Annotated in this window: 46 protein-coding genes and 1 pseudogene; 44 read left to right on the top strand and 3 right to left on the bottom strand. The window is 52.6% G+C overall.

Translation table 11 applies throughout. The features are described 5' to 3' along the window. Nucleotides 1-234: 234 nt before the first annotated feature. Together FBQ85_02230 and FBQ85_02225 are read right to left on the bottom strand one after the other, a co-directional pair. Nucleotides 235-1725, bottom strand: a complete 1491-nt coding sequence (locus tag FBQ85_02230) for a GAF domain-containing protein (GenBank protein ID MDL1873982.1) — start codon at nucleotides 1723-1725, stop codon at nucleotides 235-237. A gap of 186 nt (nucleotides 1726-1911) precedes the next feature. Then, nucleotides 1912-3099 carry a D-alanine--D-alanine ligase gene (locus FBQ85_02225; GenBank protein MDL1873981.1) on the bottom strand — a complete coding sequence of 396 codons (1188 nt, stop codon included), beginning with the start codon at nucleotides 3097-3099 and terminating at the stop codon, nucleotides 1912-1914. Nucleotides 3100-3297: 198 nt separating this feature from the next. Here FBQ85_02225 and FBQ85_02220 point away from each other — a divergent pair, with 198 nt between their 5' ends. The 44 genes and pseudogenes from FBQ85_02220 (at nucleotide 3298) to FBQ85_02005 (ending at nucleotide 42370) form a co-directional block, all read left to right on the top strand. Continuing rightward, nucleotides 3298-3630 (top strand): DUF4160 domain-containing protein, encoded by a 333-nt coding sequence (locus FBQ85_02220; GenBank protein MDL1873980.1) that lies wholly within the window; start codon nucleotides 3298-3300, stop codon nucleotides 3628-3630. Beyond that, complete coding sequence (locus FBQ85_02215) at nucleotides 3590-3898, top strand: DUF2442 domain-containing protein (GenBank protein MDL1873979.1); 309 nt, start codon at nucleotides 3590-3592, stop codon at nucleotides 3896-3898. The genes FBQ85_02220 and FBQ85_02215 overlap by 41 nt, the downstream gene beginning before the upstream one ends. Before the next feature lie 51 nt (nucleotides 3899-3949). Then, nucleotides 3950-5653, top strand: a complete 1704-nt coding sequence (recJ, locus tag FBQ85_02210) for a single-stranded-DNA-specific exonuclease RecJ (GenBank protein MDL1873978.1) — start codon at nucleotides 3950-3952, stop codon at nucleotides 5651-5653. A 29-nt stretch (nucleotides 5654-5682) separates the two neighbouring features. Beyond that, complete coding sequence (locus FBQ85_02205) at nucleotides 5683-5901, top strand: hypothetical protein (GenBank protein MDL1873977.1); 219 nt, start codon at nucleotides 5683-5685, stop codon at nucleotides 5899-5901. A 5-nt stretch (nucleotides 5902-5906) separates the two neighbouring features. Beyond that, complete coding sequence (locus FBQ85_02200; GenBank protein MDL1873976.1) at nucleotides 5907-6176, top strand: hypothetical protein; 270 nt, start codon at nucleotides 5907-5909, stop codon at nucleotides 6174-6176. Continuing rightward, nucleotides 6163-6558, top strand: a complete 396-nt coding sequence (locus FBQ85_02195) for a hypothetical protein (protein ID MDL1873975.1) — start codon at nucleotides 6163-6165, stop codon at nucleotides 6556-6558. Before FBQ85_02200 ends, FBQ85_02195 begins: the two co-directional genes overlap by 14 nt. Before the next feature lie 51 nt (nucleotides 6559-6609). Further along, nucleotides 6610-8274 (top strand): acyl-CoA carboxylase subunit beta, encoded by a 1665-nt coding sequence (locus tag FBQ85_02190; GenBank protein ID MDL1873974.1) that lies wholly within the window; start codon nucleotides 6610-6612, stop codon nucleotides 8272-8274. A gap of 433 nt (nucleotides 8275-8707) precedes the next feature. Then, entirely contained in the window at nucleotides 8708-8998 is a 291-nt protein-coding gene (locus tag FBQ85_02185; protein ID MDL1873973.1) for a coiled coil domain-containing protein, read from the top strand. A 130-nt stretch (nucleotides 8999-9128) separates the two neighbouring features. Next, complete coding sequence (locus FBQ85_02180) at nucleotides 9129-9299, top strand: DUF1446 domain-containing protein (GenBank protein MDL1873972.1); 171 nt, start codon at nucleotides 9129-9131, stop codon at nucleotides 9297-9299. Further along, nucleotides 9296-9604: a hypothetical protein gene (locus FBQ85_02175; GenBank protein MDL1873971.1), complete on the top strand. Its 309-nt coding sequence runs from the start codon at nucleotides 9296-9298 to the stop codon at nucleotides 9602-9604. The genes FBQ85_02180 and FBQ85_02175 overlap by 4 nt, the downstream gene beginning before the upstream one ends. Next, on the top strand, nucleotides 9601-10059 hold the full coding sequence (locus FBQ85_02170) for a type II toxin-antitoxin system VapC family toxin (protein MDL1873970.1): 459 nt from the start codon (nucleotides 9601-9603) through the stop codon (nucleotides 10057-10059). Before FBQ85_02175 ends, FBQ85_02170 begins: the two co-directional genes overlap by 4 nt. A 39-nt stretch (nucleotides 10060-10098) precedes the next feature. Further along, nucleotides 10099-11466: a DUF1446 domain-containing protein gene (locus FBQ85_02165; GenBank protein ID MDL1873969.1), complete on the top strand. Its 1368-nt coding sequence runs from the start codon at nucleotides 10099-10101 to the stop codon at nucleotides 11464-11466. Between the two features lie 66 nt (nucleotides 11467-11532). After that, nucleotides 11533-13044, top strand: a complete 1512-nt coding sequence (locus FBQ85_02160) for a multidrug transporter (protein ID MDL1873968.1) — start codon at nucleotides 11533-11535, stop codon at nucleotides 13042-13044. Nucleotides 13045-13106: 62 nt separating this feature from the next. Next, complete coding sequence (locus FBQ85_02155) at nucleotides 13107-13439, top strand: hypothetical protein (protein ID MDL1873967.1); 333 nt, start codon at nucleotides 13107-13109, stop codon at nucleotides 13437-13439. Between the two features lie 226 nt (nucleotides 13440-13665). Beyond that, a complete protein-coding gene (locus FBQ85_02150) occupies nucleotides 13666-14424 on the top strand; it encodes an enoyl-CoA hydratase (protein ID MDL1873966.1) in 759 nt (252 codons plus the stop codon). 163 nt (nucleotides 14425-14587) lie between these two features. Beyond that, on the top strand, nucleotides 14588-14794 hold the full coding sequence (locus tag FBQ85_02145) for a hypothetical protein (GenBank protein MDL1873965.1): 207 nt from the start codon (nucleotides 14588-14590) through the stop codon (nucleotides 14792-14794). Nucleotides 14795-14865: 71 nt separating this feature from the next. Further along, nucleotides 14866-16011, top strand: a complete 1146-nt coding sequence (locus FBQ85_02140; GenBank protein MDL1873964.1) for an acyl-CoA dehydrogenase — start codon at nucleotides 14866-14868, stop codon at nucleotides 16009-16011. A gap of 13 nt (nucleotides 16012-16024) precedes the next feature. After that, nucleotides 16025-17311: an ATP-binding protein gene (locus FBQ85_02135; GenBank protein ID MDL1873963.1), complete on the top strand. Its 1287-nt coding sequence runs from the start codon at nucleotides 16025-16027 to the stop codon at nucleotides 17309-17311. Then, complete coding sequence (locus tag FBQ85_02130) at nucleotides 17308-17934, top strand: hypothetical protein (GenBank protein ID MDL1873962.1); 627 nt, start codon at nucleotides 17308-17310, stop codon at nucleotides 17932-17934. The genes FBQ85_02135 and FBQ85_02130 overlap by 4 nt, the downstream gene beginning before the upstream one ends. Further along, nucleotides 17931-18776 carry an MBL fold metallo-hydrolase gene (locus tag FBQ85_02125; protein ID MDL1873961.1) on the top strand — a complete coding sequence of 282 codons (846 nt, stop codon included), beginning with the start codon at nucleotides 17931-17933 and terminating at the stop codon, nucleotides 18774-18776. Before FBQ85_02130 ends, FBQ85_02125 begins: the two co-directional genes overlap by 4 nt. Nucleotides 18777-18899: 123 nt before the next feature. After that, nucleotides 18900-20105: a thiolase family protein gene (locus FBQ85_02120; protein MDL1873960.1), complete on the top strand. Its 1206-nt coding sequence runs from the start codon at nucleotides 18900-18902 to the stop codon at nucleotides 20103-20105. Then, on the top strand, nucleotides 20102-20563 hold the full coding sequence (locus tag FBQ85_02115) for a hypothetical protein (GenBank protein MDL1873959.1): 462 nt from the start codon (nucleotides 20102-20104) through the stop codon (nucleotides 20561-20563). Before FBQ85_02120 ends, FBQ85_02115 begins: the two co-directional genes overlap by 4 nt. Nucleotides 20564-20565: 2 nt before the next feature. Then, nucleotides 20566-21003, top strand: coding sequence for a hypothetical protein (locus FBQ85_02110; GenBank protein ID MDL1873958.1), 438 nt, complete (start codon nucleotides 20566-20568; stop codon nucleotides 21001-21003). 11 nt (nucleotides 21004-21014) lie between these two features. Further along, on the top strand, nucleotides 21015-21863 hold the full coding sequence (locus FBQ85_02105; GenBank protein ID MDL1873957.1) for a 3-hydroxybutyryl-CoA dehydrogenase: 849 nt from the start codon (nucleotides 21015-21017) through the stop codon (nucleotides 21861-21863). A 111-nt stretch (nucleotides 21864-21974) separates the two neighbouring features. Next, nucleotides 21975-23114: an acyl-CoA dehydrogenase gene (locus FBQ85_02100; GenBank protein MDL1873956.1), complete on the top strand. Its 1140-nt coding sequence runs from the start codon at nucleotides 21975-21977 to the stop codon at nucleotides 23112-23114. Nucleotides 23115-23233: 119 nt separating this feature from the next. Then, entirely contained in the window at nucleotides 23234-23698 is a 465-nt protein-coding gene (gene nusB, locus FBQ85_02095; protein ID MDL1873955.1) for a transcription antitermination factor NusB, read from the top strand. Between the two features lie 58 nt (nucleotides 23699-23756). Next, entirely contained in the window at nucleotides 23757-24152 is a 396-nt protein-coding gene (locus tag FBQ85_02090; GenBank protein MDL1873954.1) for a hypothetical protein, read from the top strand. Beyond that, nucleotides 24149-24565 (top strand): annotated as a pseudogene (locus FBQ85_02085) (HNH endonuclease). Before FBQ85_02090 ends, FBQ85_02085 begins: the two are co-directional and overlap by 4 nt. After that, the gene (locus tag FBQ85_02080) at nucleotides 24522-24749 is read left to right on the top strand and encodes a hypothetical protein (protein ID MDL1873953.1); all 228 of its coding nucleotides are present in this window, start codon (nucleotides 24522-24524) and stop codon (nucleotides 24747-24749) included. Before FBQ85_02085 ends, FBQ85_02080 begins: the two are co-directional and overlap by 44 nt. A 143-nt stretch (nucleotides 24750-24892) precedes the next feature. Then, entirely contained in the window at nucleotides 24893-28090 is a 3198-nt protein-coding gene (gene secA, locus FBQ85_02075; GenBank protein ID MDL1873952.1) for a preprotein translocase subunit SecA, read from the top strand. 259 nt (nucleotides 28091-28349) lie between these two features. Then, nucleotides 28350-28817, top strand: a complete 468-nt coding sequence (locus FBQ85_02070; protein ID MDL1873951.1) for a DUF494 domain-containing protein — start codon at nucleotides 28350-28352, stop codon at nucleotides 28815-28817. 238 nt (nucleotides 28818-29055) lie between these two features. Next, the gene (gene topA / locus FBQ85_02065; GenBank protein MDL1873950.1) at nucleotides 29056-31311 is read left to right on the top strand and encodes a type I DNA topoisomerase; all 2256 of its coding nucleotides are present in this window, start codon (nucleotides 29056-29058) and stop codon (nucleotides 31309-31311) included. Next, entirely contained in the window at nucleotides 31259-32290 is a 1032-nt protein-coding gene (locus FBQ85_02060) for a tyrosine recombinase XerC (GenBank protein MDL1873949.1), read from the top strand. The genes topA and FBQ85_02060 overlap by 53 nt, the downstream gene beginning before the upstream one ends. A gap of 56 nt (nucleotides 32291-32346) precedes the next feature. After that, the gene (gene raiA, locus FBQ85_02055) at nucleotides 32347-32796 is read left to right on the top strand and encodes a ribosome-associated translation inhibitor RaiA (GenBank protein ID MDL1873948.1); all 450 of its coding nucleotides are present in this window, start codon (nucleotides 32347-32349) and stop codon (nucleotides 32794-32796) included. A 137-nt stretch (nucleotides 32797-32933) separates the two neighbouring features. Further along, on the top strand, nucleotides 32934-33914 hold the full coding sequence (locus FBQ85_02050) for an HPr kinase/phosphorylase (protein MDL1873947.1): 981 nt from the start codon (nucleotides 32934-32936) through the stop codon (nucleotides 33912-33914). 429 nt (nucleotides 33915-34343) lie between these two features. After that, on the top strand, nucleotides 34344-34949 hold the full coding sequence (locus FBQ85_02045; GenBank protein MDL1873946.1) for a DUF4398 domain-containing protein: 606 nt from the start codon (nucleotides 34344-34346) through the stop codon (nucleotides 34947-34949). A gap of 118 nt (nucleotides 34950-35067) precedes the next feature. Beyond that, nucleotides 35068-36468 carry a hypothetical protein gene (locus tag FBQ85_02040; GenBank protein MDL1873945.1) on the top strand — a complete coding sequence of 467 codons (1401 nt, stop codon included), beginning with the start codon at nucleotides 35068-35070 and terminating at the stop codon, nucleotides 36466-36468. Between the two features lie 140 nt (nucleotides 36469-36608). Further along, entirely contained in the window at nucleotides 36609-37412 is an 804-nt protein-coding gene (locus FBQ85_02035) for a L,D-transpeptidase (protein MDL1873944.1), read from the top strand. Nucleotides 37413-37483: 71 nt separating this feature from the next. After that, nucleotides 37484-38308: a hypothetical protein gene (locus tag FBQ85_02030; protein MDL1873943.1), complete on the top strand. Its 825-nt coding sequence runs from the start codon at nucleotides 37484-37486 to the stop codon at nucleotides 38306-38308. 318 nt (nucleotides 38309-38626) lie between these two features. Continuing rightward, complete coding sequence (locus FBQ85_02025) at nucleotides 38627-39211, top strand: DUF4159 domain-containing protein (GenBank protein MDL1873942.1); 585 nt, start codon at nucleotides 38627-38629, stop codon at nucleotides 39209-39211. 21 nt (nucleotides 39212-39232) lie between these two features. After that, nucleotides 39233-40006: a ZIP family metal transporter gene (locus tag FBQ85_02020; GenBank protein MDL1873941.1), complete on the top strand. Its 774-nt coding sequence runs from the start codon at nucleotides 39233-39235 to the stop codon at nucleotides 40004-40006. Between the two features lie 431 nt (nucleotides 40007-40437). Further along, nucleotides 40438-40956: a hypothetical protein gene (locus FBQ85_02015; GenBank protein MDL1873940.1), complete on the top strand. Its 519-nt coding sequence runs from the start codon at nucleotides 40438-40440 to the stop codon at nucleotides 40954-40956. Between the two features lie 42 nt (nucleotides 40957-40998). Further along, on the top strand, nucleotides 40999-41754 hold the full coding sequence (locus FBQ85_02010) for a hypothetical protein (protein ID MDL1873939.1): 756 nt from the start codon (nucleotides 40999-41001) through the stop codon (nucleotides 41752-41754). Between the two features lie 64 nt (nucleotides 41755-41818). Beyond that, complete coding sequence (locus FBQ85_02005; GenBank protein ID MDL1873938.1) at nucleotides 41819-42370, top strand: hypothetical protein; 552 nt, start codon at nucleotides 41819-41821, stop codon at nucleotides 42368-42370. A gap of 56 nt (nucleotides 42371-42426) precedes the next feature. Here FBQ85_02005 and FBQ85_02000 read toward each other — a convergent pair. Continuing rightward, nucleotides 42427-44155, bottom strand: a 1729-nt coding sequence (locus FBQ85_02000; protein MDL1873937.1) for a glycoside hydrolase family 13 protein, incomplete at its 5' end; no start/stop codon positions are given.

Raw genomic sequence — 44155 nt, 5'->3', positions numbered from 1 at the left:
CTTGGTCTCTTCGGCTTTGTAGACCACGCCGATGCCGCCTTCGCCGAGTTTTTCTGTGATTTTGTGGTGAAGAATTGTTTGGCCAATCATGATTTATCTTTCCGGTTTCTTCAGTCTCGTGTGGCGTGAAACTGTTGCTTTCCGTTCGTTGAGGCGCCAGCACGACCGCGAATGAAGGCCGGCGTTTTGAATTGTTGCGCTGGCGCCGGCCATGAATATTTCACGCCTCCTGCGTTAGCTTTGAACGCTGCGATCTTTCGGCAGCCGCACTACAAATTCCGTGAACTTCCCCGGCTCCGTTTCCACCTCAATCTCCCCTTTGTGCTGCTGCACGATAATATCATGGCTGATCGACAATCCCAAACCTGCGCCTTGCCCGGCCGGTTTTGTCGTAAAAAATGGGTTGAAAATTTTGTCGCGAATATCTTGCGAAATGCCGTTGCCGTTGTCGCGAATGCGGATTTCGATTTGGCTGCCCAGGTTCTTGGTAAAAACCGAGATCACGGGGTCGAAGCCGGCGGGATGCAGTTTCTTCTTCTCATGCGCCGCATAGCAGGCATTGTTGAAGAGGTTGAGAAACACGCGGCTCAAATCCTGCGGAATGACACTCAATGGCCCGATGGTGCTGTCGAACTTTTTTTCAATCGTGACATTGAACGAGGCATCATTGGCGCGCAGTCCGTGATAGGTGAGATTTACCGCTTCCTCCAGCAACTGATTGATATCCGCCAACTCGCGCTGGCCGGAAGAGCCGCGCGCGTGCTGCATCATGCTCTTCACGATGCTGTCCGCGCGCCTGCCGTGATGATTGATCTTCTCCGCGTTTTGTTCCAGCGTTGAGAGAATCTCTTCAATATCCGTAAAATCATCCTCATTTATGTTTTTCGCCTTACGTCTTACAATCTCCTCCCTCAGTTCCTTCGCCAACTCGATCGACAACACCGCAAAATTATTCACAAAATTCAACGGATTTTTGATCTCATGCGCGATGCCGGCGGTGAGCTGGCCGAGCGAGGCGAGCTTTTCCTGGGTGACGAGCTGGTTCTGCGTTTCGCGCAAGCGTTGCAGCGTTTGCGTCAGCTCGAGGTTTTTATCCTGCAGCTCGGCGGTGCGTTGTTGCACCTTCTCTTCCAGCGTGCGATTGTATTGTTCGAGTTGCTTATACAACCGCGCGTTCTCCATCACCTGCGCCGATTGCGCGGCGATGATGCCCAGCAAGCGTTGATCTTCCGCGGTGAATTCTTGCCCGCTTTTCTTGTTGTAGAGCGTGAGAATGCCCTTCAATTCCGACTTGATGAGCAGCGGCGCGCAGAGCAGCGAGCGAATGGATTGTTCCCACGCCACCCCGTGAAAGCGTTCGTCATTCGCCGGATCGTTGATCAGCAATGGCTTTTTGTGCAGCAGCATCCAGCCTTGTAGACTTTGTTCGAGATGAAACGCCTGCTGCCCGCCGGAACTGACGCGCGTGCGCACCAGGGTTTTCATCGGCGTCGAAGCGTGCTGGTCGATCAATGTAATCACGCCCTGCTCGGCATCGACAGCGCGCAACGAGCGCCGGATGATGGTTTGCATGATCTCTTCTGAATTGAGCGAAGCGCCGATCTCACGGGCAAGATCGTTCAACAGCGCCAGTTCGCCCACCGCGCGCTGCAAACCCTGATTTTCTTCTTGCAACGCTTTGAGAGCGGCCTCACGGCGGGATGATTGTGATTCGGATTGGATCACAGTGAACCTCTCCGTGCAATGTTGGATCTGCTGAAAAATTTCTTAAACACAATGCGGTTTGTTGTGTTTCTCTTTCGATTGTCAAAAAATCAGCGCGGCCGCTTGCCGGCTTTTCTCCAATAGCGGCCAAGCGACGAGTTTTGTAATGCAAGGGACTTCATCAGGTATGATGAATCTCGAAGATCATCATTTGAACCAATCCTGTTTGGGCTGATAGGAAGTGGCAAGCTTGCTTTTGGCATGATGCCGGGCGAAGGCGAGTTGAATCAGTTCATCGAGCAGTTGTGCGTACGGCACACCGCTCGCCTCCCACAATTTGGGGTACATGCTGATTTGGGTAAAACCCGGAATGGTGTTGAGCTCGTTCAGATAAAACGTATCCGAATCGCGTTCGAGCAGGAAATCAACGCGCGCCAGACCCTGGCAATCGCAGGCGAGAAAACCCATGATCGCGGTGTCGCGGATTTTCTGCGAGAGCGCCGGGGGGAGATCGGCGGGAATGTACAGCGTGGAGGCGCCGTCAACATACTTGGCATTATAGTCATAAAATTCATTCGAGGGCACGATCTCGCCGCACACCGAGGCCTTGGGGTGTAAATTGCCGAGCACGCTCACTTCGATTTCGCGCGGGCTGGCAATGGCGGCTTCAATCAAAATTTTATGATCATACTGCGCCGCCTCTTCGATCGCGGCAACCAGTTGCGCGCGATCCCGCGCTTTGTTGATGCCCACGCTCGAACCCATGTTGGCGGGTTTCACAAACGCCGGCAAGCCGAGCGTGTCCTCGATGGTTTGCAGAATTTCGTTTTGGTTCTTGCCGCTCAGGCGCTGCGAATGCGCGACCTGCGGCACGGTTTCAAATTTTTCGCTATGCCAATCAACGGCGTGCAACCAAAGATAATCCACCACCGGAATGCCGGCTTGCAGGCAAAGCGCCTTTTGCACGATTTTATCCATGCACACCGCGGAGCCCAGCACGCCGCTGCCGACATAGGGCAAATTGGCCAGTTCCAGCAAGCCTTGCATGGTTCCGTCTTCCCCGAGCGGCCCATGCAAAACCGGTATCACAACATCGATTTTTTCCTCAGACATCATTCCCGCGCTGTCCAGGTCGGCGGGTGCCGTTGCAACCAGGCGATGCTCGTTGGGATCCGGCGCCACCATGGCGAGCGAGTGACTCGCTTCCGCGCCGCTTTTCAGCAGCGCCAGGGCATTGTTGCCGCCAATCCAGCGCCCGGACTTGGTAATGCCGACCGGAATAACTTCGTACTTGTTTTTATCTAATGCTTCGATTACCGAGGTGGCGGACACCAGAGAGACTTCATGCTCGCCCGAGCGCCCGCCAAAGATGACGCAAACACGGATTTTTTTCATGGAATGATCCGTTGGTTATACAGTTTGTGTGGCACACCGGCCGGCTGCATGACAAGCGCTGGCATGCCTTCTCAGCGCGGTTGCTCCGTCATAGCTCCGCCTGCAAACAGACACGGCAATATAAAATTTCGTTTTTGAATAGCAAACATGAAGTTTGTTCGAGATTTTCGCTTGAAATTAGGAGATTAAATTTTTACTATGGTCGGGTTCATAACGGCGAGCGGCCACAATACAAGGGGATTGCAAGTACCAAGAATCTCTCATTTTTTCGGTATTTCGATTTATATGTTCCATAACGATCATCCCACACCGCACATTCACGTTTACTATGGTGAATATGGTGCGACCATGAACATTCAACCACTCGAAGTCATGGAAGGGAAATTGTCGGCGCGGACCTTACGCCTTGTCCGAGAATGGGCTGTGCTTCATCGCGACGAGCTGATAAGGAATTGGAATCGGGCTAGAAAAAGGCGAAACGTTATTGAAGATCGAACCGCCGGAGCAATACAATGCCACATTATATTTTAAAGATGGCACGCCCCTCGAAAATTTTTGTCCAAAAGTCGCTTTTCGCAACGGCGAGATCAGGGTATTTGACGTAATGCCGTATCTGAACGGTCCGATCTTCGAGCCGCTTCATGACCCGAAGTATTTCAGTCTGGTTGCTGTGGATGATATTTCTGGTTCGATTTTTGGGCTCAATGGCGCTGATTTTTGTCCTGACTTCGTTTATTCATTGCCGGATGTCAGCATAAAAGAAGCCGCGACCGTGAAAATAGCAACGGAATTAGCTTAGCGGGGCGCCGTTTTCGAATTCTTCTCTTTTTTCATACCTAGCCGCAAAGGCATGATCATGACGTTACAATGGCAATTCATCGAGGCAACACCGCACGAATCGGTTTTGCGCCTGGCGCAGGAGTTGAGCGTGCCGCCGATTATCGCGCGGGTTTTGCTCAATCGCGGCATTGATTCCGCCGCCTATGCGCGCAATTTCTTTCGCACCGATCTCGAGCGCCTTCATGACCCGTTTTTAATGGCGGACATGAAGCCTGCCGTGCGACGCATCGCCTCGGCGCTGGAACAGAACGAGAAAATGCTGATCTACGGCGACTACGACGTCGACGGCGTTACCAGCACGGCGCTGCTCAAACTTGCTTTTCGCAGTCTGGGTTATGAGGTGCCACACTATATTCCTGAACGGCTGCGCGAGGGCTACGGCCTTTCCCTCACAGGCATTGAGAAAGCGGCGGCGCAAGCCATTACGTTAATTGTTGCAGTTGATTGCGGCGTTTCGGCGGTGGAAGAGATTCGCTACGCCCGCCAACTTGGCATTGATGTGATCGTGTGCGATCATCATCAACCCGGGCCGCAATTGCCAGCGGCAGTTGCGTTGCTCGATCCCAAGCGCAGCGATTGCCCGTATCCGTTTAAAGAGCTAGCCGGCGTCGGCGTTTCGTTCAAGCTGATGCAGGCGTTGTTCAGCCATTTGCAGCAAGATCACAGCAAGCTGTTGCGCCATGTCGATCTTGTGGCCATCGGCAGCGCGGCGGACATCGTGCCGTTGGCAGATGAAAATCGCGTGCTGGTGAAAGCGGGCGTCGAGCGGTTGAATGCTACGGAGAACATCGGTCTGAAAGCGCTGATCAACGTGTGCAGCTTGCAAGGTAGTGATCTCGGCACCGGACACATCGTTTTCATTCTGGCGCCGCGCATCAATGCCGTGGGCCGCATGGGCGATGCCAATCGCGCAGTGGCGTTGTTGACCTCGAACGACACCGACGAAGCGCAAAGCATAGCCTGCGTGCTGGATGCGGAGAATCGCGAGCGCCGCAACATCGATGACAGCACGTTTCGCGAAGCGCTGGATTTGATTTCCACGCAATGCGATCCGGTTAAAGATTCCGTCATTGTTTTGAATCGCGAGGCCTGGCATACCGGCGTGATCGGCATTGTGGCGTCGCGCCTGGTTGAAAAATTTTACCGGCCCACGGTTTTGATTTCCACGGACAATGGCGTTGGCAAAGGCTCGGCGCGCAGCATTCCGGGATTCGATATTCACGCGGCGCTGACGCAATGCCAGGATTTGATGCTGGCCTACGGCGGCCACAAATACGCCGCGGGCTTGAGCATTCGCACCGAAAACATTGCGGAGCTGCGCGCAAAACTGCAGCAAGTCGCGGCCGGCGTTATTAAAGAAGATATGCTGAAGCCGCGCTTGCTCATCGACGGCGAAATCGAATTTTCGGACATCAACGAGCGCTTCATGAAATTCCTGAAAGTCATGGCGCCTTACGGTCCCCAAAATATGCGGCCGGTGTTCGTCTCGCGCGGCCTGCGGGTGATCGGCAATCCGCAGATCGTCGGCAACAACCATTTGCGCTTCAACGTCATGCAGGGCAACAAGCGCCTGGATTGCATCGGTTTCAATCTGGGCGATTTGCGCGCGCGGCTCACTGAGGGCCGCAGCGACGTCGATCTTGCCTATCTCGTCGAAGAAAACACCTGGCAGGGCCGCACGACGATTCAATTGCGGGTGAAGGATATTCGGTAGAGTTTGATTTCAAACGTGAAGGAGAAAAAATGGCAACCACCGTTTCTCAAATGACAAAGGACGAGCTGCAAGATATGCTGGGAAGGCTCATCGAACAAAAATTGCTGGAATTGTTAGGCGATCCCGACGAAGGTTTGAGCGTGCGCAAATCGGTGCGTGACCGGTTACTCACTCAAAAGAAGGCGGTTGGTCGTGGTGAGCGCGGCGAGGGTTTGGAAGAAATTGCACGGCGTCTTAACCTGGAATAAAAGAGATGAATGGTTGGCTGCAAAGCGCCATCATTTCGATGATGAAAGCGAGGTGCACGATGAAAGTATTGGCTTATGAAGGAATTGTTGACAACGGTTTGATCCGGCTGGTAGAGGGCGTTCGGTTACCGGAGAAGGCCAGGGTGTACGTCATCTTTCCGGAATTGGATCCGAAACGTGTCGCGCATGTATACAGCCCGCGGTTGGCGCATCCGGAACAGGCTAAAGATTTCGTCAAGGAAGTGATTGAAGGGCCTTCTGATGCCAACGTATGATAGTATGTGGTTCAATCCGCCCGCGCCATTGGCGCGAGTCACATTACGGAATCCAAACAGCGGCGGCCTCTTGCCTGGTATTCCCATGCTGCTTGATTCGGGCTCTGATGTGACGTTGTTGCCTCGCGCCTCCGTCAATCAACTCGGAATGGCTGCGGTCTCTGAAGAAATCTACGAATTGGAAGGTTTCGATGGCCGTACAAGCTTCGCTTCTGCCGCACAATTGGAGTTGCTCTTTCTCGAACGGACATTCAGAGGGAAGTACTTACTGATCGATCAAGAATGGGGGGTTCTGGGACGGGATATTCTAAATCTATTGTCCCTGTTATTCGATGGCCCGCGCCTCAGTTGGAGTGATCAACGTCCGATCGTGAAGAAGTAACCCGCGCCGGTACGCAACGCGAAGAAATCGCTTTCCCTTGACGGAGCCTGCATGAAACTCTTCCCTTCCCAACTCGACACCAAATCCGAAGAATACAAGAAACGCCGCAGTAATTTTTTAAGATTACTCAGCGAGTTGAATCTGCGGGAAAAAGAAATCCGCGAACCCTCTGCTGAAGCCGTAAAGAAACTCGCCAAGCGCGGTAAATATCCGGCGCGAGAAAAAATCCGGCGCATTCTCGACCCGGGAAGTGAGCCGCTCGAAATCGGCTTGTTTGCCGCGTGGAACATGTATCAAGACATTCCCGGCGGTTATCCTTCCGCCGGCACCATCGTGCAGATCGGCCGCGTCTCCGGCAAGCTCGCGGTGATCGTCGCCAACGATCCGTTGGTGAAAAGCGGCGCGTGGGTGGAGATTACCTGCAAAAAAAATCTGCGCGCGCAGGAAATCGCGATGGAAAACCATCTGCCTATCATTTATATGGTTGATTCCGCCGGCGTGAATCTCGAACGCCAGGCCGAAATTTTTCCCGATCGCGAGCATTTCGGCCGCATCTTCCGCAACAACGCGAAAATGGCGGCCCTAGGCATTCCGCAAATAGCGGTGGTGTTCGGGTTCTGCGTGGCCGGCGGCGCGTATCTGCCCGGCATGTCGAGCGAACTCGCGATGATCACCGAACATTCGAGCATGTATCTCGCCGGGCCGTTTTTGGTGAAAGCCGCCGTGGGACAAGTCGTCGACTCCGAAACGCTCGGCGGCGCGAGCATGCACAACGCCATTTCCGGAGTGGCGGACTATCGCTTCGACACAGAAGATGAAGCGTTCGCGTTTATTCGCGATCAAATGGCTTTGTTGAATTATTCGCGGCCTTCGCCGTTCGAACGCATTGCAACCGAGGCACCGGCTTACGATCCCGAAGAATTGCTCGGGATTCTGCCGGAAAATGCCACGAGAACATATGACATGCGCGAGATCATCGCGCGCTTTGTTGACGGCAGCCGTTTTGAAGAATTCAAACCGGAATACGGCAAAACCATCGTCACCGCTTTTGCCCGCATTGGCGGTTTTTCCGCCGGCATCGTGGCCAATCAAGGCATGCCGGTGAAGCGGCAAATGCCGCCGGACCATCTTGGCCGGCCGCAGCCGCCGCAGATGCAGATGGGAAATGTGATTTACTCCGACTCGGCGAACAAAGCGACGCATTTTATCATGCTGTGCAACGAGCGACGTATTCCGCTGTTCTTTTTGCATGACGTCACCGGCTTCATGGTCGGCAAGCAAGCGGAAAGCGGCGGCATTATTCAAGACGGCGCGCAATTCGTCAATGCGCAGGCCAATGCCGTGGTGCCGAAATTCTCGGTAATTGTGCGCAACAGTTTTGGCGCGGGCAACTATGCCATGTGCGGTAAGGCTTATGACCCGGCCTTGATTTTCGCGTGGCCAACGGCTAAATTAGCGGTGATGGATGGCGGCATTGCGGCGGACACGGTTTTGCTCACGAAGAAAGAACTTTCGCCTGAAGAAAAAAGTGCATTCCGCAAACGCCTGGTGGCAAAATACAATGAAGAAGCTTCGCCTTATTTCACCTCTGCGCGCCTGATGGTCGATGGCATTCTCGATCCGCGGGAAATGCGACAGACGCTGATTACAGGGTTGGAAATGGCGGCGCTTCGGCCGGAGGTGGGCGAGTATCGCACCGGCGTGATGCGGATGTGATGCAGATCGCAAACCGGTTAGTGAAGGTTGAATGAAAAACGCGATGAAACATGAATAGAAAAAACGGGAATATAAAGCCGCTTGATTTGCATGTTTTAATCGAAAAGGAGGGCTGGCTTTATTCTGCCTTGTGCCTGGAGCTTGACGTAGCTTCGCAAGGCCGCACTTTATCTCAGGCCAAAAAAATATTGCTGAGGCTATTCAACTCTATCTTGAGAGCGTTCGCGCCGCAGGAGATGAAAAAGAGTTTATCCCTCGTCCGGCGCCGTTGCTAGAGTGGCTGAAATATTTTCAAGCCCTGGCGCGGCAGATGAATAAAATTTTTCGGCTGGCGACTAAACCTCAGTCATTGCGTCTCCAATTCTGCATCTGATTCAAAACGTTTGCCCAAAAGAGCGGGCCAATATCACCATTAAACGAAAGGAACCCTGTCATGGAAGAAAAAAAATCGTATCTGCAGAAGCTGGCAGCGCAACTGCAAGATTGGGACGTCGAGCTTGATCAATTGAAGGTCAAGGCCGATCAAGCCAAAGCCGGCGCCAAGGCCGAGATTGAGGAACAAATCACCGAGCTGCGCGCCAAGAAAGATGCGGCCATGGTGAAATTCAATCAATTGCAGGAAGCCAGTGATGAAGCCTGGGACGACATCAAAGCTGGCGCCGAAAAAAGTTGGACCGAGCTGAAAGGCGCGTTCAAAAGCGCTTTTTCGAAATTCAACAAGTAGGTAAACCCTTTTTGTGAAATCGCAAGAAGCACGCGCCGAAGCCGGGCTTGCGCAAAGTGATCTCGCTTTTGGGGAGATTCTTCCAGCGAATGCCCGGTTTCGCGTGTCAGGCAAATTATGAGCGTGGCCGATGGCCGTCGTTGAGCAAAACATTTTCGGCATCACCGAGGAACTGCTTCAGGAGATCACCGCGCGGATCGTGCGCGAAGGGCCGCTGCATTATCTCACGCTCGATGAGCTCGCCGAGGTGACGATGAGCATTATGCATGCTTGCAAACAAAATTCGGAGCCTTGTTCATGAAAAAAATATTATCAAAGCCGCGCAAACGCGCGCAGAGCCAACGCGCGCAAAATGACGTTGACCTCTTTGCGCAAGAGCTGCGCTTGCTGCGTAAGCTAAAAAGCAGCTCGCGGCCAACGTATGAAGCGCTCGTGCACGTCATCTATCATTTGGTCGAATTGCCGCCGCAGACCACACCAAAGATTTCAAAAAAAGATTACTTGAACGACCCCTTATGGAAGTTGGTGGGGAAGGCCGCTTCGGGCAGAAAAAACGACGACAGCGCGATTGAGCACGACCGCTATTTGTACGGAGGCAAGGCGTGAGAAGCAGAGTGTTTGTCGATACGAGCGCGTGGAAAGCGTTGTACGATAAAGACGATCCCTTTCACAAAATCGCAAAGCGCACATTGGCCGATCTCAAACGAAAAGGGAGCTTTATTTTTACTTCGAATTATGTAGTTGACGAAACGCTCACGCTCTTGCGCATCAGAGTCGATCACCTGAGCGCGATAGAATTTGGCGAGTACGTGCGCGCGAGCAAGGTCACCTCAACTCTTGCGGTGGACAACGCCATCGAGAATGAAGCTTGGGCGATTTTCAAAAAATATCGGGATAAAACTTTCAGCTTTACGGATTGCACGAGTTTCGCTCTCATGCGCAAGTTGTCGCTTGATTCCGCCTTCACGCTTGATGAGCACTTTCGCCAGTTCGGTTTGATAAGCGTGCCGAATCGCCGCAATATTCAAAACGCACTGCGCGGTAGAAGATTTGACGAATGATATGAAAACCATTGAAGCAGCATAATGCAGAAAACTCACATGAACGCAACCTCTCCTCTCCTCATCGCCAACGGCCAGGGCTTTTGGGGCGATTCGATTCTCGGGCCGGTGCGGCTGGTGCGCGAAGGGCCGCTGCACTATCTCACGCTCGATTACCTCGCCGAGGTGACGATGAGCATCATGCAGAAGCTCAAGAGCCGGAATCCCGAAGCAGGGTATGCCACGGACTTCATTCAAATGCTTGAACGCATCCTGCCAGAATGCCACGAGAAGGGCATCAAGATCATCGCGAGCGCCGGCGGGGTGAATTCCGCGGCGTGCGCGCGCGCGACCGGGCAGGTGATCAAAAAACTCGGGCTGAGCAATCTCAAGGTCGCCACCGTTACCGGCGATGATATTCTCGACCGGATCGATGAGCTGCAGGCTGCCGGCGAAGTTTTCAAGAACCTCGATGACGGACGTTCGCTTAACGAGATTAAAGACAAAATTTCTTCGGCCAATGCTTATCTCGGCGCGTTTCCCATTGCCGAAGCCCTGGCGCAAGGCGCGCATATCGTCATCTGCGGCCGCGTCACGGATCCTTCACTCGTGCTCGGCCCAATGATCTATGAATTCGGCTGGCAGCCCGAGGACTATGACAAACTCGCGGCGGGCACAGTTGCCGGGCACATTGTGGAATGCGGCGCGCAATGCACCGGCGCGAATTACAGCAATTGGCGCGAGATTGCAGACTATGCTCGCATCGGCTATCCTGTCATCGAAGCACATGCCTCCGGAGAATTTTTTATCACCAAGCATGCCCAAACCGGCGGCAAAGTGAGTATTGAAACAGTCGCGTCTCAGCTCGTTTATGAAATGGGTGATCCGCGGCGTTATCTCACGCCGGACGTTGTCGCGGATTTTACCACGATCAAGCTCGAGCAAGCAGGGGCCGATCGTGTGCGCGTGTATGGCATCAAAGGCAGCGCGCCCACGGAAAGCTTGAAAGTGAGTTTCAGTTATCACAACGGCTACAAAGCCGTTGGCCAACTCGTGATCTCCGGCCCGGAAGCGCTGGCCAAAGCCCGGCTTTGTGCCGAGATGATTTGGGAACGGCTTGCGCTTGATGATTGTACGTTTACCGAAGACGAACGGTTGGTGGAATTTCTAGGCAGCGGCGTTTGTCATGCTGGCATTGTCGCGCCGGTTGATCCTGCGGAAATCGTTTTGCGCGTGGGCGTCAAAAGTCATGACAAAGCCAGGGTCGATCGCTTCGGTATGGAAATCGTTCCACTCGTCACCAGCGGCCCGCCGGGCGTGACCGGCTTTGCCGGCGGCCGCCCGAAAGCGACGGACATTATTAGTTATTGGCCGGCGTTAGTGGGTAAAGGTAAAATTCGACCGCAAGTGGAGGTTATGGCATTTTGAAAATATTTGATTCATGATTTTGCCTGATTACAACCAAAGAACACACAACTTGAGGAAGGCTTGACTATGAAGGACCAGGACTGGGAATTGCACGTGAAATTGCAGGAATTATCGTCTCCGATCGATGCACAAGGCCTGAACGTTGCCATGATTTTGGCCGCCGGCCATGGCAAGCGTATTAAATCGGAAAAATCCAAGATGCTGCACATGATTTGGGGCGTGCCCACGGTCACACGTGTTGCCAACGCGGCGCGCGAAGGCTTGGAAACGGCAAATCAAATCATCGTCGTCGGCATCAAGGCGCTTGATGTTGCGCAAGCGCTGGGCGCGGCGCCGCATCGGGTGTTTGTGTTGCAATCGGAGCAGCGCGGCACGGGCGATGCCGTGCGCGTGGGCTTGCAAGGTTTGATCACGGAGCATTTCAACGGCGCGATATACGTTTTTCCCGGCGACATGGGATTGCTGAACAGCCGCGCCATTCGCGATTTGCGCCATGATTTCGAGCGCAACGTTTGCGACATGATGGTGTTGACCGCGGATTACCAGGGCAAACCCGAGGAAAATTATTACGGCCGCATCATTCGCGTCCCGCAAAAGGACGCGCAGGGCAAATCCGCGGGCGGCGATTATGACAAAGTCATCGCGATCATGGAGCATCGCGACATTCTCGCGCTCAAGCCGGATCAGCCGCATCGCATCACTTACAATAATCGCGTATACGAGTTCTCGCGTGAACAATTGCTCAATATACCCGAGTTCAACACGGGCGTGTATGCTTTTAAATTTTCGCTCTTGGCGAAATACATCGAAACGTTGCAAACCAACAATGCCCAGGGCGAACTTTACATTACCGATTTGATTGCCATTTTCAACCAACACGGCCTCTCCGTCAAAGCCTCGCGCGCCAGCGACTACTCCACCGTCATGGGTTTCAACAATAAAAGCGTGTTGAAGGAGATGGAGAAAATCGCGCGCGACAAGGCATATGATCGCCTGAAAGACATTATCACCATCGATGACAAAGATGATTTTTTCATTGCGGATGAAGTGATCGAGCAGATCATCGGCATGGACATCGCGCGCGCGCCGCTGGACATCGTCGTCGGCAAAGGCGTGCATATCGGCCCGCACGTCAGCCTGAACAAGGGCGTTGTGATCAAAAGCCGCGCCACCCTCGAGGGCAACATCGAGCTGGGGGAGAATGTTGTGATTCATGAAAATGTCTTTCTCAGCTCGTATGCGCATCAAAAGCTGGTTATCGGCCGAAACTCTGCCATTTTTCAAGGCAACATCATTAAAGGTAATTTGATCATCGGCGAGAATTGCCAGATCGAATCCGGCGTCAACATGACCGGCTCGGATGAGTATCCCACCCGCATCGGCAACAATGTGCTCATCAAGGGCACCAGTTATATTTTTGGCACCATTATCGATGACGATGTCTGGGTCGAGCGTTCCGTGTTGAAGTACAAATATGTCGAGCGGCTGGTGCGCAAAGACGGCACGGTGCAACCGGTGCGCTGGGTGTTGCCGTTGCCGGAGGGGCTGGATTCGTTGCATTCGCTGGAGAAGAAATGAAGCAAGATGCTCGTTGCTCGCTCCAGCAACGAGTGACCAGCAACAAGCAACCAAGAACGATTATGAAACTAATTCATCTCTCCCAAATCGCCTATGCGCGCAGCGGCGACAAAGGCGACGCCAGCAATGTCGGCATCGTCGCATATGATCGCGCCGGCTATGAGTTGCTTAAAAAAACGCTTACACCGGACAAGGTAAAAAGCCACTTTCGTGAGATTTGCCGGGGCGAGGTCGAACGCTACGAAGTGGACGGCATCATGGCGCTGAATTTCATTTTGCATGATTCGCTGGGCGGCGGCGGTTCGGAAAGCCTGAAGAGCGATGCGCAGGGCAAGACGCATGGCCTGGGCTTGTTGCAGATGGAGATTGAAGCGCCGGATGAACTCATTCTATAGTGACTTCTTGTGAAACTTGATAATCAGAATCGGTAACCCCGGTTTGATCGGCCACGGCTTGGCCGTGGCATTTACTGTGGTCAAGCCACGGCCAAGCCGTGGCTGAACATTACCGAGCTTGAATGGCAAAACTCATCAGGAGCGTTGGCATCCCAAGAAGTGACAACACAGACTCCAGGCTACAAAAAGGTACATTGTGTCTGAACTTGAATTTGTAAAATACGAAATCAAGGATCGTGTTGGATGTCTCACAATTGATCGTCCTCCGGTAAACGCGCTGGGCCGCCGGCTTGTGAGCGAGATTGCTGTCGCGGCGCAACATGCGAATCAGGATATTCTTGACAAAAAACTCCGGGTTTTGATTGTGCGCGGCGAAGGCAAACATTTTTGCGCCGGCGCTGATCTCAAAGAGCGCAAAGAGATTCCGGAGAGTCAGGTCGAGATTGTGGTGCAGGGCATTCGCGGCGCTGTGCAGGCGATCGCAGAAATTAATGTGCCTACGATTGCGGCGGTGCACGGTTCGGCGCTGGGCGGCGGCATGGAACTCGCGCTCGCCGCAGACATGCGCGTGCTCAGTGAAAATGCGACCATGGGCTTGCGCGAAACCGCGCTGGCGATCATACCCGGCGCCGGCGGCACGCAACGGCTGATGCGGCTGATCGGCTATGCCCGCGCCATGGAATGGATTGCCACCGCAAGATTGTTTAGTGCAAGGGAGTGTTTGGAACAAGGTCTCGCAAATCGTGTCGTGCCGGAGGCAGATTTGCTGGACACGGTAATGCAACTGGCGGAGAAGATCGCAGCAAACGGCCCGCTCGCCGTGCAGGCTGCGAAGGAGGCCATGCGCCGCGGCCTGGAATTGTCATTAACCGAGGGGCTGGCCTATGAGCTGGAATGCTATCGCCGCATCATTCCGACGAACGACCGGCGTGAAGCGCTGGCGGCCTTTGGCGAAAAGCGACAGCCGGTTTTTAGAAGTGAATGAATATTTTTTCGAATCATGACGGCGCTGCGCGAAACCAAACAACGCATCGAAGCCGATCCGTCGAACTGGGCCGTTGCCTTGATGGATTTTGTTGATGACTTTCGCTATTACAAAGACCCTTCAGCCATTACACAGCCTTATGAATTGAGCAGTGAGAGATACGATGCTTTGTTGGCCGCGACTGCTCATTAATTTGTGTGATGAGCTGCACCTCGATACGCCGCGCTGGATTCTGGAAATCCCGGCCTGCAAAGAACCCTGGTTTGTCTCCGGCATGGAGAGTATGAAAGCCATCACCCTGGTGGCAAGCCCGCTGCAGTTTCGCTTGCGGAAAATTTTCGTTGTGGAGAATTTTTTGCAGAGAGTTTAGGCCTCCCTGCGGCGTTGTGTTTTTTTTCTCGATTGCTGAATTCTTTTAAACACCTAATGTGAGAGAACCTCATGCTGAATTTTACCGATGAGCAGCTCATGATTCGCGACACGGTGCGCGAGTTTGCCAAAAATGAAATCGAACCCAAGGCCGCCGAAATCGATCAAACCATGGAATTCCCCGCGGAAAATTTGCGCAAGATGGGGGAATTGGGTTTTCTCGGCATTCCCTTTTCCTCAAAATACGGCGGCGGCGATCTCGACACGGTTTCATTCGTGTTGATGATCGAGGAACTGGCGCGGGTTTGCGGCGCCACCACGCTATCCGTCGCGGCGCATTGCTCGCTGTGCGCCACACCCATTTACCTGTTTGGCAACGAAACTCAGAAACAGAAATATCTGCCCGATTTGCTGACCGGCAAAAAGTTTGGCTCGTTCTGCCTGACCGAGCCCCACAGCGGCTCCGATGCCGCCGCGCTCTCCACCACCGCGACGCGCCAGGGTGATCATTACATTTTGAACGGCAGCAAAATGTACGTGACCAACGGCGGGTATGCCGGCACCTATGTCGTATTCGCCAAAACCAATGCGCAAGTCTCCAAAACCCGCGGCATCAGCGCCTTTATTGTCGAGCGCGAGTTCCCCGGCGTAATCATCGGCAAGAAAGAAAACAAACTCGGCTTGCGCGCGAGCGATACGCGGCAGGTTTCGTTTGATAATTGCAAAGTACCGGCGGCAAATTTGCTCGGCGAGGAAAACGAAGGTTTTAAGTACGCCATGCAAATTCTCGACGGCGGCCGCATTGGCATTGGCGCGATGGCTGTGGGTCTGGCGCAGGCGGCATTGGACAAAGGTTCTGCTTACTCGATGGAACGTAAGGCCTTCGGCAAGCCGATCGCAGATTTTCAAGCCATCCGCTGGTTCGTGGCGGACATGGCCACGGAGATTCATGCCGCGCGCTTGATGGTGCATCATGCTGCGCAACTGCGCGACGCCGGCAAGAATTTCGTCAAAGAAGCGGCTATGGCCAAGCTCTTTGCCAGCGAAATGGCGATGCGCGCCTGCAGCAAAGCCATTCAGATATTCGGCGGCTACGGCTATCTCATGGATTATCCGGTCGAACGTTACTGGCGCGATGCCAAGCTCATGGAGATTGGCGAGGGCACCAGCGAAGTGCTGCGGATTATTATTTCCCGGGAAGTGTTGAAGGAAATATAGGTGACGACACAATATGATTTGCCTAATTGAAGCTCTCAATTATCGCTCGCTGCGCTGTTTGAGCCAAAAAATTTCTCCTTTCAACATATTGATCGGACCAAATGCGAGTGGCAAAACAACATTTTTAGATGCTGTTGCCTTCGTCGGTGACATGTTGAAATTTGGACCGGAGGAAAGTATTCGCCGGCGTGCGCGTTCGATTGAAGAAATGACCTGGAATCGGCTCGGTAATCGCTTTGAGTTGGCAATTGAATTTGCATTACCCGAACGTTTGTATGGCTTGAAGAACAATGGCGCTTACACACAATGCCGTTACGAGATAGCTTTGGGTTATTCATCTGAAAATGAAGCCGCACTCTTAAATGAAGTTTTTTGGTTAAAGTCAGATGAGGGGAAGAAATCCTATCGACGTCAACCTGAGAGTCAGGCACCCCAAATAGAACTGTCTCTTGGTTTTCCACGTGAAAATCCTGTCGTAGATTCAATTTTGGTTGCACCACGCAAGCATTCTCCGATGGGCTGGCGGAAGGTTGTTAATAAAATCAGCGAATCGGGGAATGATTGGTTCAAAGCCGAGTCAGGTGATTGGAATAATTTATTCAGACTAGGGCCACGGAAATCGTCGCTGGCAAATCTACCTGAAGATGAGCAAAAATTTCCCGTTTCGACGTGGGCAAAAAGGCTTCTTATGGAAGGCATTCAGGTTTTAGCGTTGAACAGTTTAGCTATGCGCCAACCCTGTTCGCCTTTAACGCCAAAACGTTTTGTTCCAGATGGTTCGAATTTACCCTTGGCTATACGCGAACTGCAAAAAGATTCAAACCGTTATCAACAATGGCTTGCACATGTACAAACAGCCTTGCCTGATATTCAAGCAATTGAGGTTCAGGAGCGGCAAGAGGATCGGCATTTATTTCTCGAGGTTATCTATCAAACGGGAACCCGTGTACCGTCATGGTTGGTTTCAGATGGAACGTTGAGACTGTTAGCATTGACGTTAATTGCCTATTTGCCTTCAGAAGGATCAATCTATTTAATTGAAGAGCCCGAAAATGGATTGCACCCAAGAGCCGTTGAAGCAGTTTATGAATCGCTTTCTTCGGTGTATGATAATCAAATTTTAGTGGCAAGCCATTCACCGATTTTTCTTAGTTTGGCGAGGTTAGAGCAAATTCTCTGTTTCGGTAAAACGCTGACTGGGGCGACAGATGTTATTGTCGGAACGGAACATCCAAAACTAAAGGACTGGAGGGGTGAAGTTAATCTCAGTGTTCTTTTTGCCTCTGGAGTTCTGGGATGAAGGATTTGATTATTCTGGCTGCAGACAGTCAGATGCGAGCCGCGACTGAAAAATTGTTAATGCGTGAACCAGCTCTCGGTATACTAACGCCCTCATTTGAAATTTTTGTTCATCCAGAAAGAGATGCTGGCGTTTTTGGCAAATGCCAAGATTTCTTGCGGCCATTCCAGCGGCTTTATCGTTTTGCCCTGGTAATGTTTGATCGTGATGGATGTGGCTCAAAAGAATCAGCACGACAAATCCAGCAGATTGTAAAAGAGCGCCTTGATCAAGCAGGCTGGAATGAAAGAAATCAAGTCGTGGTTTTAGACCCAGAGTTGGAAATCTGGGTTTGGGCTGACTCTCCCAATGTTTCGAGATCTTTGGGATTGTCGGAAAAGCAGCTCAAGGAAATACTCTCGCACTATGAACGAGATGAAAATTTGAAACCGAAAGATCCAAAGGCAGCCATGGAAGATGCTCTTAAAAAATCACATCTGCGCCGCTCCGCGGCTATATATGCAAATTTGGCATCTACAGTCACTTTGAAAAATTGCAGAGACAGAAGCTTCTCTGATTTTAAATCTGCTTTGGTGAAATGGTTCGGACGCCCCCCAATGTCTTTGATTGAACAGTCCAAATGAAATTCGGCGACGTTGACATCTTCCTGCTCTCCGACGGCACGTTTCGCCTCGACGGCGGCGCGATGTTCGGTGTGGTGCCGCGTGTGCTGTGGGAGCGTCACGATCCACCGGATGAGAAGAACCGCATTCTGCTGGGATTGAATTCGCTGCTCGTTCTCCGCGGCGAAGAGAAAATTCTCATTGATTGCGGTATCGGCGATAAATTTGACCGGAAATTTGCCGGCATCTATGCGGTGCAGCGCGAGCATACCATGTTGGATGAGCTTGCCCGGCATGGCCTCCAGCCCGAAGAAATCACCCACGTCATTCTTTCACATCTGCACTTCGACCACATCGGCTGGAGCACGCGCCGCAATGCAGACGGAGAGTTGGAGCCGACGTTTCAGCATGCCCAATATTTCTGCCAGCGCGGCAACTACGAATACGGCCTGCACCCCGACCCGCGCAGCCGTGCGAGTTATCTGCAGGAGAATTTTGTGCCGCTGCATCAGCACGGCGTTTTAAGATTTTTGGAAGGCACGGGGGAAGTTATGCCCGGAATCGAAAGCATTGTCACTGGCGGGCATACGCAGGATCATGCCATCATCAAAATCAAAACCGCCGGTCGCACGATTTGTTTCCTGGCGGATTTGGTGCCGACGGTTTCTCATCTCAGAACCGTCTATGTGATGGGATATGATGTGTTCCCGGCGCAGACGATGCAGGTTAAACCAAGAGTGTTACAGCAAGCATTCGAAGAACAATGGTTGTTGATTTTCGAGCACGGCGCGCGCATCAAAGCGGGATATTTGCAGCGGGTAGAGGGGAATTGGAAGATTGAGCCGGTGAATATTGACTCTTGATGCTGGTTGCTTGTTGCTCGTTGCTGGTTGCTTGTTCCTGGTTGTTTGTCGCTTGTTTGAGGCTTAACAAGTTATCATTGCACAAAATGCTGTTGCATAGTTTTTTGGAAAGGAGAATTCCTCATGCCAACGCCGTTTCGTGAAGTCATTATCGCCGGTGCATGCCGCACGCCGATAGGCGCGTTTCAAGGCGCATTGGCGCCGTTCTCTGCCACTGAATTGGGCGCGCTGGTGGTGAAAGAAGCGGTGCGGCGAGCCGGACTCGATCCCAAGAATGTTGATGAAGTCATCATGGGCTGCGTGCTGCCAGCCGGCGTGGGACAGGCCCCGGCGCGGCAAGCGGCAATCAAAGCAGGCTTGCCGGTCGAGGTGACGTGCATGACGATCAACAAAGTCTGCGGCTCCGGTTTGAAAGCGGTGATGCTCGCGGCGCAAGCCATCATGGCTGGCGATGCCGATATTGTCGTGGCCGGCGGTATGGAAAGCATGTCCAATTCACCATATCTGTTGAGCAAAGCGCGCGACGGCTATCGCCTCGGCCACGGCGAGCTGGTTGACAGCATGATCAAAGACGGTTTATGGGATGTCTACAACGATTTTCACATGGGCAATGCGGCAGAACTGTGCGCAGCCGAATGCAACATCCCGCGCGGCAGGCAAGATGAATTCGCGATAACGAGCTACAAACGCGCGCAAGCGGCGCAGGCAAACGGTTTATTCCAAAAAGAAATCGTGGGCGTACCCCTGCCGCAGAAAAAAGGCGATCCCATTTTGATTGCCGATGATGAAGAACCAAAGAAGGCCAACTTCGAAAAAATGGCGGCGTTGCGTCCGGCATTTGACAAAGAAGGTACAATCACCGCTGCGAATGCCTCCAAAATAAATGATGGCGCTGCCGCGGTGGTGGTGATGGCCAGAGAGATTGCCGAGAAGTTGGGCGTCAAGGCGCAGGCAAAACTCGTCGGTCAAGCTTCTGCTGCGAAAAAGCCGGAGTGGTTTACGATGGCTCCGATCGATGCGATTGACAAGATTCTCAAGAAATCGGCATTTTCATTGGATAAAATCGATATTTTTGAAATCAACGAAGCCTTTGCCGTGGTTGCGCTCGCGGCGCAGCAGCAACTCGGCATTCCCCTGGAAAAACTGAATGTGCACGGCGGCGCCGTGGCGCTGGGTCATCCCATTGGCGCGAGCGGGTGCCGCATTCTCGTCACCTTGATTCATGTGCTGCAAGAATACAAAAAGAAATACGGCATGGCGGCGATTTGCATCGGCGGCGGCGAAGCCTCGACGGTGATTGTGGAAAATGCGGGCTACTCGAGGATATGAACATGCAGCGACCAAAACCGCAGCCGCCAGAAGATGAACCCGTTTCTTATCAACGGGAAACGACGCCTCCAGCAAACCAAGTGGCAGAGCCGATGGCTGCCTATCATGTTCAGCGGCAGCCTCCGGCTGAAAAAAAATCCGCGCTTCCGGCTCGTCAAATTGGCGGTTATCAAGTTTCCAGGGAAGTTTGGCAGTTCGCTGTCGTCAATGATTTGCTCCCACACTTGGAAACAGCCGTTCGATTGGTGTACGATTGTTTTGCCGCAGTGAAGAAAATCGAGTTTGTATACGTCATTGATCCGGAGCTGGAAAACAACAGTTGGATCACGATTGAAGCCGCCGTTTCTGGAACCGTCGAGGAAGTGCTGGCTCAGACGAATCAATTCGACAGAGAAATGATCAAACAAGTTCCCATTGAAAAAGGCGCGATGATTTGTCTCGTAGCCGGGGGATTTTGAGAATGCGCGGCGACGACTTTTTGCAAATTGCTCAGCAATTGCTCAAAGCGCCCTCTGAAGCGGCTTATCGCACTGCGACCAATCGTGCTTATTACGCGGTCTTTCATCGTTGTGTCGCCTTTCTGTCCGGTTTGGGATTTGAGGCGTCGATTGGCCCACAAGCGCATGGTCAGTTGCAAGGTCGTATCAATAATTCAGGCGTGATCGAAGGCCAGCAGCTTTACCGGATATTGCATCGCCTTTACGATCGTCGCCGTGTCGCGGATTATGATTTGCATTCCCAGGAGTTTCATTCGCAAGCAACAGCGGCGCTGTTGGTGGCATCGGCAGGCCAGGCGATCACAATGATTGCTGATTGCGAAAAATCACAAGACCTGTGCCGTCGTATCCGCGAGGGCATTCACACATACGAAAATAAGCTGAAGACTCCAAAGAGGTGAGGCGAAAGCGCATGCAAAGCATCGGCGTCATTGGCGGCGGCACCATGGGCAACGGCATTGCTCATGTGTTTGCGCAATCCGGCTGCGCGGTTACGTTGGTGGATATCAAGCAGGAGTTCCTTGATCGCGCGCTGGCTGCCATTAAAAACAATCTTGCGCGGCAAATCAAGAAAGGGGAGATTACCAATGACGACATGGCCGGGATTCTTGCTCGCATCGCCGCTTCCACCGATTTGCAAAGCCTGAATACCTGCGAACTTGTCGTCGAAGCGGCAACGGAGGATGCCGGCCTGAAAAAGAAAATCTTTGCGGAGATCGATACGCTCTGCCCGCCTAAAACCATTTTGGCGAGCAACACGTCTTCCATTTCAATCACGGAGCTGGCGGCCGCGACGCAGCGACCGGAAAAAGTTATCGGCATGCACTTTTTCAATCCCGTGCCAGTGATGAAGTTGGTAGAAGTGATTCGCGGTTTGGCGACAAGCGACGAGACGTTTGCGAGCATCATGCAATTGGCTGAGAAGCTCGGCAAAATCGCGGTGGCGGTGAATGATTATCCCGGATTCGTTTCCAATCGCGTGCTCATGCCGATGATCAACGAAGCGATTTATTGCGTGATGGAGGGCGTCGCCGAGCCTAAAGCCATTGATCGCGTGATGCAGCTCGGCATGAATCATCCCATGGGCCCGCTGACGCTGGCGGATTTTATCGGCCTGGACGTCTGTCTGCACATCATGAACGTTTTGCACACGCAAATCGGCGACGATAAATATCGCCCGTGCCCGTTGCTGCGCAAAATGGTGGCTGCCGGGCATCTCGGGCGCAAGGCAGGCAAAGGTTTTTATGAGTATGCCAAATAGTATCACCGCCCCGCGATTTGCATTGAATGCCCCGACAATTCTTTGACGTGCACAAGTTGTTTAGCTGATCGCCCGGGCGGTAAATTTTGAAATGAAAGAGAGAGTGGAGACATGGATTTCAATTTGACCGACGAACAAAAGCATATTCGCGAGGAGATTCGCCGTTTTGCCGAAAACGAACTGGCCCCGGACGCCGCCGAGCGCGACGCCCAGGAAAAATTTCCACACCGCCAGGTGAAAGAATTGGGGCGTCTCGGCTATCTCGGCATCAACACTCCAGTCGAATACGGCGGGCAGGGCGCGGATATGGTGTCATATGCCATCGTGATTGAAGAACTCTCGCGCGTCGACGCCTCCACGGGGGCTATCGTTTCTGTCAATAACTCCCTGGTCTGTTATGGCCTGGAATTATTCGGATCGGATTATTTAAAGCAAACACATTTGATTCCACTGGCCCAAGGCGAATTGCTCGGCGCGTATTGTCTTTCGGAACCGGGTTCCGGGAGCGATGCCAGCAACATGCAAACCACAGTGCGGCGTGAAGGCGATTCGTATGTGATCAATGGGACAAAAAATTTCATCACCAACGGCGTGAATGCCGATCGTTTCATCGTGTTTGCCACCATTGATAAAGCCGCCGGGCATAGAGGGGTTTGCGCATTCCTTGTCGAGAAGAACAGTCCGGGCTTTTCTGTTGGCAAAAAAGAAAAGAAACTCGGCATTCGCAGCAGCGATACCGCAATGTTGAATTTTGACGATGTCAAAGTGCCGGCGGAAAATTTGCTGGGGCAGGAACGCAAAGGGTTTAATATCGCCATGAAGATTTTGGATTGCGGCCGGATCGGTATTGCCGCACAGGCGCTGGGCATTGCGCAGAGCGCGCTTGATGCTGCGCTAAAATACGCCAAAGAGCGCGTGCAATTTGACAAACCGATCGCCGAGTTTCAAGCGATTCAATTCATGCTTGCGGATATGGCGACGCACATCGACGCGGCGCGTTTGCTGGTGTATCGCGCGGCTGCGACAAAAGATGAAGGCCGGGATTATGCGACGGCGGCAGCGCAGGCCAAATTGTATGCCTCACAAGTTGCGGTGGATTGTGCCGTGAAAGCGGTGCAGATCTACGGCGGCGCCGGCTATTTGAAGGATTATCCCGTGGAACGCATCATGCGCGATGCCCGAATTACGGAAATTTACGAAGGCACTTCGGAAATTCAGAAGCTTGTCATTGCGCGCAGTTTATTGAAATAAAAGTTTGCTCTAAAGCGAGACTTCATTATATTAGACCGGTTTTCGAGCGTTCGAATTATAATTGTGCTTTAGGGATCGTTTGATCTGTAACTTTATTCTTTGTCATACATATGTCACCCTTGAGTGATCGGCGTCGGGCGCGAGAGTTGGCGTTGCAGGCTTGTTATGCGCACGAGTTGTCGGAAAACGAGCCGGACGCGATTGTCGCGGATGTGATTCTCAGCCAAGAAGAGCTTGCGCCGGTTTTAAAATTTGCGGAAGATCTGTTTCGCCAGACCGTCGCACATCGTGAAGAGTACGACCATCTCATCAAACAGAAAGCGGTGAATTGGGAGTTCAGCCGTATCGCGATTTTGGACAAACTCATCCTGCGCATGGCGATCTGCGAGTTTTTGTACTTCGAAGACATCCCTCCCAAAGTGTCCATCGACGAGGCGATCGAGATCGCCAAAAAATTCAGCACGGAAAAGAGCGGGCGTTTTGTTAACGGCATTCTCGATGCCGCTTTGATCGATTTGCGTAAAGCCGGCCAGATTCGCAAGAAGGGGCGCGGCTTGAGCGAGGGCGGCCGAAAAGAGAAGTAACCGCGCAGCTCGCAAAGAATGCAACACAAAATTTTATTTTTTAATAAGGCGGTGCACCATGACAATCGAAGTGACTCTTACATTGCCGGAGAATTTGGTCGAGCATGCAAAGCGCTTTGGGTCAATGACGCGCCGGGATGTTAATACGGTATTGGCTGATGCTTTGGAAATGATGTGGCCGGCATTGGGCCATTTGCCGGAAAACGGCGATTATCCGCCGATTTCAAGCTTGACCGATGCGGACGTTTTGCATTTGGCCGATATGAAAATGGAACCGGCGCAACACCGGCGCCTCACTGAATTGCAGGCCAGGGGAAAGCAGGAAGAGTTGGCGGCGGACGAACGCTATGAGTTGTTGGCGTTGATGCAAATTTATCAACTAAAACAACTGCGCAAATCAGAAGCTTTATCTGAGGCGGTGCAACGAGGTTTGCGAAAACCCGCGCCGGCATGACTAAGCTTTCTGAAAGCACCCGCCAAAACGTGCAGCAACGGGCCGGCAATCGTTGTGAATATTATCACAGCCCGCAGAGTTATGTGTTCGGGTAGTTGCAGATCGATCATATTTTGCCCGTCGCGAAAGGCGGGAGTGATGATGAAGGAAATCTCTGTCTCGCTTGTGAATTCTGCAATCAATATAAATGGACGCAAACGGAAGGTATAGATTATCAAACCGGCGAACAAGTCCCATTATTCAATCCACGCCAACAGCGTTGGGAAGATCATTTCTCTTGGAGTGTGGATGGCGTTGAGATCATTGGCATAACTGCCATTGGGCGCGCCACCGTGTTGGCATTGCGATTGAATAACGACCTGGCTTTGATTGTTAGAAAAAATTGGATCCGGGCCGGCTGGCAGCCGCAATGAAATTGCAGAGTTGCGAATCATCCGTGCAGCGATTGAGATCGCCAAAAAATTCAGCACGGAAAAAAGCGGGCGTTTTGTTAACGGCATTCTCGACGCCGCCCTGATCGATTTGCGCAAAGCCGGCCAGATTCGCAAGAAAGGCCGGGGCTTGAGCGACGGGCCAAAGCGGGACGTGCCGCGATGATGGGCTTTCGCAAAACGAAAATAGAAGTAGCAGCAGTCATAAAATTTGAAACCGAAGGGTTGGGTTAATCCCGGCCAACGATTAAACCTGCACCAAGAATGGTGGATTTGATTTAGGACAAACGAATCAGCGAGTCGAGTTTCATGAATCTGATAGCAAAACTGTTTGGCAATAAGCACGAACGCGACATCAAACGCATTCTACCGATCGTCGAAGAGATCAATCGCATTTATCCGACGTTGCGCGATTTCAGCGATGACGAACTGCGCGCCCGCTCGGAGGGATTGCGTCAAAAAATCAAAGAAGCGACAGGGGAGGTCGTCGCAGCGATCGCGCAATTGAATTTACTGTTGCGCCGCGAAGAGGTAACAGCTTCCGACAACGGCCGCGACATTGCTGGGGAAGAAGCGATCGAAACGTTCGACAACATGTCGATGGAGCAAATTCGCAACCGCCTGGCAGAAGCCGAGGAAGAAGAGCGCCGGGCCATCAAAGAAATGATGGACGAGATTTTGCCCGAAGCCTTCGCCTTGGTGAAGGAAGCATGCCGGAGGTTGTGCGGCAAACGCTGGAAAGTCGTTGGGCAGGAAATTGAATGGAACATGGTGCCGTTCGATGTCCAGCTCATCGGCGCGGTTGTGTTGCACCAGGGTAAAATCGCGGAGATGGCAACGGGCGAAGGCAAGACCTTGGTGGCAACGATGCCGCTCTATCTCAATGCGCTGGCCGGCAAAGGCGCCCACCTTGTCACGGTGAACGACTATCTCGCGCAACGTGACTGCGAATGGATGGGAGAAATTTTTAAATTTCTCGGCCTGCGCCCGGCTTTCATTACCAATCAGATGAATCCGCCGCAGCGCCAGGAAGCCTATCGCGCCGACATCACCTACGGCACCAACAACGAATTCGGCTTTGATTATTTGCGCGACAACATGGCGATCCGGCCGGAAGATCAAGTGCAGCGCGGCCATTACTTTGCCATCGTCGACGAAGTCGATTCGGTGTTGATCGACGAAGCGCGCACGCCGCTCATCATCTCCGGCCAGGTGGAGCACGCCGGCAACGATCAATACGCCGCCATGAAACCGCGCGTCGAACGAATCGTGCAAGCGCAAAATCAACTCGTCACGCAACTCGTCAATGAAGCGGAAAAGCTGCTCGCGAGCGGGGATAAGGATCAGGAATATGAGGCCGGCATCAAGTTGTTGCGCGCCGAGCGCGGCGCGCCCAAGAACAAACGCTTCATGAAAGCGTTGCAGGAAGCCGGCACGAAAAAACTCATCCGTCACGTGGAAAGCGATTTTCTGCGCGACAAGCGCATGCCGGAGATTGATGATGAGCTTTATTTTGCCATCGATGAAAAACATCACACCATCGATCTCACGGAAAAGGGCCGTGAATTTCTTTCTCCCAACGAGCCGGAAATGTTTACCCTGCCGGACCTGGGCGAGAAAATTCATGAGATCAATCAGGACGACGAATTGACCGTGCCGCAAAAGGAAGAGCTAAAGGCCAAGCTGCAACAGGAATATGCCGACAAAAGCGATCGCGTGCACAGCATTTCGCAGCTTTTACGCGCTTATTCGCTTTATGAGCGCGATGTCGAGTATGTGGTGAACGAGGGCAAGGTGTTGATCGTCGACGAATTCACCGGCCGTTTGATGCCGGGGCGGCGCTATTCCGACGGTTTGCATCAAGCAATTGAAGCCAAGGAAAATGTGCGCGTTGGTGAAGAGACCCAAACGCTGGCCACGATCACGCTGCAAAACTATTTTCGCATGTATCACAAGCTGGCGGGCATGACGGGCACGGCGGAAACGGAAGCGATGGAGTTCGGCGATATTTATAAGCTGGACGTTGTCGTGATTCCGACCAACGAAAAAATTCGGCGCATCGATCATGAAGATCAAATCTATAAAACACGGCGCGAGAAGTATAACGCGGTGATTGAAGAAATCACGGAGCTGCACGCGAAAAAGCGCCCGGTGCTGGTGGGAACCATCAGCGTGGAAGTTTCAGAAACTCTATCGCGCATGCTCAAGCGCAAGGGCGTGCCGCATCAAGTGCTGAATGCGAAGTACCATCAACAGGAAGCGGAAATCATTTCGCGCGCGGGCGAGCCGGGCGCCGTGACGATTGCCACCAACATGGCCGGTCGCGGCACGGATATCAAGCTGGGCCGGGGCGTTGTGGTTCACCCGAATTGTGCGTTAGTGCAGGCGAAGCCGAATCAAGAGGCCTGTCCGCATCTGCAAGAATACAAATGTTATGACAATGTGCCATGCGGTTTGCACATTATCGGCACGGAGCGGCACGAATCGCGGCGCATTGACCGGCAATTGCGCGGCCGCGCCGGCCGCCAGGGCGATCCCGGGTCCTCGCGTTTTTATCTCTCGCTGGAAGATGATTTGATGCGGCTCTTCGGCACGGATCGCATCGCCTCGGTGATGGACCGACTTGGCGTAGAAGATGGCGAAGTTATCACCCATCGCATGGTCACCCGCTCGATCGAGCGTGCCCAGAAGCGGGTCGAAGGCCACAATTTTTCGATTCGCAAGCATTTGCTCGAATACGACGATGTCATGAATCAGCAACGCGAAGTCGTCTATGATCGCCGCGGCAATGCGCTGCGCGGTGAAAACCTGCGCGATGAAATCCTTGCCATCATTTCGAATTATGTCAGCGAGAGGGTGAATCTCTATGCCTCCGGAGATCATCCAGACGAGTGGGATTGGGAGAGTTTACAAAATGCTTTTCAAAAGGCGTTCCTGATGGTGATTCCCAACGAATTGCGCAGCAAGCCGGGAGTGGAGCGCTCCGAGTTACAGGACGAATTGACGCGTCTGGCAACAGAGGTTTATGAACGCAAAGAAAAGCAGCTTACTCCGAAATTAATGCGCCAACTGGAACGTTACGCCATGTTGCGCGCAATTGATGAAAAGTGGCGCGAGCATCTCTACGAAATGGATCAAATGAAAGAAGGCATTGGCTTGCGCGCCTACGGCCAAAAAGACCCGCTGATCGAATACAAAGGCGAGGGCTTTCGTATGTTCAAAGAGATGCTCGGCCAGATCGATGAGCAAGTGCTCGAGCTTGTCATTAAAGCGCAGTTGGCGGAACCACCGCCCATGCGCCGGCGTACACCTCCACAGATGACGACGGTGCATCAACCGTCCGCCGGCATGGGGTTCACTGCACGAAGCGGCGGCGCCATGCCGGCGCAAGCGCAGCCTGCCGGCAAGCCGCAGCCGGTTGTGCTCGATCAAAAAATCGGGCGCAACGATCCCTGTCCGTGCGGCAGCGGCAAAAAGTACAAGAAATGTCATGGCGCCGAAGCCTGATTACGGTCATTCACGTTTTATCGTCGTTCTCTGAAAAGTGTTGAACTATGTTTGTGATGAATCGAGAATGACACATGCCAAGAAAATTTCTGAGCATGACAGTTTTGAAATTTTTTGAGGCATGGTTCTGCCGCGGCTAGAAGCCGCAATAATTTAATATTCGCTAAAAATCGGTAAAACCTCTTGCTTTTCGAAATTTTTTTCGTAGATTGCCGCCAACTTGAACGGAGAAGTCAGGGGGTTTTGGAGGAATATATTAATGAATGAGCGCGTCGTCGAGATTTTGGTCTATATCATGGCCGAAATCCGCGGCAAAAAATCCAATCCCGAGCGTCTCGAGTTGATCTCCCGCGATCTCCTCCAGCGCGGTTACTCGCAGACGGAAATCAGCTTCGCCTTTTCCTGGTTGTTCGAGCGCTACGAAAACGAATCCGAAGAATTGTTGTACAGCGCCGGCTCGACAAGGCCAGGCTCCTTTCGCATTCTCCACGACGCCGAACGCGCGATTATTTCCTCGGAAGCCTACGGTTACCTGCTGCAACTCAAACAATTGCGCCTGCTCAATGATCTTGAGATGGAGCATGTGATCGAGCGCGCCATGATGGCGGGCGTGTCCAGCATTTCGCTGGCGGACATCAAGACCCTCGTGGCTCATCACTGGTTCAACGCTGAGGGCTCGCATGAGAAAGCCTTTGTGTGGTTTGAAGACAAGCATGTTATTCATTGAGTCAAATTGCCGGATCGGCGCGCGCCGATCGTTCCTTTCCATCGGGCACGCCTCTTTGCCAACGCAAACTACCGTTGCGTTCTTGTTGAAACGCAGGCCCTCGCCATTCTCACGCACCCTATCAAGTAATCTTTTGTTTTAATCAAAGTCGTACGGGTCTTTTCTGGATGCGCATGCGTCCGGAGATCGTTGGATGTTTATTTCACCTAAATCGAACAAGATCGTTGCAAGGTTAGACATGGCAAAAGCACTAGTTATAGTAGAATCGGTTGCAAAAACGAAAACGATTGGAAAATTTTTAGGCAAGGATTTTACCGTCAAATCGTCGGTTGGCCATATCAAGGATTTACCCAAACAGCGGTTGGCGGTGGCGGTTGACGATGGTTTCGAGCCGGAATACATCACCATTCGCGGCAAGGGCAAGGTTTTGACCGAATTGCGCAAGGTCGCTTCCGATGTTGATAAAGTTTTTATCGCCACCGACCCGGACCGTGAAGGCGAAGCTATTGCGCGCCATCTCGCGGATGAGATCGCAACGCGCAACGAGAATATTTTTCGCGTGCGCTTCAACGAGATCACCGAAAAGGCCGTGAAAGAAGCGCTGCATGCGCCCATGCCGATCGATGATAATCTCGTGGACGCCCAAAAAGCGCGTCGCGTCGTGGATCGCCTGGTCGGCTATCAAGTCAGCCCGCTGTTGTGGCGTACGATTTTTCGCGGGTTGAGTGCGGGCCGCGTGCAGTCGGTTGCGCTGCGCCTCATTTGCGAGCGCGAAGCTTTGATTGACGCCTTCGTGCCCGAAGAATATTGGACGATTGCCGCCGAGTTGAAAGGCAAGAAAACCTCGCCGTTTCTCGCGAACCTCGTCAAAATCGATGATAAAAAACCGGAATTGCGCAGCGAGAGTGAGGCGCAAACGATTGCCGGCGAGTTGCGCAATCAAGAGTTCAAAGTAGCCGAGATTAAAAAGAAAAAAGTGAACCGGCAGCCGGCCCCGCCGTTCACCACCAGCACGATGCAGCAAGAGGCCTCAAAACGCCTGGGCTTCTCCGCGAAACGCATCATGATCATCGCGCAGCAACTGTACGAAGGCATCGAGCTGGGCGAAGAGGGCAGCGTCGGCTTGATTACGTACATGCGTACGGACTCGATTCGCGTCGCCGAGGAAGCCGTGCAAGCCGTGCGCGAGTTGATCGCGCGCGATTACGGCATGGAATATTTGCCCAAAACCCCGCCCAAATATAAAGCCAAAGCCGGCGCCCAGGATGCGCACGAGGCCATACGCCCGACCGTGATGAAACATTCACCCAAGGCGATCAAGAAATTTCTCACCGAGGAACAATTCAAACTTTATGAATTGATTTGGCAACGTTTCTTAGCCAGCCAGATGGAAGCCGCGGTTTATGATCAAACCTCGATCGACATCACAGCAGGCCGGTTTTTATTGCGTGTATCAGGCTCGGTGATTGTCTTTCGCGGTTTTTTGCAAGCTTATGACGATTTCCGCGATAAAGATGAAGACGAAGAGAACGGCGAAAACTCGAACGTGCCGACCGCGCTCACCGTCGGCGAGATTCTAGCGCTGCTCGATCTTCACCCGGAGCAGCATTTTACCAAGCCGCCGGCGCGATACAGCGAAAGCAGCTTGATCAAGGAACTCGATGCTTTGGGCATCGGCCGCCCGAGCACGTATGCCATGATTATCAGCACGCTGACCGCGCGAAAATACGTGGACAAGCAAGGCCGCCAGCTCGCGCCGACCGAGTTGGGCAAAACCGTCAACAAGATCCTCATCCGGCAATTCCCGAAAATTTTCAATGTCGAGTTCACTGCATTCATGGAAGATGAACTGGATAAAATTGAAACCGGGAAAAAAGATTTTAGCGAAGTCGTGCAGGAGTTTTATCAGCCGTTCAATCGCGCGGTAACAGAAGCAGAAGCGCGCAAAGACGACATCAAAGATGAACTGCAAGAGACGACGGATGAACTTTGCCCAAAATGCAACAATCCTTTGATCATTCGGTGGGGCCGCAATGGCCGCTTTATGGCGTGCAGCAGTTATCCCGAATGCAAATTCACGCGCCCGCTTGATGTGCAAGAGGTCGCGACCGGCGAGATTTGCGAAAACTGCGGCAAAGAGATGGTGGTCAAAGTCGGTCGTTACGGCCGTTTCATCGCGTGCAGCGGTTATCCTGACTGCAAAACGGCGAAACCGTACCCGATCGGGATGGCCTGCCCGAAAGATGGTGGTATTGGGCAAATTGTGGAACGCCGCTCGAAACGCGGCAAAACATTTTATGGGTGCAGCCGCTATCCGGACTGCGATTTTGTGACGTGGAATAAGCCGCTAAAAATGCCATGTCCGGAGTGCGGCAATTCCTACACGGAAGAACGCTATACGCAAGCCAAAGGCCTGCACATTCGCTGCCCCAAGTGCAAACATGAGCTTGAATCCGCGCCCAATGAAGACTACTTCGAACCTGCCGCCGGCTGATCATTTCCGGCAGCAGGTGGATAACTTTTTGCTCTTTCTCCGTTCCGAACGCCGCGCTGCGCCGCGCACGCTTGAAACACGTGAAGGTGATTTGGCTCATTTCGGAGAGTTCCTGGGTGAAGAGCCTGATATTGCCAAAATTTCACGCGCTGTGGTCAGGCGATATTTAAGTTCGCTTTCACAAGCCGGACTGGCGCCGGCAACGATCAATCGCAAGCTTGTAAGTGTGAGGATTTTTTTTGCTTTTTTGGTGCGCGAAGGCCTGATGTCGAACAATCCGGCGGCGAATCTTGTTTCATTAAAGGAGCCAAAGCGCTTGCCGAAATTTCTGCCGGCAGATGCCCTGCTCAAAGCGTTGCGCCTGCCGAATCTCACACAAGCAGAAGGCGTGCGCGATCGCGCAATTTTGGAGTTGTTTTATGGCGCGGGTTTGCGCCGGCAGGAATTGGTCGAGCTTAATATCGAAGCGCTTGATTTCTCAAATTTGCAGATACGTGTGTTGGGCAAACGCGGGAAAGAACGAATTGCGCCGATGGGCCGCGCTGTAAGACTGGCGTTGCTCGAATGGCTGCGGGTGCGGGAGTCCATAAAACAAGCAGCGGATGAAAAAGCGCTTTTTCTCAATCAGCACGGTGAGCGCATGTCCGCAATGCAAGTTTATCAAGCCGTGCGGCGCTATCTTACACAAGTTGCCGATAGCGACAAGGCGCACCCACACGTGTTGCGGCACAGCTTTGCGACGCATTTGCTCGACGAAGGCGCGGATTTGATGGCGGTGAAAGAATTGTTGGGGCACAGCAGTCTGAGCACGACGCAAGTGTACACCCACGTCACAGCAGAACGCTTAAAAAAAGTTTATCAATTGGCGCATCCGCGCGCGCAGGCGGGAAGAGCAGCGGGGGCGCCTGCAGCCGCGCAGCAGCAAACCACAACAAGCCGGAGCAGCGGCAAAACTCTTTCCAAAGAAAAGTCGTCTTAACCTGTGGCACAGCGAAACACACAAAATAATCAAGGAGGCTTATCGGAATTCTTGAAATGTGCTGTTTTTGCCTGCACTCACCCTTCAACAGGATGACAGGACAGATCAATCAATCCATGCTTGGAGGTCTGTATTCTCCTCGAACCCCTATTTTTAAGGAGGCAGCAATGAAACTCCACATCACGGCCCGCCATTTTACCGCGCCTGAACCTCTGAAAGCATTTGCCCGGCAAGAGGTCGCCCGATTGGAGAAGTATTACGATGGCATCATCGAAGGAGAAGTGATTCTTTCGTGGGAGAAACAAACGCAGGTGGCGGAAGTATTGCTGAAAGTGTATGGTCAACGATTGGCGGCCACGGAGAAGAGCGAGAATATCCGAAAATCGATTACCCTTGCGGTTGACAAGCTTGAACGGCAGGTGAAGAAATATAAAGAACGCCTGCACAAGCGCGGCAATGGCAAAGCAGAACGAGAATTTGACACGCGCAGAGTCGCGGCGATGTAAAACCGATTGTGACATGAAAGCTGCTCGATCTTCGAGCAGCTTTCATGTTTTGCACGAGTAGAGAACGACTTTCTTGAAGAAACCCGCGAAGAGCATATCTCTTTTCAATCACCTGATTTCGGCGCAGGAGTAGATCGATGGAAAATCTCACCGTCGGTACCCTTTACAACGAAACACACACACGGTTATTGCTCGAGATTGTCAACGGTACGTACAGTTTTCGGCGTGTCGTCAAAGACGCCGATTTGCACCGCCCCGGACTGGCGCTTTCCGGTTTCACCAAAGTTTTTACCTATGATCGCGTGCAAATTCTCGGCAATACGGAGTTGCGCTATTTGGACGAGATGACGCCGCACGAACGGATGAAGACTCTCAAGCCCGTGTTGAATTTCGATATCCCGTGTCTCATCGTTACCGATGATAACCGCCCGCCTCACGAGATGGTGGAATTGGCGAACAAGCGCGGCATTACGATTTTTCGCACCTCGCTCAAGACCACCAAGCTGACGCATTTGCTGGGCGAATATCTTGATGAAAAGTTCGCGCCCAAAATTACAGTGCATGGCTCGCTCGTTGACGTCTATGGCATCGGCGTGCTCTTCACGGGACGCAGCGGCATCGGCAAAAGCGAAATTGCGCTGGATCTTGTTGAACGCGGCCATCGTCTGGTCGCAGATGACGTCGTGCAAATCAGCCGCAAAGCCGCCGGCATTCTGATTGGGCAGGGCACGGAACTGCTGCAGCATCACATGGAAATCCGCGGCCTTGGCATTATCGACGTGCGCAGCATTTTCGGCATTCGCTCGATCCGAGCACAGAAGCGTATCGAGGTCGAAGTGCATCTGGAAGAGTGGGATAGCAAAGAAGATTATGAGCGCATCGGCATTGATGAACAAAAAACTACCATTTTGGAAGTTGAAATGCCGTATGTCAAATTGCCGATTTTTCCCGGAAAGAACATCACAGTTATTGCGGAAGTCATCGCGCTCAATCAATTGCTCAAAATCGCCGGTCATCATATGGCGCGCGAGTTCAACGAAAAGCTTGTGCGCAAAATTCAGGAGCGGTCGGAAGATCACATTGAATTGGAAAAATATCTGCAGCGCGATTTTGAGTAAAAATTATCTCACTTGCTTTTTAGGCTTTGTTTATTTAGATTCTCGGTCAATTTGAAAGGCCGCCAAGCTGAATTGCCCGGAGTCAAGAGGAAAAAGCGTAGAAGAGTTTGCGCATTGCACTTCAATCTCCCCCGTTTTGCTGGTCGCTTCTCTACAAGCGATAACTCTTCAAAAGGATAGTCGTTATCCCTGGCATCACCTCGCTCGATAAGAATATCTTTCAGCTTGCAGCACGAACGCCCCGGTTGCAGTTTTCGAACAATTGATTCGGCTACCGATTGTTTGTGTGGCAAGCCGGTGTGCTATGCCGTGCGGCTTAACCCTAAAATTAGGGCGCCGTACCTCGGTTTGAGAAAATATACTTGCACTTGGTGCAAGTCAAAATGTGAGGCACTTTTCACACATATTAACTTTTAGGAGGTAATTTTTATGAAGGCCAAGACTCTTTTGAGTTCTCTCGGCATCGTGATGTTGCTGTTTGTGATGGGCTGCAAAGAACCGCCCACGCAGCTATTGGCAGACGCAGATGCGGCGATGCAAGCGGCGCAAACCGCTGAGGCGAATCGCTACGCCGCGGATTTATTCAACGCCGCGAAAGACTCCTTGAGTGCCGCGCAAGCTGAGGTGGAACAACAGAATTCCAAGTTTGCGCTGATGCGCAACTATGATCGCGCTGCCGCCTTGTTGAACTCGGCTGTTGCCGCATTCAACTCAGCCAAAGATGCCGCTGCCACCAACAAGGAAACCGTGAAAGCGGAAGCGGAAGCCTTGATTGCCCAAGTTACGACCAAAATCGAAGACGCCAAAAAATTGATGGCCAAGGCGCCCAAGGGCAAAGAGGGCAAAGCTGCTCTGGAATTGATTCAGGGCGACATCAATGCCGTGGAATCCGGTTTGAGTGAAGCGCAAACGGCGCTGACCGGCGGTGATTTTCTGACGGCCCGCGACAAAGTGCAAGCCGCGGCGAGCAAAATCGACTCCGTGATCGGCGAATTGGAAAGCGCAATCGGTAAAAAAATGGGTGCACGTAGCTAACGGATTATCTCTGTCAATTCCCCATTTCTGCCTCGACCGGCGATTGTATTTGACCTCAAACAGGTAAAACATTTGATCGCCGGCCGAGGTTTTCTATTTGTAAAGCGTATCCTCCCGTATGACTTTCCGAATCATTCACCGCTCTCTTTCCGAGAAACTCAGGATGAGAAACCGTAACGCGTTACGGCGAATGAGCCTGTTGCTCAACGGCATCAAGCCGGTGTTGGGGCGCACCATCGAAACCCTGCGAGCCGGGAGCCGAAAGCGGTTGAGCGCTTTCAAGGTTCATCTGAAAGAAACCTACCCGGTGCTGAAACATTGGTTCGAAACGCTTCGGCGCAAAAGCCGTGAAGCGTGGCATTTTCTCAACACGTTCATACAGCCGATCCGGCTGCACTTGGGACGTAAACGGATTCTGGCCGGAATACTCGCCGCGATGTTCCTGATGGCGGTCGGCGTCGCAATTGTTCGTTTAAAGTCGCCCGTGCCCACGGAAATTTATGAACAAGCGCGCCTGGCCGTGAGTGAAGCGCGGCATCGCGAAGCCGCGAGCTATGCGCCAGAAGTGATGCAGCAAGCGGAGTATTACCTGGAGCAGGCGCGTGCCGCCTGGCAAAATGAAAATCGCAAATGGTTTTGGAATCGTGATTTTCAAGCGACGCATCAGTTTGCGGAAAGCGCGCAGATCTGCGCCCGCATCGCGGGCACGCTTGCCGTGGCGCGGCGCGACTCGCTGGAACTGCTCACCACCTTCGGCATTGCACGCTTGCAGCAAACCGTGGAAGACTTCCGTAACCAGGCCAAGCGCATTCCCGTCAACAAAGCGCTTTGGCAAAAATTTGTTGCCAGCGAGTTGATTGTTATTGAAAGCAAGTTTGCGCATTGGCGCCGGGATTTTCTCACGGCGAAAGCAAAATTGCAGACCGCCGAGCCGCTGGTGAACGGCGCATGGAGCACCACGAAAGCAACGCTGGAAGCTTATCTGCGCCAGGTGCCGGTATGGCAACGCTGGGTGAATGAAACCATTGCGTGGTCGGCTGCAACCGACAGCACCGCGATTATCGTCGATAAAATGGCGCATCGCTGCTTTGTTTATGCCGATGGCCAATTGCGCGCGGAATATCCCGTTGAGCTTGGCCCAGGGTGGCTCGGTCACAAACGTCAGCGCGGCGATAATGCAACCCCCGAGGGGCGCTATCGCGTGATTAAGAAAAAAGCCGACAAACAAACGATTTACTATAAAGCCTTGCAGATCGATTATCCCAATCACGAAGATCGCCAACGCTTTGGTGAGGCTCAGAAAAGAGGGGAATTGTCGCGTTTCGCCTCGATCGGTGGATTGATTGAAGTTCATGGAGAAGGCGGCAAAGGCGTGAATTGGACGGCCGGGTGCGTCGCATTGGAAAATCGCCATATGGATGAGATTTATGAGTGGTCGGCGGTGGGAACGCCGGTCACCATCGTGGGATCGCTGAAAGGGTTGCCCGCCAATGGTCACAGGTCTACGAGCGGAGATTGACGCGAATCGATGAAGTAGCGGGTATGAAATACCCTTGCATGTGAAAACTGCTGTATTATTTTCTAGCTCAGTTTGCAATATCTTTGTGCACTATCTGCGATCAGGACGATCATTCAAGCTGAATGTAATTGCCAACAGCCATGATAACGTCTAAGCACACTTCGCAGAACGCTGCTGAAGAAAAAAACAGCCGCCCAAGCCTTCACGCCGATTTGGCGCCAACCGATGAGGGCGTGTCTCCATTGGTTGCTGCGGCCTCGCCGCCTGCCGCGCCAGCTTCTACGTTGCGCGTGATTCTTTATGGCTTCCTCACCGGGCTTGTGCTCTCGATCATCATTCTTTTCACGGCGCCAACGTTGCGTGAATGGGTCTTCGCCATCCTGCCGGAGTCGCAATTTTCGCTGGAAACGCGCACGATGGATATTGCAAGACTCAAACGAGAAATTCAGCAAGCGGAAAGACGGCTCAGCAGTTTGCAGAGAAAAATGAATGCGCTGATTCCGCGCCAGCCGTATCTCATTGTCAACTCTTCCGGCAATCGCATTTATGTGATGTCCGGAAACAAATTGATTCACGAAGGCCTGTGCTCCACCGGCAGCTATGTCTTGCTGAAAGCGCAAGACGATCGCCAGTGGATTTTCTCGACCCCGCGTGGCATGTTTCGCATTCAAGGCAAGATTAAAAACCCGGTCTGGCGTATGCCGGATTGGGCCTTTATTGAGGAAGGCCGGCCCGTGCCTCCGCCCAACTCACCGGAGCGCTTTGAAGCGGGCGTGCTCGGCGATTACGCGCTATCTTTTGGCAACGGTTATTTGGTGCATGGCACACTTTATCAGCGCCTGCTCGGTATGCCGGTCACCCATGGCTGCGTGCGTTTAGGCGACGAAGATCTGCGCATTGTCTATCAAAATTTGGAACTGGGATCGAAAGTTTTTATCTACTGAATTTCGGAGAATAGCGCAGCCCTGTGAGCAGCTTTTTGAAAAAAATTGGTAACGTTCTTGCCAAGCCCTTTATGCCTTTTGTACGATTGCTGGCGGGTAATCGCAAACGGCAAATGCTCTTTTTCCTTTTTTTGCTTCCCCTGCCGCTCACACTGTTTGTTCTTGCCGTCGCACTGCCGGTTCGGCAGCACACCTTTGAAGAACCGCCGCCCGCCGCGATGATCGCTGATACGACTCACCATGTCAGACTCAAAGAACCGGAGGACGAGGCAGAAAAACAGGCGCTGGCACAACGGCGCTTAACGCTCGATATCGAAGAGGCATATTGGAAAGCCCGGCAGCAAATGAGCCGGGGCGATTCCATCGGGCTTGTGATTAATTTGACCGATAGTCTAGCCGCGTTGGAAGTCAAAGGTGTGCCGATGCGGCAGTGTAAGATCATTCGATACGAAATGAGCCGCGCATTGGATCACCTCCGCGCCAAAGGCCGCCTCCGCTTTTGGCTCGCCAGCCCTTTTGTTTTACAACGCGAGCTGGCCACGCTTCCGAAAGCGCCGATTCGTGTGATTGAAGCGCCGAAAGACACCATTGAAGCGGAGCAACGCAAGACTGAAATCTCGCTGGAGGATCGCGACGTACATTTCACCTGGGAATTCGACCGTAATCTCACCATTGTTGTGGAGCAGGAGCAAACGCCCTCGTGGGAGGGGCGGGTGCAAAAACTGTGGTATGACACACAACGCACGTGGAACACGGCGCGCGCTGCGGCGGATTCGTTGTCACAAAAAAAGCTGCCGCAACACCGGTTTTGGATTGCGCTGGAACTGCACCGCGACGACGCAAAGGCCATTTATCGCGCACTGCCTCAAAAGGCGAAGTTAGCGCTGCATTTGTGAAAGCAAATCCCTTTGGCGCCCGTCTCAAGTCATCGCCCCGCCGTTATCCCAAGGCAAAAAAGAGTCGCCCGGCTTCCGTCAATCAGTTTTTGGATCGGGTAGAAGTTTTGCAATACGATCAAATCAATATTGTCCCGCGTCCTTTTTTTGCTATCTTGTGACCATGCAGGAAACGGCACGAGCTTGGTTTTGAATAGCCGCAGGATCACGAAAACATTGAACCAGTAACGTGGATGCAACGTGACGCAAGCATCGAATTTCACCCCGCGCAATTTGGAACTCCGCCGCCCGGATTTTTTCTTCACGCGTTTGCAATACATGTCCGGGGATTGGGATGTTGATCAACGCATGCCCTCCAATCTGCTCAACTCGTTGATTGAGTACACCACCGTCGAGGTTGATCCCCACGAAAAAATCGTTTCGCTCGCCGATCCGGAAATGCTGTACGCGCCTTTTTGTTATCTCTCCGGTCACAAACTCGTGCAATTTGCGCAACGGGAGGCGGATCATTTTGAGAAATATGTGCGTCACGGCGGCTTTGTTTTCGTCGATGACTGCAATCATGACATTGACGGATTATTTGCGCAATCCTTTGAAACCCAAATGGCGGAGATTTTTGGCAAGGAGGCGCTGCAAAAAATACCGAATGATCATGAACTCTATCATGCGTTTTTTGATTTTAATAATGGCCCGCCAACCACCTCGTTCGAGTTGAACGGCTGGGGCGATGATCTTGTGCATGACTATCTCAAAGCCATCATCATCGACAACAGGATTGCTGTGTTGTACAGCAATAAAGATTACGGCTGTGAATGGGATTATGATTTTCGCAACAAGCGTTGGCTGGCGGAGGACAATACGAAATTCGGCGTGAATATTGTGATGTATGCGATGGCTGCTTGAGGTTCTTATGGCGAACGATGTATGCCGCTTGAAATTCTAGTCAAAAGCCTCATTGCCGGCCTGTTGGCGAGCCTGGCCTGCGGCTTGGGCGCGTTGCCCTTGTTGCTCAAGCATTTTGACTTGCAGAAGCACACCGGCCTCGGCTACGGCTTTGCCGGCGGTTTGATGCTTGCCGCTTCGGTTTATAATCTCATTCTGCCGGGCTTGCAAATGGCGCAGCCGGAGATGAGCCTCTCAAGGGTTGCGCCCGTGCTCGCCGGCATCCTGCTCGGGTCGGTATTTTTGTGGAGTTCGAATCGTTATTTGAGTGAAGAACGCCTGAGCCAGGCTTCGTGGAAACGCTGGGGCGGGCGCACGGAAATTCTCATCTTTCTCGCGATGAGTATACACAGCATTCCTGAAGGGGTTGCCGTGGGTGTGGGGTATGCTTCGGAAGAACTTTACTCGACTCATCTGGGTTCCTACATCGCGCTTGCCATTGGCATTCACAATATTCCAGAAGGCCTGGCCGTGGCATTGCCCATGCGCGCCACGGGCGCAAGCATTATGCGTTGTTTCTGGGCTGCGGTGCTCACGAGCCTGCCGCAACCGATGGCGGCGCTGCCGGCCGCCATGGCTTCCTGGTTTTTTCAGCCGCTGATGCCCGTGCTCATGGGGTTCGCTGCGGGCGCCATGATGTTTCTCATACTGCTTGAAATTATTCCTGACGCTCTGCACGATGAAAAGCCCGCAAAAATTGCCTGGGCGTTTACATATGGGTTTTGCTTGATGCTGCTTGTGCAAGTTTTGTTGTAACTCGCCCAGAGTTTACACCTCAAATCCCAACCGCAAATTTTTTCCTGCCTCCAGCCCTCCTCCGCGATGGCCAAAAATTTGCATCCGTGAAGCCGGGTTATTTGGGATCAGTCCCGGGCATGTTGGCCCGCCTGCTTATCGCTTAGGTTAATTTACAAGTTGTGTTTCTGCAGGCCTTGCTCGCGAAAATGATTTGACTGCCCCGCCTGACACTCAATTTCATTTTTGCATTTAGCTGCTCCAGGTCAATACGATTGATCACAGCCGCTTACAGCTCGACCCGGAAAAATCGTCTGCGTGTCCAACCTGAATCGAAGCGTGAAATGTATTTTCGTGCAATTGCTGTGAGCCTTCTTTGGCTTTGCCCATCTGTTTCCGTGCTCGCCCAACATAATCAGGCACAATTTCCATGGTTTGTAACGGCTCAGGTTTTGGCCGCTCGTTTTCATGCAGATCTGGGTTATGAAGCAGGAGAAGGCGTGGCCGTCGCTGTGGGGCGTTCGCTTGTCGGCACTCGGCTGGCCGTTGTTTTTGGCTTTTCCCATGCGCGCACAACAAAGTCTTTGGAGCTGATCGATGGCGAACATGAAACCGGTGCAGCCGCATATCAAGTTTTTGTGGCCACGCGTGCGGCGCTGCAACCGACAAAGGTTTTGCCTGTGGAGGTTTTTGTTGATCTCCAAACTGGCTGGCTGCATTTAAGCCCACGCGCCTTTCGTTTTACGGCAGGCGCTTTGGGTGAAATCACCCTGCAGTCGCCGCATGAAAACAAATTCGCACCGGCTTGGGGGGCGGGTTTGCGCTGGCGTTTGAGCTCACGCTTCTCTGCGTTGGCGGAGGTGAAACAACATTTCGTCAGAGGCGCGATTGCTGAATTGGAGCGCAATTCGACGCGCCCGGCCTGGCGGCCTTTTTATCAATGGGGTGCGGGGTTTTCCGCGGCATTTTGAATACATGACTATTGATCGCAACACGACGGTGCTTGAGTATCCATGAATCGGTTTTGCCGCACACAAGAATTGTTAAAGCGTGGCGTATATTGCGCTGTGCTCATAATGTTGGGATGCAATTTTACAGCGCAGGCGCAAATCGCTGTGTTGAAAGATAAAGAAACGCCATTATATGAAATGCCGAGCACGACGAGTCGCAAACTCGCCATACTTGCAGCGGGCGATACGGTGCGTGTTCTGCAGAATCGCGGTTTGTGGATTCAACTTGCGAGTCGTGATGAGCGCAAAGGCTGGATTTATTTGGGGAAGAATCCGGAGCTGAATCGCAAACCGAAGCGCCCGGCCACGTTGTGGACGCCGGAGCCGTTGCCGCCCGGCGGCATCTCGTTCCACCTTGGCGCTTTCAGCAGTGCGTTTACTTATGTGGGAAAAATTTCGTATCGCAATCTGCCGCGGATGGATATTGAAACCACATTGCAATACGCCACCAGCAAGGTCGCTTCATTTTATCTTTTGTATGGGAATGTGCGATATCTCAGGCCGCTCAAGCTGCGCTACGATGGATGGTTGACGGCGGGCGCCGGCGTGATCAACACCGTGCCCCTGAGCGCGGCGAACAATGACGCGCGTTCGAATATGGTTATCAACTATGGTCTGGGAGTGCAACGCCATTTGCGCGGCAACAATTGGCTGCGCGCAGATTTGCGCCAATTTAACGCCTTCGCCAATCAGGGTTTGGTTAATTTTGTGGAATTCACGGTGGGCATCACCATCGGCGTTGATTGGTCAAAGATCTAAGCCTGTTGAAGCCAACCTCAAGCCTGGCCGATGCGGATAATTTGTTGAATCGTAAGGACAACGGATGAACGGAAGAAGAAATCTTAAACTCTGTGTGGTACTGGCAATGATGTTCTTGGGCATGAATGCGAGTTTCAGTCAGACGCCTTCAGCGGCCGTACATGAAATCGCGCCTTATATCGGCTTCTATGCCCCCGATCGTTTTGAAACATCGTTTAATGTAGGATTGCGCTATTTTTACAGTATTGATCGCCGTTTTGGCGTGGGGGCCGTTTTGGGATTCGCCCGCGCCCAACAGGAATTCCTCAAGCGGCAATTGGACGGCGCCGCCTTGGTGGCCGGTTCAGATCGTGTAGTATTTCATGGCGCGCGCGCCGTTCAATATTTTCCCAGCGGCAAAGTCGAACCGTACCTTGCCTTTCATCTCGGATTGACGCGATTCTATGGCGAGAACAGCCTCACCTATGGATTTGGCGCGGGCACGAAAGTCGCCATCAATCAAAAAATTTCTTTCCGGTATGAATTTTTTAACTACATCTTCAGCAATGGACGCGACGCCGCGGCGTGGACCAACAAGAACATCGAAGTCGCGTTCATGCTCGGTTACCGCTTGTGATGAAGTAAATGAGTTCAGCCACGGCCTCGCCGTGGCTGAATGGGGCATCATAAAACTCACCCCCGCCGAATTAATATCCTGCCTGATTTTGCTTTCAAGTCGACTTCGAGCTGCTCACTATTCGAGGCGAACCGATGATTATCTTCGAGGAGATCACCATAAACGCTGTTTTGAAGCGCCGGCACAATGACGCGCTGATCTGCGCCGCTGTTGTTGACGACCACAACCATATTTTCATTTTCATGTGATCGTGAAAAAGCCAGCAGATCGCGCGCATCATCCGCGAGCAGTGTATGATAATTGCCGACCTGCAGCGCCGGATGGGTGTTGCGCACACGAATGAGCTTGCGATAATGCTCAAAAAGATCCTGATCGAATGCAACCGTTTCGGGATGTGCGCGCTGTTCGCCGTTTGGCAAGTAGCCGGCCTCGGCGTAGTCCAGATCCTCCCACACCATCGGCTTGCGGCAACTGGGATCATTCGCGCCCCACATGCCGGCTTCCGTGCCATAATAAATCATCGGCGCGCCGAGGTACGTCATTTGAAACAGCGCGAGCAGCTTTTGCACTTGGCGTTCTGCCGCATTCGGCTTGCGCCCGTCATAGTCGGCGCCGTTGCCGCATGACCATTTGTAATAGTCCATCCAGTCACGCATCGATCTCTTGTCGCGGTTGATAATGCGTGAGACAAAACGATCGGTATCATGGCTGTCGAGCAGATTTTGCATGACAAAAGCCACGTCGCGCGGAAACGCCTCGCGCAACTCGCGCAAGCGCCGGTCGAATTCGCCTGCCGGTATGCGCGTGCGTTCATTCATAAAATATTCTGAACAGGCAAATGTGAAGTTGTAATTCATCACGGCGTCGAATTCATCGCCTTGCAGGTAGGGCTGCAATTCAGCAATCGGATCGATCAATTCACCCGTGAGATAAGCCTCCGGATTGATGCTCTTCACGTGCTCGCGCCAGCGTTTCCAAAACTGATGATGCACACACGCGGCAACATCGAGCCGCCAGCCGTCAATGCCGTCGCCGGGATCGCCGTCGTTGTTGGGATCCATCCAGCGCTTGGTGATAGCGAAAATATAGTCGCGCGGCCCGGTAACGATGCCGTTTTCATCCTGCCGCCATTCCGGCAACTCTTTCAATGACCACCAGCCTTGATACTGGAAACTCTCGCCGGTTTTGGCGTTCTGCCATGAGAGTATTTTGAACCAATCGCGATAACGGGAAGCCTGCTGGCGCTGCGCCACATCGCGAAATGCCCAATGATTCAAGCCAATGTGATTAAACACGCCGTCGAAAATGATGCGCATGCCGCGGCGATGCACTTCGTTGATCAGATGCAGCATCAAGCGGTCCGCGGACGTCCATTTCCAGGTCGTCGGGTCATGGCCGGTTTCGCTTGCAATGATCTTGCGGTCCCATTCCGGAGCCGGGCCAAAATTCGGATCAATGTGATGATACGTGGCGGCGTCGTATTTGTGCATGGAAGGCGATTCAAAGACCGGCGTTAAATAGATCGCATTGATGCCGAGCTTCTGCAAGTAATCGAGTTTATCCAGTATGCCCTGCAAATCGCCGCCGTAACGCCGGCGCTGTAAATTGAACCAAATATCTTTTCCATTTTTGCGTTCATACGGTTGCAGCTCATACCAATCCGCGGCCCAGGGATGAATTTGCCACGGCGAAGAGGTGTCATGCGGATATGCGCCTTCAATATCGTTTATGGTTGGATCATTCTTGGGATCGCCATTGCGAAACCGTTCGGGAAAAATTTTATAC

Source organism: Cytophagia bacterium CHB2 (assembly GCA_030263535.1).
In the GTDB taxonomy this organism is placed as follows: Bacteria; Zhuqueibacterota; Zhuqueibacteria; order Zhuqueibacterales; family Zhuqueibacteraceae; genus Coneutiohabitans.
Note: the sequence above shows the minus strand (reverse complement) of the source record. Positions and strands in the feature narration are given on the sequence as shown.

What these genes read in the sequence shown, in the direction of transcription:
- FBQ85_02130 (MDL1873962.1), top strand. Translation starts at nt 17,308, where the DNA reads ATGAAGGATTTGATTATTCTGGCTGCAGACAGTCAGATGCGAGCCGCG.
- FBQ85_02105 (MDL1873957.1), top strand. Translation starts at nt 21,015, where the DNA reads ATGCAAAGCATCGGCGTCATTGGCGGCGGCACCATGGGCAACGGCATT.
- FBQ85_02025 (MDL1873942.1), top strand. Translation starts at nt 38,627, where the DNA reads ATGTCCGGGGATTGGGATGTTGATCAACGCATGCCCTCCAATCTGCTC.
- FBQ85_02175 (MDL1873971.1), top strand. Translation starts at nt 9,296, where the DNA reads ATGAAAAAAATATTATCAAAGCCGCGCAAACGCGCGCAGAGCCAACGC.
- FBQ85_02010 (MDL1873939.1), top strand. Translation starts at nt 40,999, where the DNA reads ATGAATCGGTTTTGCCGCACACAAGAATTGTTAAAGCGTGGCGTATAT.
- FBQ85_02120 (MDL1873960.1), top strand. Translation starts at nt 18,900, where the DNA reads ATGCCAACGCCGTTTCGTGAAGTCATTATCGCCGGTGCATGCCGCACG.
- FBQ85_02195 (MDL1873975.1), top strand. Translation starts at nt 6,163, where the DNA reads ATGCCAACGTATGATAGTATGTGGTTCAATCCGCCCGCGCCATTGGCG.
- FBQ85_02160 (MDL1873968.1), top strand. Translation starts at nt 11,533, where the DNA reads ATGAAGGACCAGGACTGGGAATTGCACGTGAAATTGCAGGAATTATCG.
- topA (MDL1873950.1), top strand. Translation starts at nt 29,056, where the DNA reads ATGGCAAAAGCACTAGTTATAGTAGAATCGGTTGCAAAAACGAAAACG.
- FBQ85_02040 (MDL1873945.1), top strand. Translation starts at nt 35,068, where the DNA reads ATGACTTTCCGAATCATTCACCGCTCTCTTTCCGAGAAACTCAGGATG.
- FBQ85_02090 (MDL1873954.1), top strand. Translation starts at nt 23,757, where the DNA reads ATGACAATCGAAGTGACTCTTACATTGCCGGAGAATTTGGTCGAGCAT.
- FBQ85_02220 (MDL1873980.1), top strand. Translation starts at nt 3,298, where the DNA reads ATGGTCGGGTTCATAACGGCGAGCGGCCACAATACAAGGGGATTGCAA.
- FBQ85_02050 (MDL1873947.1), top strand. Translation starts at nt 32,934, where the DNA reads ATGGAAAATCTCACCGTCGGTACCCTTTACAACGAAACACACACACGG.
- FBQ85_02180 (MDL1873972.1), top strand. Translation starts at nt 9,129, where the DNA reads ATGGCCGTCGTTGAGCAAAACATTTTCGGCATCACCGAGGAACTGCTT.
- FBQ85_02125 (MDL1873961.1), top strand. Translation starts at nt 17,931, where the DNA reads ATGAAATTCGGCGACGTTGACATCTTCCTGCTCTCCGACGGCACGTTT.
- FBQ85_02135 (MDL1873963.1), top strand. Translation starts at nt 16,025, where the DNA reads ATGATTTGCCTAATTGAAGCTCTCAATTATCGCTCGCTGCGCTGTTTG.
- FBQ85_02030 (MDL1873943.1), top strand. Translation starts at nt 37,484, where the DNA reads ATGCCTTTTGTACGATTGCTGGCGGGTAATCGCAAACGGCAAATGCTC.
- secA (MDL1873952.1), top strand. Translation starts at nt 24,893, where the DNA reads ATGAATCTGATAGCAAAACTGTTTGGCAATAAGCACGAACGCGACATC.
- recJ (MDL1873978.1), top strand. Translation starts at nt 3,950, where the DNA reads ATGATCATGACGTTACAATGGCAATTCATCGAGGCAACACCGCACGAA.
- FBQ85_02225 (MDL1873981.1), bottom strand. Translation starts at nt 3,099, where the DNA reads ATGAAAAAAATCCGTGTTTGCGTCATCTTTGGCGGGCGCTCGGGCGAG.
- FBQ85_02185 (MDL1873973.1), top strand. Translation starts at nt 8,708, where the DNA reads ATGGAAGAAAAAAAATCGTATCTGCAGAAGCTGGCAGCGCAACTGCAA.
- FBQ85_02205 (MDL1873977.1), top strand. Translation starts at nt 5,683, where the DNA reads ATGGCAACCACCGTTTCTCAAATGACAAAGGACGAGCTGCAAGATATG.
- FBQ85_02060 (MDL1873949.1), top strand. Translation starts at nt 31,259, where the DNA reads ATGAGCTTGAATCCGCGCCCAATGAAGACTACTTCGAACCTGCCGCCG.
- FBQ85_02035 (MDL1873944.1), top strand. Translation starts at nt 36,609, where the DNA reads ATGATAACGTCTAAGCACACTTCGCAGAACGCTGCTGAAGAAAAAAAC.
- FBQ85_02005 (MDL1873938.1), top strand. Translation starts at nt 41,819, where the DNA reads ATGAACGGAAGAAGAAATCTTAAACTCTGTGTGGTACTGGCAATGATG.
- FBQ85_02165 (MDL1873969.1), top strand. Translation starts at nt 10,099, where the DNA reads ATGAACGCAACCTCTCCTCTCCTCATCGCCAACGGCCAGGGCTTTTGG.
- FBQ85_02100 (MDL1873956.1), top strand. Translation starts at nt 21,975, where the DNA reads ATGGATTTCAATTTGACCGACGAACAAAAGCATATTCGCGAGGAGATT.
- FBQ85_02115 (MDL1873959.1), top strand. Translation starts at nt 20,102, where the DNA reads ATGAACATGCAGCGACCAAAACCGCAGCCGCCAGAAGATGAACCCGTT.
- FBQ85_02045 (MDL1873946.1), top strand. Translation starts at nt 34,344, where the DNA reads ATGAAGGCCAAGACTCTTTTGAGTTCTCTCGGCATCGTGATGTTGCTG.
- FBQ85_02145 (MDL1873965.1), top strand. Translation starts at nt 14,588, where the DNA reads ATGCTTTGTTGGCCGCGACTGCTCATTAATTTGTGTGATGAGCTGCAC.
- FBQ85_02190 (MDL1873974.1), top strand. Translation starts at nt 6,610, where the DNA reads ATGAAACTCTTCCCTTCCCAACTCGACACCAAATCCGAAGAATACAAG.
- raiA (MDL1873948.1), top strand. Translation starts at nt 32,347, where the DNA reads ATGTGCTGTTTTTGCCTGCACTCACCCTTCAACAGGATGACAGGACAG.
- FBQ85_02070 (MDL1873951.1), top strand. Translation starts at nt 28,350, where the DNA reads ATGAATGAGCGCGTCGTCGAGATTTTGGTCTATATCATGGCCGAAATC.
- FBQ85_02200 (MDL1873976.1), top strand. Translation starts at nt 5,907, where the DNA reads ATGAATGGTTGGCTGCAAAGCGCCATCATTTCGATGATGAAAGCGAGG.
- FBQ85_02110 (MDL1873958.1), top strand. Translation starts at nt 20,566, where the DNA reads ATGCGCGGCGACGACTTTTTGCAAATTGCTCAGCAATTGCTCAAAGCG.
- FBQ85_02020 (MDL1873941.1), top strand. Translation starts at nt 39,233, where the DNA reads ATGCCGCTTGAAATTCTAGTCAAAAGCCTCATTGCCGGCCTGTTGGCG.
- FBQ85_02140 (MDL1873964.1), top strand. Translation starts at nt 14,866, where the DNA reads ATGCTGAATTTTACCGATGAGCAGCTCATGATTCGCGACACGGTGCGC.
- FBQ85_02155 (MDL1873967.1), top strand. Translation starts at nt 13,107, where the DNA reads ATGAAACTAATTCATCTCTCCCAAATCGCCTATGCGCGCAGCGGCGAC.